The sequence below is a fragment of the Paenibacillus sp. SER-28 genome (genome assembly GCF_052906305.1).
The window spans coordinates 1-55,998 of record NZ_JBRECM010000018.1 but is presented as its reverse complement, the minus strand read 5'-3'; the positions used below and the strand labels follow the sequence as shown (position 1 = coordinate 55,998).

Below are 55,998 nucleotides of genomic sequence, written 5' to 3'. Positions count from 1 at the left end.
TGGGAATACTCCAGACTGTACCATCGGCAAGACGCATATCTGTTACCACTGACCGATAATCAGATTCATTCATAAACCCCGTCAAAGGAGAGAATGCCCCCACTCCAATCAAATCCAGATCAGAAATGGTCCATGAGTTTACATGGATTGGGAACAATTCCTCTGCGGCCTGCAAAAGTGCTTTTTGCTTCGATCCTGTAATGATTTTATCAACAAGTGTTCCGCCATGCGGAAGAATTGCAGTCATAATGCACTTCCCTTCTCTTCATAAATATGACTCATAGCTACCTGGATACCATTTTATTGATGGAGCCCACACTCCGTTTTCTCATTGCCTGACCAGCGACCTGCACGAGGATCTTCACCTGGTAGGACCTCACGGGTACATTGCTCACAACCGATACTGGGATAATTGCGGTCATGCAATGGATTATACAGCACTTCATGAGTACGGATATAGCTCCATACATCCTCGGATGTCCAGCTTGCCAAGGGGTTAAATTTAACGAGTCCAAACTTTTCGTCGTACTCTACCTTTTTTGAATTCGCACGGGTAGGGGCCTGATCCCGGCGAATACCGGTAATCCATGCATCGTATTGTGACAAAATACGTGTCAGCGGCTCAACTTTGCGTATACCACAACATGTGTTTGGATCTGTTTTCCACAGTTCCTCTCCATGCTCAACCGCTTGCTCTTCAGGAGTAATTAAGGGAGAGACCCTAACAAAATCCAAGTTATATCTGGCTTTCATCTGATCTCGCGTATCATAAGTTTCTTGAAAATGAAAGTCGGTGTCCAAGTAAAAAATGTCGGTGGAAGGGCTAATTTTTTGAAGCATATCTACTAGTACTACATCTTCTGCTCCGAAGCTACAAGCAAAGGTAAGATTGGGAAATGTAAGAACAGCATACTGGATAATTTCCTCTGGCGTAGCCTCTTCCAGTTCAATTGCCTTGACTCTAATCAACGCTTCTTTCTCCAATAAATTCATTATCAATGCGCCTCCATATGAAGATTCATAAATAAGTGTCACTCCAATACCGACTAAACTAATAAGATTAAATACAGTATAAAACTTTCACAATCATTGTCAATCCACAGCAAAATGCCCTGATGCAAGCATTTATCCACCTAAATTTGCAGGAATGTTGCTCTGTCAGCATTCTTTAATGCTTTCTTGCGTATCCAATCAAGTTCATTGACTTTATATAAAATATTCTTATACCAAACATTTGAAAAATGGCCCATAGGCCCAGTGCGCGGCAGCCATCGGTAATGCTGAACAGCTTTGGGTTGCTTTGATCAAGCAAGAACCATCTGTAGAAGAAAGCAAGTGAAACCCACTCTACTATTCTGGAGCTCTGGCGTCAGCGATGCCTTCATTCTGAAAATTATAAAAGGAATGACTGCGCGCTGAACTCTTAGTATACCTCTATTCAATCCTAAAGCGCTCGTAGCGGCAATTCCCGAGGAATTGATCACTGGACACAAGCAAGACTCTTATCGCTACTAGAAGCCTATTTAAAGCCTGTCATCAATGAGGGGCGATATTATGAGGTTAGACAGTCGGACAATACATGGTGCTCCCAGTTATAGTTTGGAGCGATTGCTGTGTAGACTATTTCTATTACCAGTAACATGTACATCGGCGTTGCAATTGCAGTAGCCTAGGAAGCGGACACTGCTAGGCTAAGGACCGTCCTTCTGCTCCGTGCACACAAATAAAAAGAGGTATTCCTTGCCGTATCCCTAGCTACGCCCAAAACAGCTGTACAAGAGGCATAGACAGTGCCAGCCAGAACATATCAAGGAGGACTTTACATAAACAAGTGAAAGCAAAGTATCCTCGTGAAACAGCACTTAGCAGAAAATATTAAGATAAGGCTATATTGAATAACCGAACATTATATTTTTAGCCACAGGTTATAAACATTACAGAATAAACTGCGTTGAAATAGCAAACTGTATTTGTGTATAACAATATCATCTTCAATTCCATGGTGGATAACTTTTCGTATTCCGTGCATTTGCATGCAGTTATTTATGTATTCGCTGAAACATGCTGAAGCTTGTAACTTTTAGAGCAGGTCTACTTATCCACATGTGGATAATGATCAGGAAATGACTAAATAAAAAAGAACCCTTTCCATAAGGAAAAGGTTCTTCTGTATTCGAAATATTAACGTTTCGAGAACTGTGGTGCACGACGAGCGGCTTTGAGACCGTATTTTTTACGTTCTTTCATACGTGGGTCACGAGTCAAGAAACCTGCTTTTTTCAAAGCTGGACGGAATTCCGGATCTGCTTTCAACAGAGCACGGGAAATACCGTGGCGAATTGCGCCGGCTTGACCAGAGATACCACCACCATGAGCGATAACGAGTACGTCATAGCTGCCAACTGTTTCTGTCAGGTTCAGTGGTTGTTTTACGATCAGTTTGAGAGTTTCCAAACCAAAATATTCATTAATATCACGCTTATTGATGACAATGCGTCCTTCACCCGGTACGAGACGAACACGAGCTACCGAATGTTTACGACGACCTGTCCCATAGTATTGTACTTGTGCCATGAAACTGTCCTCCCTTTTAATTATCCGCGAAGTTCGTAAACTTCAGGTTTTTGTGCTGCATGTGGATGCTCAGTGCCTCTGTAAGCTTTAAGTCTCAGCTTCATTTTCTCGCCTTGACGAGTTTTAGGAAGCATACCGTGAACAGCCAATTCCAACATGCGCTCAGGCTTGTTCTTAACCATTTCTTGTGCAACCGTTACTTTCAGACCACCCGGATGCAGGGAGTGACGGTAGTATTTCTTGTTCTCCATTTTTTTACCGGTCAATACGATTTTTTCCGCATTGATTACAACAACAAAATCACCTGTGTCCACATGTGGTGTAAATTGTGGCTTGTGTTTGCCGCGAATCAACGCAGCCGCTTCGCTTGCCAGACGGCCGAGCGTTTTGCCTTCGGCATCAATGATGTGCCAGTTGCGCTCAACTTCATTTGGCTTCGCCATATACGTAGTACGCATGAAAAGTATCCTCCTTAAGTTCGTTAACAGAAATCATCATTTATCTTCGTTCGTTAAGTTGCTGCATTATTGATGGATTAGATGTTAATTTAAAGTGATTATCTTAATTGGGGCTGTGGGAAAGCCATTAAGAAAACACAACTTTTATATTACAGGATAACCATCAATTCCGCAAGGGTAAAATCAATGTTTTTTGATGTTTTCGTCGTACTCTACATTCCAGAGCGTTAAAGCGTGTCCAACGGCCGTAGGTCCAGCCTTTGAACGATTTTTCGCCTCCAAAATGGAAGGAATATCATCCGACGATTTTTTGCCTTCTCCCACTTCCAGCAAAGTACCCATAATAATCCGAACCATGTGCTGTAAAAATCCGCTACCTGTAATATAAGTATGGATAATTCCCTGATCATCCGAGCCCGGACGTGAAAAGGAATGGTCTACTGTCATATAGGCTTCGTAAATAGTGCGAACATGATTCGTCTTTTGGGAACGTCGAGATGCGAACGAAGTATAGTCAAAGGTGCCCACTAAATGAGCCAACCCTTCCTCCATCGCTCTTACATCCAGTCTCGTTGGATGATGGGCCTGTGTACGACGGTGAAAGATGTCCGGAAACCGGTTCGCATTAATGCTGTACCGATATGTCTTCCGCTTCGCCATGCGGCGTGCATGAAAGGACAGTGGCACCTCTCTCGCATCCGTAACGATGATATCACGAGGCAACCAGGCATTAAGTGCCAGACACCAGCGCTGTAACGGAATCGGCGATTCAGTGTGAAAATTGAATACCTGCCCGTATGCATGTACACCTGCATCTGTACGGCCTGAGCCTGTAATTTTAAGACGCTCGCCCGTCAATGAGTAAATAGCATGTTCAAGGCAGTCCTGAATGGTGTTACCGTCAGGCTGCGTCTGAAAGCCATCATAGTGGGTTCCGTCATAGTTCACCTTCATGCACAAGTTCCGCATGTTTCTCACACCTTTATAGGGGTAGTCTCTGGCCTTACAAGGAATAACCGAACATAACAAAGGAGAAGCCCCTCAAGGACTCCTCCAAGAGAAAAAAAGGGTTGTTCAGAATCAAGCCGATTCTGTCCACCCTTCCCTCATCTTCGCCTGTCTACGCGCGGTCAACCAATTCCAGATATACCATTGGAGCGGCGTCGCCACGACGAGGTCCCAATTTCAAGATACGAGTGTATCCACCTGGACGCTCAGTGTAACGTGTAGCCAATTCGCTAAACAGCTTTTGGATTGCATCCTGCTCACCATCCAAAGTTTCACGGCGAACGAACGCAGCCACTTGACGACGTGCGTGCAGATCTCCTTTTTTCGCTTTGGTGATCAGTTTTTCAGCAATAGAACGAACTTCTTTCGCTTTAGCCTCAGTAGTTTGGATACGCTCATACAAGAACAGATCGGTTACCAAATCACGAAACAAAGCTTTACGGGCACTGGAGTTACGGCCCAATTTTTGGTATGCCATGTAATTTCCCCTCCTTCACAAAAACGTTGCTGTACTATTCTTCCGTACGAAGTCCTAAACCAAGTTCCTCAAGCTTCTCTTGTACTTCTTCCAAAGATTTGCGACCCAAGTTACGGACCTTCATCATATCTTCTTCAGATTTAGTCGTGAGTTCTTGTACCGTATTGATACCAGCGCGCTTAAGGCAGTTATAGGAACGGACGGAGAGATCCAGCTCTTCGATCGTCATTTCAAGAACTTTTTCTTTCTTGTCTTCTTCTTTTTCAACCATAATTTCAGCATCTTTTGCCTCGTCCGTGAGACCCACGAACAACATCACATGCTCGGTCAAAATTTTGGCTCCAAGGCTCACTGCTTCCTCGGGACGAATACTTCCGTCAGTCCAAACCTCAAGTGTCAGCTTGTCGTAATTCGTAACCTGGCCGACACGCGTATTTTCTACGCCGTAGTTCACGCGTGCAATCGGAGTGTAGATGGAGTCGACGGGAATGACGCCGATCGGCTGGTCATCACGTTTGTTCCGATCCTGCTTAACGTAACCGCGACCGCGATTGGCAAAAATACGCATGTGAAGTCTCGAACCCGGTCCGAGCGTAGCAATGTGAAGATCCGGATTAAGAATTTCCACATCACTATCCGCACGGATATCTCCTGCCGTTACAACTCCTTCGCCTTCCGCATCGATTTCGAGTACTTTCTCTTCATCCGAGTGGATTTTAAGCGATAAAGCTTTCAAGTTCAGAATGATCTCCGTTACGTCTTCCTTCACACCGGGAACCGTTGCAAACTCGTGCAGAACCCCATCGATCTGAACCGATGTGACTGCTGCCCCCGGTAACGAGGATAACAGAATACGGCGAAGCGAGTTACCCAACGTCGTACCGTATCCGCGTTCCAGCGGTTCTACTACGAATTTTCCATAGGTGCCATCATCATTGACGTCAACCGTCTCAATTTTCGGCTTTTCGATTTCTATCACTGCAATATCCCTCCTTCAAAACGTCGCTCCTATATGAAACATTCACCTTATCCATAGTCTATCATGCAGTATACCTAAACATCCATTCTTGGCAGTTTGTGCCGGATCTATACTACACGCAGAGGAGAAATCTCATTAGACGCGACGACGTTTTGGAGGACGGCATCCGTTATGAGGTACCGGAGTTACGTCTTTAATCAGGTTAACTTCCAAACCAGCAGCTTGCAAAGAGCGAATTGCTGCTTCGCGACCTGCACCAGGTCCTTTAACCATGACTTCGACAGTTTTCATGCCGTGTTCCATAGCAGCTTTAGCAGCAGTTTCTGCGGCCATTTGCGCTGCGAATGGAGTAGATTTACGGGAACCACGGAATCCCATGCCGCCTGAGCTGGCCCAAGAGATTGCGTTACCGTGTGGATCTGTGATCGTAACGATCGTGTTGTTGAACGTGGAACGGATGTGTGCCACGCCAGTCTCGATATTTTTACGGTCACGGCGTTTTGTACGTACAACTTTTTTCGGTTTAGCCATTGAATGTTATCCTCCCTTCTTATTTCTTTTTGTTCGCTACAGTCCGACGAGGACCTTTACGGGTACGAGCATTAGTTTTAGTACGTTGTCCGCGAACAGGCAATCCACGACGGTGACGAACACCACGGTAGCAGCCAATCTCAGTCAGACGTTTAATATTCAAGGAAATTTCACGACGCAGATCGCCTTCTACTTTAACTTCTTTGTCGATCGTTTCACGTAATTTGCTCACTTCATCTTCAGTCAAATCACGAACACGCGTGTTTGCACTGATGCCTGTTTCCTTCAAGATTTTCTGAGAAGTCGTTTTACCGATTCCGAAAATGTAAGTCAAGGCGATCTCAACGCGTTTGTCACGTGGCAAATCCACACCAGCTATACGAGCCATTTTACGCTACACCCCCTTCTATTAACCTTGTTTTTGTTTGTGTTTCGGATTTTCGCAAATAACCATTACATTCCCTTTGCGGCGAATGACTTTGCATTTTTCGCAAATAGGTTTTACAGAAGGTCTTACCTTCATGTTGATTACCTCCTCCAAGCTTTACCCTGGTAAAACTCGCTTCGTGAACATTCACATCGTTTTGCCGAGCAAAACAAGTTTTTTTAAATGACATACGTTTAATAAAAACCTGCATGAATTACTTGCGGTACGTTATACGGCCTTTGGTTAAATCGTAAGGCGATAACTGTACAACCACCTTGTCGCCTGTCAAAATACGGATAAAGTGCATCCGCAGCTTTCCGGAAACATGAGCAAGAATTTGATGACCGTTCTCCAGCTCTACCTTGAACGTAGCGTTCGGTAGTGGCTCGATTACCGTACCTTCAACCTCAATGACATCTTCTTTGGCCAAAGTCAGTCTCCTTTCTCTTCAGCTTGGTATTCGGACGAGTCCAGGAAAGTTTTCACTGCATGGCGCAGCTTTCCGTTCGTCACCCGACCGCTTTCGTTTAAACTGTTTACAATCTCGCTACTAATCTTTGGCTGAGGCACCAAATGAAGAACATTTTTCTTCTTCGCTTGATCAAACTTTCGTTTATCCCCATCCGCAATATATACAAACCTGCTATCTGCTACTGAAACGACAACCGCAATCTGTCCGGCACCTCTGCCCTTCAGAATCTTCACCAGCTGACCGATTTGCAGGTTTCCTTGCTGAATCATTCCAATCACCTACGCACTCAGTTTCGTGAAAATGTCCATGCCGCCCGTTTCGCACGTCACCGCTTGCTCGTTATGAGCACATGAGGTTACGTTCATCGTAACGACCGTCCAGTTGTCTTCCAGCGTCCCTACATGGTGAGAACCTATCTGAATCATAGATTCAATAGCCAGCCCAATGCCGGTTTTCAGCCTCGGCCCCTGCTCAGGAATACCACGGTTTGGATTCTCAATATATTGCCGAATGGCATGCGACATTGTAAACTGGCGAGTTTTCGCGATGATATCGCCTTTGTTTAACTTGCGTTTGCCGGGAAATCCGTGCACCAGTTGTTCGTTGACTGAAGCGCAAATGCTAGCAGGAAAACCGTTATAACCTTTAAAAGACGGCACAGCTCCCTGACTGCGAATATACCGATCAGCTAAATGATCAAGTTCACCGGTCGTAATACCGGGCTCGATGTGTCCTGCCAAGAGATGATCCGTCTCCGTATCTATTCTCTTAGCTTTCCTCATTAAGCTTGATTCCGTCCCCGACTTGCAAATGATCATTACAGCTAACCCCGCAACAAGGACACGATATTTTGGGAAACCACATCAATATCCTGTTCTCCGTCAATATGACGCAGAAGATTCTGGTTCTCATAAAACGTGAGGAGTGGTGCTGTTTTATTACTATATTCTTCAAGTCGTGTTCTTACGCTATCTTCATTATCGTCAGGACGCTGATAGAGTTCCCCACCGTCTTTATCGCAAATGCCTTCAACCTTAGGAGGATTAAAGACAATATGATAGCTAGTTCCGCAGCTTTTACAAACCCGCCGTCCTGTGATTCGTGCCAACAAGTTGTCACTATCCACTTTCAAGTTGATGACGTCATCTAGCTTCGTATTCAAACGACCCAAAATTTGATCCAAGGCTTCAGCTTGAGCCAAAGTTCTTGGAAAACCGTCCAGCAAGAACCCTTTCTTGCAATCTGGCTGTTGTAGCCGTTCTTCAACGATACCGATTGTTACGTCATCCGGAACAAGTTCACCCTTGTCGATATATTCTTTAGCTTTAATGCCAATAGGTGTTCCCTGTTTCATCGCTAGGCGAAAAGCATCACCTGTCGAGATATGAGGAATGCCGAATTCCTTCACAATGACATCTGCTTGTGTACCTTTACCAGCCCCCGGAGGGCCCATGATCAAAATATTCACAATCTGTCACTCCTCAAGACGACCCCTACACAAGAAACAGCACAAAAGGTGCCGGTAAGCATGCGAACATCCTAAGCCGGTACCTATTGCCTATTTGTTGATGAAGCCTTTGTAATGGCGTTTGATCAGTTGGCTTTCGATTTGCTTCATTGTATCCAGTGCTACACCAATGATGATGAGCAATGAAGTACCGCCAATTTGCACGGAACGAGGCAAGCCCGAAAGCGAACCGAAGAATACCGGCAAAACGGATATGACTGCCAGAAACAAAGCTCCTGTCATTGTCAAACGTGACATTACTCGTGTCAAGTATTTCTCCGTGGCTTTACCCGGGCGAATTCCCGGAATATAACCGCCGTTTTTCTTCATATTGTCGGCCATTTGCTGCGGATTCATCTGTACAAAGGTATAGAAGAATGTGAAACCGATAATCATTACGACATACAAAACCATGCCCAGCGGCTTGTCATAGTACAAGTAAGTGGTAATCCACTTAGCCCAAGCATGATCTGCCCAGAAACTCGCAATAATTGTCGGGAATTGCAGCAATGATACCGCAAAGATTACCGGAATAACGCCTGCCGCATTAATTTTCATCGGAATATGCGTATTCTGGCCACCGTACATTTTGTTGCCAACTACACGTTTCGCGTATTGTACCGGGATTTTCCGAATACCTTGCTGGATGTAGATAACACCAACAATAATCAGAACAATCACCAGGGCAATTATAATTGCCTTCAGAATATTCATAAACAGCTGATCTGCCTGAATAAACTGAGATTCTACAACCGTCCGAATATGTCTTGGAATACCCGCCGCAATCCCTGCGAAGATAACAATAGAGATACCGTTGCCGATTCCCTTTTCAGTAATTTGCTCACCGAGCCACATAAGGAACGTAGTTCCTGCTGTAAGCACAATGGCAATAACCAGATAATCTGCAAAAGTGGCTCCTGGAATCATCGCTGCACCGTACAGTCGATTAAAGCCAATCGACGTTCCGAATGCTTGAATCAGGCCAAGTATTACCGTACCATAACGCGTAATTTGAGCCAACTTCTTTTTACCATGCTCTCCTTGTTTAGCCCATTCCGCAAGTTTCGGAATCACGTCCATTGACAGCAACTGTACAATGATGGACGCTGTAATATATGGCATAATCCCGAGGGCGAAGATCGAAAACTGATACAATGCGCCCCCTGAGAAGGTGTTAAGGAGTCCAAACAACTCGCTTCCTGCCTGATCCTGAGAAGTAAAGACTTGCTTATTCACGCCGGGAACCGGCACGAAGGAGCCAATACGATATACAAAGAGTATAAACAGGGTAAACAGGATTCGGGTTCTAAGATCCTCAACCCGCCATATATTTTTCAGGGTCTTGAACATTAGATCACCTCGGTTTTACCGCCGGCAGCTTCAATTTTCTCTACCGCAGATTGAGAGAACTTGTTCGCTTTAACTGTCAACTTCACAGTGATTTCACCGTTACCCAGAATTTTAATTCCGGATTTGGCGTTTTTCACAATGCCATTGTTCAGCAAAAACTCAGGGCTTACTTCTGTACCCGCTGCAAAACTGTTCAAATCTTCGATATTCAAAACCGCATACTCTTTACGAGTAGGATTTACGAAACCGCGTTTAGGCAAGCGACGATACAGTGGGTTTTGACCACCCTCGAAGCCCGGACGTACACCACCGCCGGAACGAGCGTTTTGACCTTTATGACCACGACCAGAAGTTTTACCCGTACCGCTACTAGGACCACGACCCAAACGTTTACGTTCTTTGCGGGAGCCTGGAGCTGGGGAAAGCTCATGTAACTTCATCGTTCGTTGCACCTCCTTGATTATTGTTAAAATACTTTATTTCTTAAGCCTCAATTTCTTTAACAGAAACCAAATGGCTAACTTGATTAATCATCCCGCGAATAGCTGCATTGTCGGGTTGAACTACTTTATGGTTGATTTTACGCAAGCCGAGCGTTTTAACAGTCGTTCTCTGATTACCAGGACGGCCGATCAACGAACGAACGAGGGTAATTTCTAATTTCGCCATGATATTCCCTCCTTAGCCCAGCAGCTCTTCGATGGATTTGCCGCGCAATTTTGCAACTTCTTCAGCGCGTTTCAAGCGGGACAAACCTTCCAAAGTCGCATTGACCATATTCATGGAATTCGAAGAACCCAAAGATTTTGTCAAGATATCACCTACACCAGCAAGTTCCAGTACAGCACGAACCGGACCACCAGCGATAACTCCAGTACCTTCCGATGCCGGTTTCAACAGAACCCGGCCAGCACCGAACTTACCTGTAACAAGGTGAGGAATTGTTGTTCCTACGAGTGGAACGTGAACCAGGTTTTTCTTAGCATCTTCAATACCTTTGCGAATTGCATCAGGTACTTCGCCAGCTTTACCGATTCCAGCGCCTACCCAGCCGTTGCCGTCGCCCACTACTACCAGAGCACTGAAGCTGAAACGGCGTCCGCCTTTGACAACTTTAGCTACACGATTAATATTTACTACTCTTTCAGTCAGTTCCAAAGTATTCGGATCTACACGCAAGTCGTTAACCTCCTTTTGAGAAATGTCTTAGAATTCAAGGCCTGCTTCGCGAGCTGCATCAGCCAAAGCTTGAATCCGTCCATGATACAAGTATCCACCACGGTCAAATACGATGTTAGCATGACCTTTTTCTTTCGCACGTTTAGCAACGAGTTCGCCAACTTTACGAGCTGCTTCTACACTACCGCCGTTTTTGATTTCGCTGCTCAGTTCTTTATCCATAGTGGATGCAGATACCAATGTTACACCAGCTACATCATCAATCAGTTGTGCGTAGATATGCTTGGAAGAACGGAACACGTTCAAACGAGGACGTACAGCCGTACCTTCGATTTTCTTACGTACACGCAGATGTCTTCTGACACGTGCTTTATTTTTATCTTGTTTTGTAATCATCTCAAGTTTTCACTCCCTTCAGTTTGCCTTTTAAAACTTTATACTAAGACGCACTGGGTAAAAAAGAAGTACGAAGTCTTTCCAGCAGAAAGACCGCACAAAGTCGGTAAGAAACTTATTTCTTCTTACCGGCTTTACCTTCTTTACGAATGATGCGCTCGCCTTCGTATTTAATCCCTTTACCTTTGTACGGTTCAGGTTCACGAACGGAACGAATTTTAGCAGCGTAGGCACCTACACGCTCTTTATCAATTCCGCGAACGATGATTTTAGTGTTCGAAGGAACTTCGAATTCGATGCCCGCTTCCGGTGTGATTTCAACCGGGTGAGAGTATCCAACGTTCAGAACGATTTTATCTCCGGATTTGCTTGCACGATATCCGACCCCAACCAGCTCCAGAGATTTTGAAAACCCTTCAGTTACACCACTTACCATGTTGTTGACAACGCTGCGGGTTGTTCCATGCAAAGAGCGGTGAAGTTTGTTGTCCGAAGGACGAACTACATTAATTTCATTGTTTTCCACAGTAACGGACATGTCTTTATGAAGCTCACGAGTCAATGTTCCTTTAGGACCTTTAACTGTGATTGCTGTGTTGTTCAAAGTCACGTCAACACCACTTGGTACTGTGATTGGTTTACGACCAATACGGGACATATCTGTTGCACCTCCTATCTTTTAAACGTTATCTTACCAAACGTAGCAAACAACTTCTCCGCCGGCTTTGGACTGACGCGCTTCTTTGTCAGTCATGATACCTTTGGATGTTGAAATGATTGCGATCCCGAGTCCACCCAGTACGCGTGGAATCTCATTGCTCTTTGTGTAAACGCGAAGACCTGGTTTACTGATTCTTTTCAAACCTGTAATAACACGCTCGTTGTTCGCACCGTATTTCAAGAAAATACGGATGATCCCTTGTTTGCTATCTTCAACAAATTCCGCATCACGAATGAATCCTTCACGTTTCAGGATGTCGGCGATTTGTTTTTTCATTGTAGATGCAGGCATTTCTACTGTTTCGTGACGAACTGTGTTCGCGTTACGAATACGAGTAAGCATATCTGCAATTGGATCAGACATAGTCATTGTGTATAAACCTCCTTCCCAAACAGGACTTTTTACCAGCTTGCTTTTTTCACGCCAGGAATCTGGCCTTTATAAGCTAATTCACGGAAGCAAATTCTGCAGATCTTAAACTTTTGCAGTACCGAATGTGGACGACCACAACGCTCGCAACGAGTGTAAGCACGAACTTTAAACTTTGGTGTGCGTTGTTGTTTGACTTTCATTGAAGTTTTTGCCACTTAGCCTGACACCTCCTAAATAGTTTCGGAGAACAGGGTGTCTTTAAAATCAGACGCCCGAAACGTTATGCCAACATTATTTTGCGAAAGGCATGCCCAGCTGAGTCAGAAGCTCACGGGACTCTTCGTCAGTTTTGGCAGTCGTTACGATAACGATGTCCATACCACGAACTTTATCAACTTGATCATACTCGATTTCCGGGAAGATCAACTGTTCTTTCAGACCAAGCGTGTAGTTACCACGTCCGTCAAAAGCTTTTGTCGATACACCATGGAAGTCACGTACGCGAGGAAGAGTAATGTTGAACAATTTGTCCAAGAAATAATACATACGCTCGCCACGAAGTGTTACCTTTACACCGATCGGCATGTTTTCACGCAATTTAAAACCTGCAATAGATTTTTTTGCGCGAGTGATTACTGGTTTTTGACCAGCGATCAGCTGCATGTCGTTGAGAGCTGAATCAAGTACTTTGGAGTTTTGGACTGCGTCGCCAACACCCATGTTGATTACAACTTTCTCGATTTTAGGCACTTGCATCACTGTTGTATAGTTGAACTTCTGCATCAAAGCAGGAGTGATTTCTTTCAAGAAACGTTCTTTCATTCTTGTTGTAGCCATGAATCATATACCTCCTTTCTTCAAAAAATAATTAGTCGATCACTTCGCCAGAACGTTTTGCAATGCGCACTTTTTTTCCGTTGTCCAAAACTTTGTAACCAACACGGGTTACTTTTCCGCTCTTCGGATCAATGTGCATAACGTTGGAAACGTGAATCGGAGCTTCTTTCTCGATGATGCCGCCTTGTGGATTCAGCTGATTAGGCTTTTGGTGTTTTTTAATCATGTTAACACCTTCCACAAGCACACGGTTTTGACGAGGGTAAGCAGCGATAACGCGACCTTTTTTACCTTTATCTTTACCTGTAATCACCAGAACAGTGTCGTCTTTTTTGACGTGCAGCTTGTTGTTATGGGATTCCAGAACTTTTTTCACTTTTGGCATTTCGTACACCTCCTACGGGCACATTTTAAGGTGAGTTTAGATCACTTCCGGAGCCAAGGAAACGATTTTCATGAAGTCCTTGTCACGAAGTTCGCGAGCAACTGGTCCGAAAATACGAGTACCACGTGGGCTCTTGTCTTCTTTAACGACCACTGCTGCGTTTTCGTCAAATCCGATGTAGGAACCGTCTTTACGGCGGATAGAACGTTTAGTACGAACAACAACCGCTCTTACTACATCACCCTTTTTGACAACGCCGCCTGGTGTTGCTTGTTTTACGGAACAAACGATCAGGTCACCAATTTGAGCTGTACGACGTCCCGTACCACCGAGCACACGGATACACATCAGTTCCTTCGCGCCGGAATTGTCAGCTACAGTCAAACGTGTAAATGGTTGAATCATTTATTTATCCTCCTTTCGGAAAAACTACACTACATTAGATTATAACAGCTTTTTCAACGATTTCGACCAGTCTCCAGTTTTTGTCTTTGGACAAAGGGCGAGTTTCCATGATTTTAACAGTATCACCAATTTGTGCGGTGTTGTTTTCATCATGAGCTTTGAATTTCTTAGTTACTTTAATGCGTTTATGGTAGAGATCATGTTTTTTGTAAGTTTCTACAGCAATCACAATCGTTTTATCCATTTTGTCGCTGACTACTTTACCGACTAATACTTTACGGGCATTACGTTCGCTCATTGTTGGCCTCCTTCCTAATTACAGGCGGATTTTCCACCCGGTCTGATATCTTAGCTAATCCCAAGTTCTCTTTCACGGATCACAGTTTTAGCACGAGCAATTTCCTTACGCACAGCGCCGATCCGAGTCGGGTTATCAAGCTGACCGGTAGCGAGTTGAAAACGAAGGTTGAAAAGTTCTTCTTTAAAACCGGAGATCTTTTGTTCGATTTCAGCAGTGGTTAGGTTGCGGAATTCACTAGCCTTCATTTGCTTCACCACCCAATTCTTCACGTTTCACAAACTTAGTTTTGATTGGCAGTTTGTGAGCGGCAAGACGCATTGCTTCACGAGCAATCTCTTCCGGAACACCAGCAAGTTCAAACATAATCTTGCCTGGTTTCACTACTGCAACCCATTTTTCTACGTTACCTTTACCACTACCCATACGAACCTCAAGAGGCTTCTGAGTAATTGGTTTGTCAGGGAAAATTTTAATCCAAACCTTACCACCACGTTTGATGTAACGAGTCATCGCAATACGAGCAGCTTCGATTTGACGGTTAGTAATCCATGCAGGTTCAGTAGCTTGCAAACCGTACTCACCAAAGTTCAGTGTAGTACCGCCTTTTGCACGACCCTTCATATGACCACGTTGTTGTTTACGATGTTTTACGCGTTTTGGTACCAACATGATTAGTTGCCTCCTTCCTGAGGAGCTTGTTTCTTAGCTGGAGGAAGAACCTCTCCACGATAGATCCATACTTTTACGCCAAGACGACCGTAAGTAGTATGAGCTTCCGCTGTACCATAGTCAATGTCGGCACGAAGCGTATGCAGTGGAACAGTTCCTTCGCTGTACCCTTCGGAACGAGCGATTTCGGCACCGCCAAGACGTCCGCCTACTTGAGTTTTAATTCCTTTTGCTCCGGAACGCATAGTTCTTTGAATTGCTTGTTTCAAAGCACGACGGAAAGAAACACGACGTTCCAATTGTTGTGCAATGCTTTCAGCAACCAGAATTGCATCCAGTTCAGGATTTTTAATTTCAGAAATATTGATGTGTACCTTTTTACCGCCTGCGATTTTAGTAATTTCATTACGCAGATTTTCAACTTCGGAACCACCCTTACCGATAACCATACCTGGTTTCGCAGTGTGAATCGTTACGTTGACACGGTTAGCTGCTCTCTCGATTTCAACACGGGATACAGCGGAGTCTTTCAATCTTTTTTTCAGATGTTCACGAATTCTAACGTCTTCCAGCAAAAGATCACCGAAATCTTTGCCTGCATACCATTTGGATTCCCAATCACGGATAATACCGATTCGGAGTCCGACGGGATTTACCTTTTGGCCCACACGTTTTCCCTCCTTATTTTTCAGATACCACCAGAGTAATATGACTGGTGCGTTTGTTGATGCGACTTGCACGACCCATTGCACGCGGGCGGAATCGTTTCATTGTAGGACCTTGGTTTACAAAAACCTGAGATACTACCAATTTATTTACGTCCAAAGAGTAGTTGTGATCTGCATTTGCAATCGCAGAATTCAACAATTTCTCAACGACTGGAGAAGCGGACTTTGGAGTGTGACGAAGAATTGCGATCGCCTCACCAACCTGCTTACCGCGAATCAAATCGATAACAAGTTTCACTTTGCGAGCAGAAATCCGTACGGACTTAGCATGTGCTTTTGCTTCCATTGAGTTTACCTCCTCTCAAACACTACGCTGTGTTGATTATCTTCTTGTTTTCTTATCGTCATCCGTATGGCCTTTGTACGTACGTGTTGGAGCAAATTCGCCCAATTTGTGTCCGACCATATCTTCCGTTACGTATACTGGCACGTGTTTACGACCATCGTATACACCAAACGTATGTCCGATAAATTGTGGGAAAATCGTAGAGCGACGGGACCAAGTTTTGATTACCACTTTTTTGTCCGACTCGTTCAAAACCTCTACTTTTTTCAACAGGTAACCATCAATGAATGGTCCTTTTTTGAGACTGCGACCCATTTATGAATCCTCCCTTCGTTAAAACGTAGTCGTTCCTTAATATGTTAACGTGCGACTTAAGCGCACGTTTTATTACTTAGTACGACGACGAACGATGTACTTATCAGATGCTTTACCTTTTTTACGCGTCTTGTAACCAAGGGTTGGTTTACCCCATGGAGACATTGGAGATTTACGTCCGATTGGAGCGCGACCTTCACCACCACCGTGTGGGTGATCGTTAGGGTTCATTACAACACCGCGAACTTCAGGACGTTGTCCCAACCAGCGACTACGACCAGCTTTACCGATTTTCACCAGTTCGTGGTCTTCGTTACCTACAGAACCGATTGTAGCGCGGCAAACTTTCAGAATGCGGCGAACTTCACCAGAAGTCAAACGAATTGTAACATACTTTTCTTCTTTACCAAGAAGTTGGGCTTCCGTACCAGCGGCGCGAACGAGTTGACCACCTTTACCCGGTTTCAATTCGATGTTGTGGATAACCGTACCTACTGGAATGTTTTCCAGCGGCAAGGAGTTACCGATTTTGATATCGGAACCTGCACCGGATACCACTTCGTCTCCTACTTTCAGACCTTTAGGAGCGATGATGTAACGTTTTTCACCATCCACATAGTGGATAAGTGCGATGTTGGACGTACGGTTTGGATCATATTCGATCGTAGCAACGCGGCCCGGTATTCCATCTTTGTTACGTTTGAAGTCAATAATACGGTATTTACGTTTGTGTCCGCCGCCTTGATGACGAACTGTAATTTTACCTTGGTTATTGCGTCCAGCTTGCTTGCTCAGAGGTGCCAGCAACGATTTCTCGGGCTGATTAGTTGTAATCTCCTCGAAAGTAGATACAGACATAGCACGTCTGGCCGGGGACGTTGGTTTATACTTTTTAATTGGCACTGAGTTTCCCTCCTTACTTTACAGTTTCAATTATACCGTTTCAAAAAACTCAAGCGGCTTACTGTCTTTGCTCAGCGTTACGAACGCTTTTTTCCACTCGCTCGTATAGCCGGAATGACGTCCGTAGCGTTTTGGTTTTGCAGGAACACGAAGCGTATTTACGTTACTTACTTTCACGTTAAAAATGGCTTCGATTGCTTTTTTAACTTCGACTTTGTTAGAACGAATGTCAACCTCGAAAACGTATTTCAAGTCATTCATCATACCAGCCGTACGTTCGGTGATAACCGGACGTTTGATAATATCACGAGGATCCTTCATTACGCGAGCACCTCCTCTACCTTCTGAACTGCTTCCTTCGTAATGATCAGTTTGTCGTGTCCGAGCACATCAAGAACATTAATGCCGTCTGCGGCTACAAACTTCACACCAGGAATATTACGAGCGGACAGTGCTACATTATCATCATAGCTAGGAGCTACAATCAATGCTTTACGATCAGCTTTAAGGTTATTCAAAATGGCTGCGAATTCTTTCGTTTTAGGTCCGTTCAGTGTAAGAGCGTCCAATACGATAATTTCATTCTCAATCACTTTGGATGACAACGCCGATTTGATCGCCAGACGACGAACTTTTTTAGGCAATTTGTAAGCATAGCTGCGTGGAGTCGGACCGAATACAGTACCGCCACCAACCCATTGCGGTGCACGGATCGAACCTTGACGAGCGCGGCCAGTACCTTTTTGTTTCCAAGGTTTACGTCCGCCACCACGTACTTCAGAACGTCCTTTTACTTTGTGAGTACCTTGACGTAGGGAAGCCAATTGCATAACAACAGCGTCATGAAGAACGTGCTTATTCGGCTCGATACCGAACACTGCGTCGTTCAATTCAATTTCACCAACTTGGCTGCCGCTAATATTAAATAGTGCTACTTTTGGCATTTCGTGTTCCTCCTTTCTTCAGTTGTTTATTTTTTCACCGTTTCTAATACTTTAACGAAGCTATTTTTAGGTCCTGGAATGGAACCTTTCACGAGCAATACATTACGTTCTGTATCGATCTTAACAACTTCAAGACGTTGGATCGTTACCGTTTCATGCCCCATGTGTCCTGGAAGGTGTTTACCTTTAGGAACGCGGTTAGCTTGAATGGAACCCATAGAACCTGGACCTCTGTGGTAACGCGATCCGTGTGCCATTGGTCCGCGGCTTTGTCCCCAACGTTTGATAACGCCGGCAAAACCTTTACCTTTAGAAATACCTGTTACGTCAACGAACTCGCCTTCTGTGAAGACATCAGCCTTCAGTTCTTGGCCAACCTCGTACGCAGCAAGGTCGATGCCACGAAGTTCACGAACGTAGCGCTTAGGTGCAGTATTTGCTTTTTTCGCATGTCCTGCTTCAGGTTTGTTGGATCTTTTTTCTTTCTTATCAGAGAAACCGAGTTGGATAGCTTCGTATCCATCGTTTTCCAGATCTTTCTTTTGCAGAACAACACAAGGACCTGCTTCGATAACCGTAACAGCAAGTACGTTACCTTCAGGGGTAAACACTTGAGTCATTCCGAGTTTTTTTCCTAAGATACCTTTCATGTTGACACCTCATTTCTTTTCCTAATTACATATTACAATTTAATTTCGATATCTACACCGGACGGCAGGTCCAAGCGCATCAAGGCATCCACAGTTTGTGGAGTCGGGTTAACAATGTCGATCAAACGCTTGTGTGTGCGCATTTCGAACTGCTCCCGGGAATCCTTGTACTTGTGTACCGCACGGAGAATAGTAATGATTTGTTTTTCAGTTGGCAGCGGAATTGGCCCGGATACACCTGCGCCCGAACGTTTAGCTGTTTCAACAATTTTCTCAGCGGATTGATCAAGAATTCTATGATCGTAAGCTTTCAAACGAATACGAATTTTTTGCTTTGCCATTTTAGTCCCTCCTTCTATCGCCCAATTTGGTATCGGACATACTCCGTGAAAATTTTCCGACAGCCCTCCCATGGCAAAGGGGCCGGGTGTGTCAGTAACCTCTCACATCATCGCACAGTCACAAACAACATTAGTTATTATATCGAATAGTTCTGCCTATTGCAAGCAAAAACGAAAAAACAATGCATCTTATTTTCAAGAGATGCAGTTGTGCTCGCAGCTCGCGATTTTTCCCAAGAGAAAAGCCCCCGCACCAGGGCAGGGGCTCGTTTAGCTTCGTTCCAATACAACGTTACTCGTTCCAGTACACTGTTGCTCTATTTAAAGGCTAAAGCCTTCTTATTTGGAGATTGTTGCTACAGCACCAGCGCCAACTGTACGTCCACCTTCACGAATAGAGAACTTAGTTCCTTCTTCGATAGCGATCGGGTTGATCAGTTGAACAGTAACTGTGATGTTATCACCAGGCATTACCATTTCGGAACCTTCTGGCAAAGTAATGATACCAGTTACGTCAGTTGTACGGAAGTAGAACTGTGGACGGTAACCAGTGAAGAAAGGTTTGTGACGTCCGCCTTCTTCTTTAGTCAAAACGTAGATTTGAGCAGAAAATTCTGTATGTGGGTTAACAGAACCTGGTTTAGCCAATACTTGGCCACGCTCGATTTGTGCACGATCTACACCGCGAAGCAGTGCGCCGATGTTGTCACCAGCTTGAGCGGAATCAAGCAATTTACGGAACATTTCTACGCCTGTTACTACGGATTTACGGGATTCTTCTTGAATACCGATGATTTCGATTTCGTCGCCCACTTTAACTGTACCACGCTCTACACGGCCTGTAGCAACTGTACCACGACCAGTGATGGAGAATACGTCCTCGACAGGCATAAGGAAAGGCTTGTCAGTGTCGCGTTCTGGAGTTGGGATGTAAGTGTCGATTGTTTCGAACATTTCAACGATTTTTTTAGCCCAGTCGCCATCTGGGTTTTGCAGTGCTTCACGAGCGGAACCGCGAGTGATTGGAGTGTCGTCGCCTGGGAAGTCATACTCGCTCAGCAAGTCGCGAACTTCCATTTCAACCAATTCCAGCAACTCTTCGTCTTCAACCATGTCGCATTTGTTCAGGAATACAACGATGTAAGGAACACCAACTTGGCGGGACAACAGGATGTGCTCACGAGTTTGCGGCATTGGGCCGTCAGCTGCGGATACAACCAGGATCGCTCCGTCCATTTGTGCAGCGCCAGTGATCATGTTTTTAACATAGTCGGCGTGACCTGGGCAGTCAACGTGTGCATAGTGACGGTTAGGTGTTTCATATTCCACGTGTGCAGTGGAGATTGTGATACCGCGTTCGCGTTCTTCTGGAGCTTTATCGATTTGATCGAATGCTACAGCAGCACCACCGTAAGTTTTGGACAATACAGTTGTGATTGCAGCAGTCAAAGTAGTTTTACCATGATCGACGTGACCAATAGTACCGATATTAACGTGCGGTTTGTTACGTTCAAACTTAGCCTTTGCCATTTGAACAATTCCTCCTCAATAACTTGTTTTATTTTAGGCTGCCGGATGCCTTTTTGGTAAAACCTTAAGCATACCGGTCAGCTGATACATTGTATTACTCGCCGCCTTTGGTTTTGGCAACGATCTCTTCAGCAATGCTCTTCGGTACTTCTTCATAATGAGAGAGTTCCATGGAGAACACGCCGCGTCCTTGTGTACCGGAGCGAAGTGTAGTCGAGTATCCGAACATTTCGGACAAAGGCACCTTCGCACGAATGATTTGAGCTCCACTGCGGGAATCCATACCTTCAATCCGACCACGACGGGAGTTCAACATACCCATTACGTCACCCATATATTCCTCAGGAACCGTTACTTCAACTTTCATAATCGGCTCGAGCAATACTGGTTTACATTTGTCTTTCGCTGCTTTCAGCGCCATTGATCCGGCAATTTTAAATGCCATTTCATTGGAATCGACATCATGGTATGATCCGTCCACGATTGTAGCTTTAACGTCCACAAGCGGGAAGCCTGCGATAACGCCGTTTTTCATTTGTTCCTCAATACCAGCAAGAGCAGGAGCGATGTACTCTCTAGGAACAGAGCCGCCGACTACCTTACTTTCGAATTGACTACCAGTACCTGGCTCGAGCGGTTCGAACTCAACCCATACGTGACCATATTGACCACGACCACCGGACTGACGAACGAATTTACCTTCGACACGTGCTGGAGCACGGAACGTTTCACGGTAAGCAACCTGTGGTTTACCCACATTTGTTTCTACCTTGAACTCACGACGCATACGGTCAATGATGATGTCCAAGTGAAGCTCACCCATCCCCGCCAAGATGGTTTGACCTGTTTCTTCGTTAGTATGAGCACGAAGAGTTGGATCCTCTTCAGTCAACTTACCGAGAGCTACAGACATTTTATCTTGGTCAGCTTTGGTTTTAGGCTCAACCGCGATTTCGATAACCGGATCAGGGAAGTTCATGGACTCGAGAATAACAGGACTCTTCTCATCACACAGTGTATCACCTGTACCTGTATCTTTCAAACCTACGGCAGCCGCAATATCACCAGAGTAAACTACAGTGATTTCTTGACGACTGTTCGCATGCATTTGAAGAATACGTCCGATACGTTCGCGTTTACCTTTTGTTGCATTCAATACGTAAGAACCGGATTGAAGAACACCGGAGTATACGCGGAAGAATGTCAACTTACCAACGTAAGGATCCGTCATGATTTTGAATGCCAATGCGGAGAATGGCTCTTCATCGGAAGAGTGACGTTCAACTTCCGTACCGTCTTCCAAATGCCCTTGAATACTTGGCACATCAATAGGAGCCGGCAAATAGTCGAGAACAGCATCCAACATCAGCTGAACACCTTTATTGCGGTAAGAAGATCCACAGATAACTGGGAAGATTTTAACTTCTACAACACCTTTACGGAGAGCGGCTTTAATTTCGGCAACCGAAATTTCTTCGCCTTCCAGGTATTTCATTGTCAATTCTTCGTCCAGTTCAGCAACCTTCTCGATCAATTCATTACGAAGTTCTTCAACTTGATCTTTGAATTCCGCAGGAACTTCTACTTCTTCGATATCTTGACCAAGATCATCTTTGTACATATGAGCTTTTTGTTCAACGATATCGATAATACCAGTAAAATCATTTTCTGCGCCGATTGGCAATTGAATCGCAACTGCGTTCGCTTGAAGGCGATCACGCATGTCAGAGACAACATTCAGGAAGTCGGCACCAATGATATCCATTTTGTTCACATATGCGATCCGTGGAACGCCGTAGCGATCAGCCTGTCTCCATACGGTTTCGGACTGAGGCTCAACGCCTTCTTTCGCACTGAAAACACCAACTGCTCCGTCCAATACACGAAGGGAACGTTCAACTTCAACAGTGAAGTCAACGTGCCCCGGGGTGTCGATGATATTGACGCGGTGACCTTTCCAGGCAGCGGTCGTCGCAGCGGAAGTAATCGTGATTCCGCGCTCTTGTTCTTGTTCCATCCAGTCCATTGTCGCAGCGCCTTCGTGAACTTCACCGATTTTGTGCGTACGGCCTGTGTAGAACAAGATCCGCTCTGTTGTTGTGGTTTTACCCGCGTCAATATGAGCCATGATCCCGATATTACGTGTATTTTTCAAGGAGAACTCTCTTGCCATGAAATGGGTCTCCCTTCAAAATTGAAGTTATTTTTTTGAGCTGAATCCTACCAACGATAGTGAGCAAACGCTTTGTTCGCTTCAGCCATTTTGTGCGTGTCTTCACGTTTTTTCACGGAAGCGCCTGTGTTGTTGGAAGCATCAATAATTTCAGCCGCCAAACGCTCTTCCATGGTTTTCTCACCGCGGTTGCGGGAGTAGTTTACGAGCCAACGTAATCCCAGGGACGTACGTCTTTCTGGTTTTACCTCGATTGGTACTTGGTAGTTGGCACCGCCGACACGGCGTGCTTTAACTTCCAGGACTGGCATGATATTCTTGATAGCTGCTTCAAAAACTTCCATCGGGTCATTCCCCGTACGTTCTTGGATAAGCTTGAACGCATTGTACAGAATGCTTTGAGCAACGCCTCGTTTTCCGTCGAGCATGATGCGGTTGATCAAGCGGGTAACCAACTTGCTGTTGTATACCGGATCTGGCAACACGTCTCTTTTGGTAACTGGACCTTTGCGTGGCATGGATATCCCCCTTTCTTACATGTTAAACCGACATACGCGGTTTATATTCATTAGGATTTTTTAGCTTTAGGGCGTTTTGCGCCGTATTTGGAACGAGCTTGCATGCGGTTGTTTACGCCTGCAGTATCCAAAGCACCGCGAACGATGTGGTAACGCACACCCGGAAGGTCTTTTACACGACCGCCGCGAATCAGCACTACGCTGTGTTCTTGAAGGTTATGTCCAATACCTGGAATGTAAGCAGTCACCTCTACACGGTTCGTCAAGCGAACACGAGCATATTTACGAAGTGCGGAGTTTGGTTTTTTCGGAGTCATAGTACCTACACGAGTGCACACTCCGCGTTTTTGCGGGGCACTGATGTCGGTAGCTTCACGTTTCAAGGCATTAAAACCTTTTTGCAAAGCCGGTGATTTCGATTTCTCGATTTTGGCTTGACGTCCTTTACGAACCAGTTGGTTAATAGTTGGCATGTTGGTTGCCACCCCCTTCCTCAATTTTTGCTGTTACTTTACAAACCTTATCTAAGCCCACAGACCCAGGCGGTTCATAAAAGAACAAATGAAAAGTCTTTGCCGCCAAGAATAACAATTCCTTAGACAAAAACGTTCCTTACCCTATTGTTTTACGATAGCAGCCATTGCGGCTCCCACTTCAATCCCACATGCAGCTCCGAGATTTTTCATTGTGTCTACGAGAGTCACTTTGACTCCTTGCTTGTTGCACAAAGCAATGATGTTGGAAGTGAGACGCTGATCTGCGTCTTCTGCCACATATACTTCTGAGGCAAAGCCCAATTCTACCATACGAATGGTTTGTTTGGTACCGATTTTGACATGAGCATCTTGCAGTCCTTGTTCTTTAGACATATCTCATTCCTCCGAAAAGACCCAATAGCATATAGGCTGCTCACGCACCTTTGCTATATTAGCATTGACTATAAGTAATGTCAAGACAATTATAAACTATAATTCATTTGAACAGAATAGTTCGTTTCATTTTTGAAAAAGCACCGGAGCACCGTCTGCTGTAGCTTTTATGCAAAGCTTATGTCTACGGTGTTCCGGCAATCATACTATTTTTATATTACTCGGCCGAAATTGGTTCGAGCTCCTCAGATGGAGACTGCCCCTCTTCCGGTTGGGCAAATTTCACGCTACGGTAACGGTTCATACCTGTTCCCGCAGGAATCAATTTACCAATAATTACGTTCTCTTTCAGTCCAAGCAACTGATCGACCTTGCCTTTAATAGCTGCATCAGTCAGGACACGAGTAGTTTCCTGGAAGGATGCTGCTGACAAGAAGGAGTCAGTTTCCAGAGATGCCTTGGTAATACCGAGCAGTACCGGCTTGGCTACCGCTGGTTCTTGGCCGCTGAGAATCGCTATCTTGTTTGCATTTTCATACTCATGGACATCAACAAAGGAGCCTGGAAGTAAGATCGTGTCGCCCGCATCAATGATACGGATTTTACGCAACATTTGACGAATCATAACTTCTACGTGCTTGTCGTTGATTTCTACGCCCTGGTTCCGGTATACGCGTTGAACTTCCTGAAGGATATAGTTCTGTACCCCGCGAATACCTTTAATACGCAGCATTTCTTTAGGATCAATCGAACCATCCGTCAGTTCGTCCCCAGCTTCAACAGTCATACCTTCGCTTACGCGCAGGCGGGAACCATACGTTACTGAGTATGTTTTCGTTTCGGCTTCACCCTGAATGTCGATCTCACGGCGGTCTTTACCTTCACGAACTTCTTTAACTGTACCGTCAATTTCACTAATAGTTGCCTGACCTTTAGGATTACGTGCTTCAAAAAGCTCCTGGATACGAGGCAAACCTTGTGTAATATCGTCACCCGCTACGCCGCCTGTGTGGAACGTACGCATAGTAAGCTGTGTTCCTGGCTCACCGATGGATTGTGCAGCGATGATACCAACTGCTTCACCAATCTCAACGTGTTTACCAGTAGCCAGATTGCGACCGTAACATTTCTTGCAGACGCCATGTTTAGCACGGCAACTTAGTACAGAACGAATCTGAACTTTGTGTACACCAGCTTTAACAATCGCTTCAGCTTTATCGGAGTCAATCAATTCGTTACGTCTAGCCAAAATCTCGCCAGTCTCAGGATGACGTACTGTTTCAAAGCAATAGCGACCTTCCAGACGGTCATAGAGATCCTCAATTACTTCTTTACCGTCCTGGATACGACTTACTGTGAAGCCTTTATCCGTTCCGCAGTCTTCTTCGCGCACGATAACATCCTGCGCCACATCTACGAGACGACGAGTCAGGTAACCGGAGTCAGCCGTACGAAGGGCTGTATCCGCCAAACCTTTACGCGCTCCGTGAGTGGAGATGAAGTACTCGAGTACTGTCAGACCTTCACGGAAGTTTGATTTGATTGGGAGTTCGATAATACGTCCGGATGGATTGGCCATCAGACCACGCATACCGCCGAGCTGAGTAATCTGTGATTTGTTACCCCGCGCTTTGGAGTCCACCATCATCATGATGGAGTTGTAGCGATCCATGGACTTCATCAATACTTCGGTAATATCATCTTTCGCTTTAGACCAAATATCGATAATCCGGTCATAGCGTTCTTCATTCGTAATCAGACCACGACGGTACTGATTCGTTACAACTTGCGCTTTGTCTTCGGATCCCTTAAGAATCTCTTGTTTTTCTACCGGCACGATTACGTCCGATACAGCAACAGTTACCCCTGCACGAGTGGAATACGTAAAGCCAAGCTGCTTGATTTTGTCCAGAATTACAGCTGTTTCTGTTGTATGGTAAGTCTCAAAACAACGGGCAATGATATTACCAAGGTAATCCTTGCCTACCCCGCTAGCTTGCGGAGCGTTTTGAATGGCTTCTGTAAGATTTACACCCTTCTCGTAAACAAAGAACTCCTCCGCAGTACCATAAAGCAGGTTCGCACGGGTAGCATCATTGATGTACGGGAAGCTTGCCGGGAAAATTTCATTAAAGATAATTTTACCAACCGTTGTGATCAACATCGCTTCCTGTTGTTTTTCCGTAAAGCTCGTTTTATTCAAAGCTTTAACCGGAATAGCTACACGAGCATGAAGTCCAGCTGTACCACGTTGGTAAGCCGATATAGCTTCATTCATGTTGCGAAGGATCATATTGCTTCCTTCTTCTTCTTTGTTATCCATAGTCAGATAGAAAGAACCAAGAACCATATCCTGGGAAGGTGTAACAACTGGCTTGCCGTCTTTCGGATTCAAAATGTTCCCGGATGCTAGCATAAGCAAACGAGCTTCAGCTTGGGCTTCCGCAGACAACGGAACGTGAACAGCCATTTGGTCACCGTCAAAGTCGGCATTATATGCAGTACATACGAGCGGATGCAGACGAATCGCACGGCCTTCAACCAAAATCGGTTCGAACGCCTGGATACCGAGTCTATGCAGCGTAGGGGCACGGTTCAGAAGAACTGGATGCTCCTTGATTACTTCTTCCAGCACATCCCATACTTCTGCACTCACACGCTCTACTTTACGCTTCGCGCTCTTGATATTGTGCGCCAAACCTTTGTTCACCAGTTCCTTCATAACAAAAGGTTTGAACAGTTCCAGTGCCATTTCTTTTGGCAAACCGCATTGATACATTTTCAAGTACGGGCCTACAACGATAACGGAACGACCAGAGTAGTCAACACGTTTTCCGAGCAAGTTCTGACGGAAACGTCCTTGTTTACCTTTCAGCATGTGGCTGAGGGATTTCAAAGGACGGTTACCTGGACCTGTAACAGGACGACCACGACGACCATTATCAATCAAGGCGTCAACAGCTTCCTGCAACATCCGTTTTTCATTTTGCACGATAATATCTGGCGCACCTAGATCTAACAACCGTTTCAGACGGTTATTACGGTTAATAACACGACGATACAAGTCGTTAAGGTCAGAGGTAGCGAAACGACCACCATCCAACTGTACCATCGGACGAAGCTCAGGAGGAATAACAGGAAGTACATCCATGATCATCCAATCCGGTTGGTTGCCGGAGTTACGGAATGCCTCAATAACTTCAAGGCGTTTGATCGCACGGTTACGACGTTGTCCTTGAGCTGTACGCAGCTCTTCTTTCAAGAATTCTAATTCTTTGTCTATATCCAAATCTTGAAGAAGCTTTTTAACCGCTTCAGCACCCATACCTGCCTGGAAGCCATAGCCGTATTTCTCACGGTAGCTACGGTATTCTTTCTCGGACAGGAGTTGCTTTTTCTCCAAAGGCGTATCTCCTGGATCGGTTACAACATAAGATGCGAAGTAAATGATCTCTTCCAGAGATCTTGGAGACATATCAAGAGCAAGACCCATACGACTTGGAATGCCTTTAAAGTACCAAATGTGCGATACAGGAGCAGCCAACTCAATGTGGCCCATACGCTCACGGCGAACCTTAGCACGAGTAACTTCTACTCCACAACGGTCACAGACAACACCTTTATAGCGTACACGTTTGTACTTACCGCAATGACATTCCCAGTCTTTCGTAGGTCCGAAAATTTTCTCGCAAAATAGTCCTTCTTTTTCCGGTTTAAGCGTACGATAGTTAATCGTCTCCGGTTTTTTGACTTCTCCGCGGGACCAAGAACGAATCTTTTCGGGGGAAGCAAGCCCGATTTTCATATATTCGAAATTGTTAACGTCCAACAAGGAGCAACCCTCCTTAACCAAATCCTGAGTTTTTAGGTTTGATACCGCCCAGCAGCACCGGGCGGTATCAAGAAACCTGATCCATCCTAGAATGGATCAAGGTATATAACAAAGCTGATATGAGTCAGTCAGCAGTCAAACTACTCTACGCCAACCTCAGAGCCTTCCAGATTCAAACTCAGCTTATCGCCGGTTGTTTCATCCTCATCATCAAGCTCTCTCATTTCGATCTCTTGTTCGTCTTCAGACAGAATCTTCACGTCCATACCCAAGCTTTGCAGCTCTTTGATCAAGACCTTAAATGATTCTGGAACACCCGGTTCAGGTACATTTTCACCTTTGACAATGGATTCGTAAGTTTTAACACGTCCAACCACATCATCAGATTTCACAGTCAAAATTTCCTGAAGCGTGTACGCTGCGCCGTAGGCTTCCAATGCCCATACTTCCATCTCCCCGAAGCGCTGTCCACCGAATTGAGCTTTACCACCCAATGGTTGTTGCGTAACGAGAGAGTAAGGACCTGTAGAACGAGCATGGATTTTATCATCGACCATGTGCGCCAGTTTGATCATGTGCATGACACCGACAGTAACTTCACGTTCAAAACGATCACCCGTACGTCCGTCATACAACACAGTCTTACCATTACGCTGCATGCCTGCCTCTTCCATTGTATCGAATACGTCATATTCCTTGGCACCATCGAATACTGGAGTTGCCACATGAATACCAAGACGCATTGCAGCCATACCCAGATGGACTTCAAGCACCTGTCCGATGTTCATCCGTGAAGGTACGCCCAGCGGGTTCAGAACGACCTGTACTGGTGTGCCATCCGGCAGGAACGGCATATCTTCTTCAGGCAAAATACGAGCAACGACACCCTTGTTACCGTGACGTCCAGCCATTTTATCGCCTTCGGAGATTTTACGTTTTTGAGCAATATATACACGAACCAACTGATTTACACCTGGTGGCAGTTCATCGCCATTTTCACGTGTAAATACCTTTACATCTACAACAATCCCGTCTGTTCCGTGAGGAACTCTCAAAGAAGTATCGCGAACCTCGCGTGCCTTCTCACCAAAGATTGCGTGTAAGAGACGTTCTTCAGCTGTCAATTCAGTCACACCTTTAGGTGTTACTTTACCAACGAGAATGTCACCTGCGCCAATTTCGGCACCAATACGTATGATTCCACGCTCATCCAAGTTGCGAAGCGCTTCTTCACCGACATTTGGAATGTCGCGAGTGATTTCTTCAGGTCCAAGCTTCGTGTCACGAGCCTCGGATTCGTATTCCTCAATATGGATTGAGGTGTATACATCTTCCTTAACCAGTTTCTCACTCAGCAAGATCGCATCCTCGTAGTTGTAACCTTCCCAAGTCATGAAGGCAACGACAACGTTACGTCCCAACGCCAACTCACCCATCTCTGTAGATGGACCATCCGCAAGTATATCGCCAACTTTGACAATATCTCCTCTGTTCACAATCGGACGTTGGTTGATGCAAGTTCCTTGGTTAGATCGCATAAATTTGTGTAATTTATACTTAACAATGTCGCCCTTCACTTCAGCGCCATCTACAGTTTCGATACGACGCAACCAAATTTCGTTAGCCGAAGAACGTTCGATAACTCCGTTGTATTTGGATACAACGCAAACACCGGAATCTTTTGCAGACTTGTGCTCCATTCCTGTTCCGACCAATGGAGACTTCGGAATCAGAAGCGGGACAGCCTGACGCTGCATGTTGGAACCCATCAATGCGCGGTTAGAGTCATCATTCTCCAAGAACGGAATCAGTGCAGTCGCGACCGATACGACCTGTTTAGGCGATACGTCCATGTAATCGACACGGCTACTAGCCATCGGAATAATGTTATCAGACTGTTTGTTATAACGGACAATGACAACCTCATCCTTAAAGGTGTTTTCCTCCGTCAATTCCGCATTCGCCTGAGCTACGATGTAGTTATCTTCTTCATCAGCAGTCAGGTAATCAATCTGGTCTGTAACTTTTCCGGTTTTTGGATCTACCCAACGATAAGGAGCTTCGATAAATCCATACTCGTTAATGCGTGCAAAAGTGGACAAAGAGTTGATCAAACCAATGTTTGGTCCCTCTGGTGTCTCGATAGGACACATACGGCCGTAGTGACTCGGATGGACGTCACGCACTTCCATGCCCGCGCGTTCGCGCGTCAAACCGCCGGGTCCGAGTGCGGACAGACGACGTTTGTGCGTTAATTCAGCAAGCGGGTTCGTCTGATCCATAAACTGAGACAACTGCGAGCTACCAAAGAACTCTTTAATCGAAGCAATTACTGGACGTATGTTAATCAGCGCTTGTGGCGTAATTACATTAGCATCCTGAATTGACATTCTTTCACGAACCACGCGTTCCATACGGGATAAACCGATACGGAACTGGTTTTGGAGCAACTCACCTACAGAACGCAAACGACGGTTACCCAAATGGTCAATATCGTCCGTACTTCCGATTCCGTGAAGCAAGTTAATAAAATAACTGATGGAGGAAATAATATCGGCAGGCGTAATATTCTTAACCGATTTATCAATATTTCCGTTAGCAATCAGTTTTACTACTTTACCATCCTCAATTGGTGAGAACACATCGATTGTTTGAAGTGGAATATCATTGCTTTCTAGCACACCACTCGCAACATGATACGTACGATGTCCTACTGATTCCTCCAGTTGGGCCAAAATCTCGTCCAACAGGCGGCGATCTACCATTTGACCGGCTTCAGCGATGATTTCACCAGTTGTTGTATCAATCAAAGTCTCAGCAAGTCGTTGATTGAACAAACGGTTTTTAATGTGAAGCTTTTTATTGATTTTGTAACGGCCTACGTTGGCCAGATCATAACGTTTAGGATCAAAGAAGCGAGCAACTAGCAAGCTCTTTGCGTTATCCAGTGTAGGCGGCTCACCTGGACGAAGACGCTCATAAATTTCAATCAGCGCTTTCTCGGTGGAATCCGTGTTGTCTTTATCGAGTGTGTTGCGGATATATTCGTCATTGCCGAGCAAATCCAGAATCTCAGCATCAGTGCCAAAGCCCAGCGCACGCAGCAACACCGTAACCGGAATTTTACGGGTACGGTCAATCCGGACATAGATAATATCCTTCGCATCCATCTCCAGTTCGAGCCAAGCCCCCCGGTTAGGAATTACCGTTGCGGTGTATGTTGTTTTCGCATTCTTGTCGACTTTTGTGCTGAAATAGACGCTGGGAGAGCGAACCAACTGGCTGACAATAACCCGTTCCGCACCGTTAATAATAAACGTACCCGTTTCAGTCATCAGCGGGAAGTCTCCCATGAATACTTCCTGCTCTTTCACTTCCCCGGTTTCTTTATTAATAAGCCGGACTTTTACCCGAAGCGGTGCTGCATACGTAACGTCGCGTTCCTTTGCGTCGTCAACGGTATATTTGGGTTCTCCGAGAGAATAGTCGATAAACTCCAGAATCAGATTTCCAGTGAAATCCTGAATTGGAGAAATATCCCGAAACATTTCCCTTAATCCTTCCTCCAAAAACCAATCATAGGATTTTTGTTGGATCTCAATCAGGTTCGGAACCTCGAGTACCTCATTAATACGTGCATAACTGCGCCGAGTGCGTCGACCATATTGAACAAGATGTCCTGCCAACTTAAACTCACCCCTCATGTCTACTCACTTTAAAAATACATTGCGAACCTCTGTTTGTGACCTTATAATAAGACACATACAGAAGATTCAATCTTACAAATACAGAAAAGCCCTTACTCGAATGCATTCGAAAAAAGAGCACCGTATCTGCAGAATCCTCTTACCGGAAGATCTTCATCACTTGTAGATTTGCCCAAAATGGTTGTATTATACGTAATAGAGATAAATAGTATACCTACTACGCATAAATCTATTGACATTTCAACAAACTAAAGCCATGGAGGGCATCCTAATACTGACATTTTATAATAATATCACAGACCAGGATTCAAGTCAATGGTCCTATTGCATTTTCTTAAAAACTTTTTTCAGCCTTCAAAATTCGATAACCTTTATCCTTTGTAACTTCCTCTACATGACCGAAAAGGCTCTCTATCTTAGCACTCGCCGAAGGGGCCCCCTGCTTTTTCTGAATGACTACCCACAAAGCTCCACCTTCGTTTAAATGCTCATAAGCAAGCTCAAAAATGGTATGCACTGTTTCTTTTCCTGCACGTATAGGAGGATTCGTCAAGATCACGTCAAAGCGTTCACCCTTCACTTCCGCAAACAAATCGCTTTGCTTAATGGTGACATTCTTAACCCCATTACGTTCCGCATTCTCTATCGCAAGTTGAACGGCTCGCTCATTAATATCAACCATTGTGACGTGTCCCTCTGGGACAAGCGCGGCTGCCGCCAGACCAATCGGGCCGTAACCGCATCCTACATCCAATACCGAGGCTTGTGCAGGAAGCTGCATCGCTTCAATCAGCACACGACTCCCGTAATCAATTCCCTGCTTCGAAAAAACGCCTGAATCGCTGGCAAAACGGTATGACCGCCCCCGCAGCACTGTTTCCAGGCTCCGTCGTTCATGCGCCGTCTCTGGCCGCTTGGAGTAATAATGATCAGCCATTCATGCCCACCTCTTTCGGTTGTACTACCATCATAGCCTTTACAATAACCTTTCAGACATGCTGGTACTACCGTTTTACAGCAACAAACCCCTTGAAGATCACCTCAAGGGGTTTGTTTTAGTCCATTGTCTGCTAGAAAGCAGTCAATTATTTTACTTCTACAGAAGCGCCTGCTTCTTCCAATTTTGCTTTAATGGATTCAGCTTCTTCTTTAGCGATTTTTTCTTTCAGTGGTTTTGGAGCGTTGTCAACCAGTTCTTTTGCTTCTTTCAGGCCAAGACCTGTGATTTCGCGAACTGCTTTGATAACGTTGATTTTGGAAGCGCCAGCGCTTGTCAAGATTACGTCGAACTCGGATTGCTCAGCTTCAGCTGCGCCACCTGCTGCGCCACCTGCTACAGCTACTGGAGCTGCTGCAGTTACGCCGAATTCTTCTTCGATTGCTTTCACGAGATCGTTCAGTTCCAATACGGACATACCTTTAATTGCTTCCAAGATTTGCTCTTTACTCATGGTTGAACCTCCATTTAAATTCGTATTTTTTTGTTCTCAACTGCTATACAGCAGGTTTAATCCCTAACTTATGCGCTTTGCTCTTCTTTTTCTGCAACAGCTTTAACTGCAAGCGCGAAGTTGCGCACAGGAGCTTGAAGCACGCTGAGGAGCATGGAAAGGAGACCTTCGCGGGATGGCAGTTCTGCCAGTGCTTTGATTTCCTCAACACCGATAACGCGACCTTCTACAACTGCACCTTTCAGTTCCAGTGCATTGTTCTTCTTAGCGAAATCGTTCAAGATTTTAGCTGCAGACACTGCATCATCTTTGCCGAACGCGATTGCAGTAGGACCTGTCAATACTGCGTCCAGTTCAGTCAATTCTGCTGCCGCAGTTGCACGGCGGAGCAGTGTGTTTTTCAGCACTTGAAATTCGATTCCGGCTTCGCGAAGCTGCTTACGCAGCTCAGTTACTTGGGCAACATTCAGACCGCGATAGTCTGCAACCACAGTCGTTACGCTCTCGCGCAATTTTGCAGCTACAACTTCAACAGCTTCTTGTTTTGCTTGAATCACCTTTGCATTTGCCAAACTGTACACCTCCTGATCAATTTATCCGCTTTGTTCGAAGCACCCAATCTGGTGATCTTACAAAGCTTGCTTTCATAAGCATGAAAAAAGCCTCCGTAGAGTACGAAGGCTTGATAAATCTACATGGACGGGACAAGCCCGTCACATGAAACGTTCTATCATAACACCTCGGTAGGAAATTAAGCCCAAAGGCACCTACTGTCTACGGTAAGCATATTCAACTTTAATGGTCAGTCACAAGGACTCACAACTTTTATAGAATAACAAATTTGATTGAACATGTCAACCAAAATATTATCTGTAAACAGATGCGTTCACACGTGCACTCGGTCCCATAGTCGAAGAAATAGCGATGTTTTTCAGGTATACACCTTTAGCAGCCGCTGGCTTCGCACGGTTCAAGGCTTCAACCAAGGCTTTAAGATTCTCGTTCAGCTGTTCAGCACTGAAGGAAGCTTTGCCGATTGGCGCGTGAATTTGACCGGCTTTGTCGAGACGGTATTCGATTTTACCGGCTTTAATTTCTTGAACAGCCTTGGCAACGTCGAAAGTAACTGTGCCTGCTTTAGGGTTAGGCATCAAACCTTTACCACCGAGCAAACGACCCAGTTTACCAACCTCACTCATCATATCAGGTGTCGCAACGCAGACGTCGAATTCGAACCAGCCTTGTTGGATTTTGTTGATCATATCTTGATCGCCAACAAAATCAGCGCCAGCCGCTTCCGCTTCTTTCACTTTGTCACCTTTTGCAAATACCAGAACGCGTTGTGTTTTACCCGTACCATGCGGCAGGACAACAACACCACGAACAGCCTGGTCTTGTTTACGGGAATCTACGCCCAGACGAACTGCTGCTTCAACGGTTTCGTCGAATTTAGCAGTCGCAGCCTTTTTCACCAGTTCAACGGCTTCTAAAGGCTCGTAAGTTGCTTCGCTGTCAATCAGCTTAGCAGCTTCCAGGTACTTCTTACCATGTTTAGCCATAATGTTTTCCTCCTTATGTGGTATTAGCGGATATTCCTCCCACACTTGCCGGACAGTCAAACTGCCGGCACACGTAGATTAATAAAATTAATCTACGATGGTGATACCCATGCTGCGAGCAGTACCTTCAACCATACGCATTGCCGATTCTACGGAAGCTGCGTTAAGGTCAGGCATTTTTTGCTCTGCAATTTGACGAACAGCAGCGCGATTTACAGTTGCAACTTTCGTTTTATTCGGTTCACCGGAACCTTTTTCGATTTTAGCAGCAACTTTCAACAGAACAGCAGCCGGTGGAGTTTTGGTGATGAACGTAAAAGAACGATCCTCAAATACCGAAATTTCAACCGGAATAATCAGGCCTGCTTGATCAGCAGTACGAGCATTGAACTCTTTACAGAATGCCATGATGTTGACACCTGCTTGACCCAAAGCTGGACCTACTGGAGGCGCTGGATTAGCTTTCCCTGCAGGAATCTGCAGTTTTACCATTTTAATTACCTTTTTTGCCATGGATGACACCTCCTTGACTCAATAGTGGTAGACGGACCTATCGATCCTCCCACAAGAAACCTGTAAGAAAAATCTATATTTTCTCCACTTGAGTATAATCCAACTCAAGCGGGGTTTCCCGTCCAAACATGTTGACGTGAACCTTAAGCTTGCTCTTCTCAACCAAAATTTCTTCCACGGAGCCCACAAAATTCGCAAAAGGACCAACTTTAATTCGCACGGATTCCTTAACATCGAATTCAATCTTCGGTTTCGGCTCTACCATGCCCATATGCTTCAGAATCTGTTCAACTTCTTCTGGAAGCAATGGCGTCGGTTTGGAACCCGAGCCTGTCGACCCTACAAATCCCGTAACACCTGGTGTATTGCGTACAACATACCAAGAGTCGTCGGTTTGGACCATTTCGACTAAGACATAACCAGGGTAGACTTTACGCATAACGGTTTTTTTCTTACCGTCCTTGGTTACCAGTTCTTCTTCCATAGGAACAAGAACACGGAATATCTTGTCTTCCATGCCCATGGACTCAACGCGTTTTTCCAAATTGGCTTTGACTTTGTTCTCATACCCTGAATAGGTATGAACGACGTACCATCTTTTTTCCATATCAAGCCACCTGGAACCCTTCCTAGATAATCGCTTCGATCACAGCGGAAATGCCGATATCGAGAACCCAAAAATAAATCGTGACGAACGCAATTGTCCCTATGACAATCAACGTATAGTTGGTCAGTTCTTTACGATTGGGCCAGCGAACCTTCTTGAGTTCAGCCCAGCTTTCAGAGAAAAAGGAAAACAGAGACTTGAAACTGCGTTTCACGCCGACTACACCTCCAAAAACTATCTGGTTTCCCGATGAGAAGTCTGTTCGTTACAGGACTTACAGAATTTCTTCATCTCCATGCGGTCGGGGTGATTACGCTTGTTTTTCGTCGTTGTGTAATTTCTTTGTTTGCATGTTGTACAAGCCAAAGTAATAATTACCCGCATGATGTGCACCTCCCGAAGACATCCAACACCGGAAGTCTCATAATTGATCCTAAAAAAAACCGCGAATTTAGGCCTACCTAAAACACTTTATCACACGGGGTTTTCCATGTCAACGAATGTTTGCATACAATTCGCAGTCCCGGCTGTGGTGCATTTTAACATCTGTGCATCCTTTAAAACTGTTCTCTGAAAAGCTGCTTCAAAAATCAAGGCGATATCTATTATTCATCTTTTTTAGTATAAATCATTTGTAACACTTATAAACCTGCATAGCCTACCTATAACGAATAAAAAAAGACTCGGACTCGAGCCTTTTCCCTGTCAGCCTCTACTTTCAACTATCTCTTACTTCCAGATACTTTTCAAGTTTACGCTTGACCCGTTGCAGCGCGTTATCAATGGATTTCACATGGCGGTCAAGATCCTCTGCAATCTCCTGATACGAACGTCCGTCCAGATACAACATAAGTACCTTGCGTTCCAGCTCGCTCAGAATCTCGGACATCTTGTCCTCAAGGCCCACAAACTCTTCCTGATTGATTATCAGCTCTTCAGGGTCACTTACTTGTGTTCCGCAAATCACATCGAGCAACGTGCGGTCTGACTCTTCATCATAGATGGGTTTGTCCAGAGATACGTAAGAGTTCAGAGGAATGTGCTTTTGTCGTGTAGCCGTCTTAATTGCCGTAATAATCTGTCGTGTAATGCACAACTCGGCGAAAGCCTTGAACGAAGCAAGCTTGTCTCCCTTAAAATCACGAATGGATTTGTAGAGACCAATCATGCCCTCCTGAATAATATCCTCGCGATCAGCACCAATCAAGAAGTAGGATCTGGCCTTGGCCCGCACAAAGTTCCGGTATTTGTTAATCAGAAACTCCAGCGCTTCCCCATCACCTTCATGGACTGCTCCGACAATGTCTTCATCATTTTTGTAATCAAACTTTGACAACATGATATCCTTGAGGTCCACACTCACTAACAATCCCTCCGGCTGCAACGCAAGGTACCCGTTACTCTCTCAAATATACGACAAGTATACGCGATGTAACCTGATACCGTCAACCACAACAACCTAAAAAAGAAGAGCGCTAACAAAATTGTCAATGGTTTCAAAATGGAGGAGTGCCCAATTATTGGTTTATTCTCTTCTCCATCGTTCAAACAACTTTCGAAGCTCCGGACTCAGTTTGGCATCTAGCGAGTTACGGGACAATTTGGCACTATCCTGCTGGATTCGCTTCTGCACTTCCCTTTCGGATTCCTCAATCTCGATCAGTAATTCCCGCGCCGACACCCTGAGTGCACCTTGTCCAAATGCGACATGTTGCTCTACCTGATCGCTTGTCGCTACGTAAATACTTCTTCTTTTACTGCTCAGCTCCCGAACCAATCGCTCGATGCACTCATCAGCAGTTTCTTTTTCTCTGGTAAAATAAATCTGGACTTTGCTCTGAGCAAAAGTTTTACCTAATCCTGGCACCCTGTAAGCATCAAATACGACGATGACTCTTCTGCCGGAATACGCCTGATGATCCGCCAGTCGTTCAAGAAGTCTGTCCCTCGCCTCCTGCATACCAGATTGTACCAGTGCGGAAAGTTCGGGCCAGGCTCCAATCATGTTGTAACCGTCCACAAGCAGAACATCCCGCGTGTCAGCCATATCGTTAGCCCCGTGCCTGTCGTCCGCGCAATACTTCGTACATGACAACACCCGCAGCTACAGAAGCATTAAGGGAATTAATTTGCCCCGCCATTGGCAGCTTGACGAGTACATCGCATTTTTCACGGATCAAACGGCCCATTCCTTTATTTTCGTTACCAATGACAATGGCTACTGGCCCCGTGAATACTCCATTCCCAAAGACAGGATCTGTCGCTGTAACATCCGTGCCAACTACCCATACACCTTCTTCTTTAAGACGATCAATGGTTTGTCCCAGATTGTTTACACGCGCCACCGGGACGTACTCCACAGCACCTGCCGATGTTTTGGACACTGTTACAGTTACAGCTGCAGAGCGCCTTTTCGGCACAATAACACCATGTGCTCCCGTACAGTCCGCTGTACGAAGGATGGAGCCCAAATTATGAGGATCTTCAATCTCATCCAGCAAAATTAAAAACGGCTCTTCTCCCTTATCACGAGCAGTGGCGAGCAATTCTTCCACTTCAACATAGGCAAAAGGCGCAGCTTGCGCGACCACTCCCTGATGCTGAATGCCCGGAACCATTTGATCCAGCTTACGCTTGTCTACCTGCAAGACAATAATTCCTGCTTTTTTGGCCTCGGCTGTAATCGGCAGCGTCAAATGTTTTTGTGCATTATCCGCAATCCATATTTTATTTATCGTTCTGCCTGAACGCAATGCCTCCGTTACCGAATGCTTACCGGCAATCCATTCTTCTTCCATCTCTAGCTTCCTCCCGGGACACGGCCGATGCTTGTTCCATCCAGTCCGTTCCCATTTATGATTTTTCTGTATTTTCCATCTGTGCAATTCCGTACGTAATCAACTCTCTTAATCTGTCCAAATGTCCATCACAATAAAGAGATCCAATTAACCCTTCCAGTGCAGTGGCATGACGATACTCAAGCACATCAGCATTTTTAGGCAAACTTCCTGATTTAGCATTTCTTCCTTGTCGGACAATATCGCGTTCTTCTTCCGTCAGTACCTTTTCCAATAGCCCCAACATACGACTCTGCGCCTTGGCGGAGACTAGCCCTGTGGCTCGGCGGTGCAGATGATTTGGACGCAGGTTGGGCTGTGCCAACAAATATTGCCGGACAGCTACCTCATACACTGCATCACCAATATAAGCTAGTGCAATGGGAGGCATCAAACGAGCTGGCTTGGACGCAGGGTACGGGAACCAGTTCCCCGTACCTGCCGATGCTCCTGAGTTCAGTGGCTTATCACTCATTTTTGCCGCCACCGCATACCCTGCGCTGTATCTTCAAGCACAATGCCTTTTGCAGCCAACAGATCGCGAATTTCGTCAGCTCTACCCCAGTTTTTGGTCTTACGAGCTTCGACACGTTCTGCAATTAACTGCTCAATTTCGTCATCCAGCAACTCTTCACTCGGTTCCGAATAAATGCGAAGAACGTTATTCATCGATTGAAAGGTATGCAATACAGCTTGTAGTTCCGCCTGATGTACGACATCTCGCTGCAACAAATGGTTTGCTTCGCTAACCCAATCAAATACAGCAGTAATCGCATCAGGTGTATTGAAATCATCATTCATTTTTTCGCCAAACTGCTGCAAAATTCCGTCGAGCTTCGTTTGCAGTTCCGTCGATACTCCCCCATTACCTTCCAGCGCATTAGCTAAACGATGCTTCACATTGGCAACTGCATTGGCGATCCGCTCGACGCTGTTCTCTGCCTGACTCATAGTCTCTTGGTTGTAGTTCAACGGATTCCGGTAATGCGTCGACAACATAAAATAACGTAAAGCCTCCGGCTTGTGATGAGCGCGCAAATCTTTAACCAAAATACCATTACCGAGTGATTTCGACATTTTTTCATTATCTATGCGAATATAGCCGTTATGCATCCAGTAGCGAGATAATGGCTTACCCGTGATCACTTCGGATTGTGCGCATTCACATTCATGATGCGGAAATTGCAGATCCTGTCCGCCCCCATGAATATCCAGTGTATCCCCCAAATAATGGCGAGCCATAGCAGAGCATTCGATATGCCAGCCTGGTCGCCCATCTCCCCAAGGGCTCGACCAATAAATTTCGCCCTGTTTCGCTGCCTTCCAGAGTACAAAGTCCTCAGCATTTTCCTTGCGCTCATCCACATTGATGCGAATACCGAACTGAAGCTCTTCCAGATTTTGACCTGACAGTTGTCCGTAATCTTTGAACTTTTTGGTTCGATAGAACACATCGCCATCATTCTCATAGGCATAGTCCTTGTCTACCAATTCCTTAATAAAATCAATAATCAGGTCCATGCTCTCTGTTACACGAGGGTTCATACTGGCAGCAGGAACATTCAATCCTGCCAGATCCTCATGGTAGGCAGCAATAAATTTCTCAGCAACTGCCGAAACCTCCATATCAAGTTCCCGAGCTTTGCGGATTAATTTATCATCGACATCCGTAAAATTCACCACATAGTTTACATCATAGCCCAAGTACTCCAGGTAGCTGCGCACCACGTCAAATACAATTACAGGTCGTGCATTGCCAATATGAATGTAATCATACACGGTAGGTCCGCATACATACATTTTAACCTTTCCAGGCTCCAGTGGCACAAAAGGCTCCCGACTCCTCGTCATTGTATTATAAATTTGAAGCGGCATTGTTATGTTCCTCCCTCATGAAAATCATTTTTCTAATTTATTCTCTTGGGTCACCTGATGTTTCTGAGCAGATGCCCCATCCTTCAAATCAGACATTTCTGCACGCAAACGTTCTATTTCCCGTTGAAGTTCTCGCATAGAGTCCACAACCGGATCAGGCAATTGATGACTAAGTCGGTCTGGACGCCTACCATCCTGTCTGACAACTCGCCCCGGGATGCCCACCACCGTACTGTTTGGTGGAACTTCTTTGAGCACAACCGAGTTAGAGCCAATGTTGGATTGTGCCCCAATCGTGAAAGAACCTAATATCTTTGCACCGGAGCCGATAACAACATTATTCCCAATGGTCGGATGGCGCTTCCCTTTCTCTTTCCCAGTCCCACCGAGTGTGACCCCCTGATACAATATGACATCGTCGCCAATCTCACAGGTTTCACCGATGACAACTCCCATGCCATGATCAATGAACAGCCGATCTCCGATACGAGCGCCAGGATGAATTTCAATGCCTGTCATAAACCTTGATACCTGGGATATAACACGGGCTAGAGTACACCAGTTTCGCAAATAAAACCAATGTGCGATTCGATGTGCCCAAAGGGCATGAACGCCGGAATACGTAAAAATGACCTCCAGCTTACTCCGGGCGGCCGGATCATTATCCAAAACAGTCTGAATGTCGGATTTGAAATGTCTGAACATGTCGCCCTCCTATTCCCTTCATATCCTTGCCGCATCATCACTACACTTCACGTTCCGCCAATTTTCGCATCCACCAGCACTCTTCGACATTTTTCAATCTATAACGAGTCTGAGTCTGATAAAAAAGAAAAAGCGTCTCCGCAGCCTAAGCTGCAGAGACGCATGAACGTGGTCCCACTCTGCTTCGAACATATCTGCTGCATAAAAAGCAGACAGTCCGTCTTTGGCGTCCTGTAACGGGAACGACTCGGCACGCCCTTGTCACATCAGCATTTGACGCTAATGAAAGTTCGGGCGCACGGCTCCCAGGCGCATTTCCTCCGCAGGTCATCTGGACGGCTCTCAGCCTGGAGTTTCCCCTCGACCGTCCTCTCTGGCAGATGCCCATATGCAGTGTACTTCTCCTGTTCGCAGCCTTTACACGTAAATATCAATCCGTATCAATGGAGTCATTATAGCGAAAAGACAACAAATTGACAAGAAATATCAGCCTTTAATTTGTGCCTTGAGACGATCCAGTACCTTGTCACGTCCGAGCAAAAAGATGGTTTCATTCAGATCTCGTCCATGCGTTTGGCCTGTAAGAGCCACACGAATCGGCATGAATAGTTGTTTTCCCTTAAAACCCGTTTCCTTTTGAACTTCCTTGATCAGCTTAGCCATTTGTGGAGCTGTAAATTCCTCACTCGTTTCAACTTTACCTGCAAAAGCTCTAAGTACCTCAGGAACCTGCTCTTCGGCCAATACAGCTGCTGCTTCAGCATCCAGCTCCAGATGTGAACGGAAAAACAACTCAGACAACGCTACAATATCGGATGCAGAAGTCATCTGTTCCTGGTATAAACGAACAAGGGCCTTAGCCCAATCCAGTTGTTCCGAAGACAGTTCAGTCGGCAACAGCCCCGCTGCCTGGAGATGTGGAATCGCCATGCTGGCAATTCGCTCAGGATCAGCCTTTTTAATATAGTGATTATTCAGGTAAGCAAGCTTATTGGTATCAAACACAGCTGGACTTTTGGACAAACGATTAGGATCGAAAATCGAAATCAGTTGTTCCCGATCATAGATCTCTTCTTCGCCTTCCGGGGACCAGCCCAGTAGTGCAATGAAGTTGAATATAGCTTCTGGTAAATAGCCCAACTTGTCATACTGCTCCATGAACTGAATAATGGATTCGTTACGCTTACTGAGCTTTTTGTGATCCTCGCCTACAATCAGCGTCATATGACCGAAGCGTGGCGGTTCCCAGCCGAGAGCTTCAAAGATCATCAACTGCCGCGGTGTATTGGAAACATGGTCTTCGCCCCGTAGTACATGCGATATTTTCATCAAATAATCGTCAACCGCTACAGCGAAGTTATATGTCGGAATACCATCCTTTTTGACGATAACAAAATCGCCGCTTTCCTTGGAATTAAACGTAATTTGACCTTTAACGATATCATCAAACGTATATTCACGATCTTCCGGTACGCGAAAACGAATACTTGGTACACGGCCCTCTGCTTCGAATGCCTGGCACTGTTCTTCTGTTAGATCACGATGTTTTCCAGAATAGCGTGGTGTCTCCCCACGTTCCGTCTGTTCTTCACGCTCGCGCTCCAGCTCTTCTTCAGTGCAGTAACAGCGATAAGCCAAACCACGATCCAGCAAATCCTGCCAGTACGTTTTATATATGTCCAAGCGTTCCGTCTGACGATAAGGTCCAAACTCGCCTCCCACGTCTACGCTCTCATCCCAGTCCATACCCAACCATTTCAAATATTTAAGTTGGCTTTCTTCTCCGCCCTCAATATTGCGTTTCACATCTGTGTCTTCAATACGAATAATAAATTTTCCACCTTGATTGCGAGCAAACAAATAATTAAATAATGCCGTTCTGGCATTTCCAATGTGCAGATGCCCTGTAGGGCTTGGTGCATAGCGTACACGAACTTCCGTGCTCATATAATCTCCTCCAAATTGAATTACTCAAGATGATAGCATTTACTTGATAAGACAGACAACCGATTGAGCCGCGATTCCTTCACCCCGTCCGGGAAACCCGAGTTGCTCTGTCGTGGTCGCCTTGACGTTCACCTGGGATAGCTCCTCTGCTTCCAGCGCCCGTGCGATGACCTCATTCATCTGCGGAATATACGATGCCATTTTGGGCTTTTGTGCGATAATCGTAGAATCAATATTCCCCAAGCGATATCCTCGCTCTTTAGCTAGCCCCCACACATGCTCCAGTAGCTTAAGACTGTCGGCATCCTTAAATTCTGGGTCATTATCCGGAAAATGCTTCCCGATGTCTCCCAAGCCAAGCGCGCCTAGGATAGCATCACTAATGGCATGCAGCAGCACGTCTGCATCGGAATGGCCCAACAAACCTTTTTCATACGGAATATTCACACCTCCGATGATGCATGGCCTTCCTTCCACCAGCTGGTGGACGTCAAATCCTTGTCCCACTCTGATCATTTGATATCCTCTCCCTCTGTTTTTACCCATAACGCCGCCATATCCAAATCCTCAGGCGTAGTAATTTTGATGTTCTTGTAGCTGCCTTGAACGACAGTAACCGGAATTCCTAGCCGCTCTATCAGCATAGAATCATCTGTTCCCAAGAATCCCGACTGCTCCGCTTCCTCATAGGCTCGCAGCAGATCGGAAAGACGAAAAGTCTGTGGCGTTTGAATACTCCACAGACTTCGGCGATCCGGCGTTGCTGTAATGATACCATCCCCGTTCACTTGCTTGACTGTATCCTTTACAGGTACTGCCGCTACAGAAGCACCAGTACGCTGGGCTGCCTCAAGGCATGAACGTACAAGCTCAGGTTGAATGAGTGGACGCACACCATCATGCACCATCACCCAATCCGCTTGTAAGTGGCGCAGACCGCGATAAACCGAATGCTGGCGTTCATTGCCACCAGCCACCACCCGTACATTTTTACCGATTTTGTATTGATGAATCCAATCTCGGCAGCGTTCCACATCTCCTGTCCCAGTCACCATCACCATTTCATCCACTTCGGGCATAGCTGCGAATATTTCAAGTGTATGTATGAAGATGGGCTTGTCCCGCAAAAGCAGAAATTGCTTGCTCTCCTGCGTCCCCATACGGGAGCCGCGCCCTGCTGCCACAATGACAACTCCTACCCGATTGTTCATTCAAATAACTCCTGCCCTGATCGCTTTGGACGATCCGTATGATAACACATCTACTTCATCATACCGCGTTTATTGAGCTTTTTCCAATAATTTTGGTTTAGCAAAGATCATACGACCGGCAGAGGTCTGAAGTACACTCGTGACCAGTACCTCCATCAGAGAGCCAATATAGTCACGTCCGCCTTCTACAACAATCATCGTGCCATCATCCAGATAGGCTACACCCTGCCCATGCTCCTTGCCGTCTTTAATAATCTGCACCATAATTTCCTCGCCGGGCAATACGACAGGCTTCACTGCATTCGCCAAATCGTTAATATTTAGCACCGATACACCTTGCAGTTCGCATACTTTATTCAGGTTAAAATCATTAGTTACAACTTTACCCTGCAACACCTTTGCCAGCTTGACCAGCTTACTGTCGACCTCTGAAATTTCCTCAAAATCACCTTCGTAAATGAGCACATTCACATCCAGCTCTTTTTGGATTTTATTCAAAATATCCAGACCCCGGCGTCCACGATTACGCTTAAGTAAATCTGATGAATCTGCAATATGCTGAAGCTCCTCCAGCACAAATTCAGGAATCACAATCGTTCCTTCAATAAAACCTGTCTTGCAAATATCTGCAATACGTCCATCTATAATGACGCTGGTGTCCAATATTTTATGTTCCTCCAGCTTGCGTTCTTCTACACCCGTTCCCCGACCAAAAAAACCAGAACTCCAAAAGGATGACAGCTCGTCCCGCTTTTCTAGTCCAACCATCAATCCTACATATCCGCATATCACGGTAACAGCGGTCTGGATAAGTTGACCTGGGGCCCCCAACCATGAAAAAAGCGGATAAACTGCTAAGGAAAGCGTCAATCCCACCGCTAAACCAATCACACCTGCCATCATCTCGTTCATCGGAATTCGTACCAAGCCTTCAATGCCCTGCTGCAATCGATTTGCCACGGATGCCCCTGCGAATGAACACCCAGCCATAAATAGCACTGCTCCCGCCATCATCCAAACAATCATTCCCGGTAAAGACCCATCACTCAACCATTGTGGCATCCACGATACAATGCCTCCTACCCGCTGGTATAACGTATAGCCAAACCATGCTCCGCACAATCCTGTAAAAGTTAAAATAGCCTTTCTCCACATTGAGTCTCTATACCTCCTTTATTTTCTTTGCATATAGTCTGCTGCTTGTTGGATACATAGCATTTCTCTTACCAGTATGATCCATTTCCCACATAACTAACCCTGTAATTTCACTTTTTATGCATAAAAAAAAGCATTTATCTCCCTAAAATGATTCAAGGAAATAAATGCTTATTCTTGTTCTTGCTTGATACTAGCGCTGTGAATGACGATATTGATCGTCCTGTTCTTCCTGACTGGAACGCTCCCGATCACGTCCACGTCTGCGTGACAGCTTACGAATGTTCAGCTTCATACCATACAATGCATACAGCACCAGCGGCACAAAAATCAGCTTCGACAGCTGGTCAGGGAATTTAACAGCCAACACCACCGCTGCAATTACGACCCATGGAGCAACCCAGATCGCTTTTTTCGGAAGGCCGACCTTTTTAAAATTCGGATATCTCATGGAGCTGACCATCAAATAAGAAACCAGCAACATGGCAATCGACATGTATAACAATGAAATATCGTTATGGAATAAGGACAAAGTGGCTAATACGCCACCTGCTGCCGGAATTGGCAACCCCGTAAAATAACCTGGTACACCAGGACGTACGTTAAATCGAGCCAAACGCAACGCTCCGCACATCGGGAAAATGGCAGTAACCGTCCAAGCGAGAGCCGAATTCGCATCATGAAAAGCAACCATGTACATAATAACTGCGGGAGCAACACCAAAAGATATCATATCTGATAAGGAGTCCAGTTCTTTACCGAATTCGCTTTGGGCATTCAGGACCCGGGCCATCCTACCATCCAGTCCGTCCAACAACATGGCGACAATAACCATAATAGCGGCAAGACTGTATTTTCCGTCTACAGCCAATAAAATGGCGATCATTCCGAGAAACAAGTTACCTAAGGTACACATGTTCGGAATTGATTTGGTAATCATCTCTTCACCTCAATGTATGAATTGTTCCATTATAATCCTTTCACTGTATTACATTTACATTTGCCTGTCAATGAAAACTTGTTCCTGCAAACGTTTAAGACCTTCTTTAATCGTACGCGCACGAACCTCTCCAATACCATCCACTTCATCCAGTTCTTCTATCGTTGCTGTGATGACATGTGGAAAACGTCCAAACCGCTCCACCAGATTATGAATAATCACATTCGGCAAACGCGGTATCTTGTTCAGTACCCGATAGCCACGTGCAGCAATATACTCCTCTGATGTCGCAGCTGAAGAAGGGTAGCCTAGTAAACGTACAATATGATTCACATCCAACAATTCGTCGTCCGTAGAACGTTTGAGTCCCAATATAATTTCACGAATCTTCTCGTCGCTATCGTCTTTGGCATAATCCTTATACAGCAACCAAGCTTCTTCCTCAATGTTGCTGACAAGCTCTTCCATCTGCATACTAATCAGACGGCCCTCATTTCCGAGCTCGTTAATAAATCGTTTGATTTCCATTTTGATGCGCAGCACCATTTCGATCCGCTGGATGACATTAACGACTTCCGGCATGGTAACCAGCTCTTCAAATTCAGATGCTGTCAAATTCGTAGAGGCTTGCCCCAACACGGATCTATATTTTTCTAACGTCTGAATAGCCTGATTGGCTTTCGTTAGAATAACCCCGATTTCCTTGAGCGCATACCGTAATGTCCCCTGATACAAGGTAATAATATTACGCCGCTGGGAAATAGACACAACTAATTTGCCAGTTTGCTTTGCAACTCGTTCTGCTGTCCGGTGCCGAATTCCTGTTTCAATTGAAGAAATGGAGGAGTCCGGAATCAGTTGTGTATTGGCATATAAAATTCGTTTTAAATCCTCGCTCAATATGATTGCGCCGTCCATTTTAGCCAACTCATACAAATAGTTCGGTGAAAAATCACAATTGATGGAGAAACCGCCATCCACGACTTCCATAACTTCTGGGCTATAGCCAACGACCAGAAGAGCACCCGTTTTGGCACGCAAAACGTTTTCCAACCCGTCGCGAAAGGGAGTTCCCGGTGCCACAAGCCGCAGCAAATCGTTCATTTTATCCAGTTGGCTCGCTTCTTTCATTCTCAATGCCCCCTAATCTAATGCGGCTGCCAGTGCATCTGCCACCGTTCCTACTCCTATAATTTGTATCCCTTTCGGATGTGTCCAGCCCTTCAAGCTTTTCTCCGGCATGATCACCCGTTTGAAACCTAGTTTCTCCGCTTCTCGTACTCGCTGTTCTGCTCGGGATACCGCGCGCACCTCACCTGTCAGTCCAACCTCGCCAAAAATCACATCATACGGCTTTGTAGGAGCATCCCTAAAGCTGGAAGCAATACTCACAGCTATAGCCAAATCCACCGCCGGTTCATCCAACTTCACGCCTCCCGCTACGTTGAGATAAGCGTCCTGGTTTTGCAAAAACATGCCCATCCGCTTTTCTAGCACGGCTATGATTAATCCCATTCGATGATGGTCGACTCCTGTGCCCATTCGGCGTGGAGAGGGAAAATGTGTAGCTGCAATCAATGCTTGCAGTTCAACCAATACAGGCCGGGTTCCTTCCATACTGGCTACAACAGTAGAACCTGCCACACCCAGTGGTCGTTCAGACAGGAAAAGTTCAGAAGGATTCGACACCTCACGCAAACCGCTTTCAGCCATTTCAAAAATACCAATTTCATTTGTAGAACCGAAACGATTTTTAACTGCACGCAAAAGCCGATACGTATGGTGACGCTCTCCTTCAAAATAAAGTACACAATCAACCATATGTTCCAACAAACGCGGACCTGCAATGGCCCCTTCCTTGGTCACATGTCCTACCAATACCGTAGCAATACCGAGCCCCTTGGCAATTCGCATAAAGCGTGAAGTACACTCCCGCACCTGAGCCACACTACCTGGTGCACTCGTCACCTCAGGCAAATATACAGTCTGTATCGAGTCGATGACCAAAAACTCCGGCTTCAAGCTGTCCACTGCTTCTTCAATCGTCTCCAAATTCGTCTCACATAATACGTATAGGCTGGGGGACAAGGCACCGAGCCGATCTGCACGTAGTTTCGTTTGACGGACAGATTCCTCACCAGACACGTACAGCACCTTTAAACCAGTTAAAGCCAGTTCATTAGATGTTTGCAGCATGAGCGTAGATTTACCGATTCCCGGATCACCGCCCACCAAAACGAGTGAACCCGGCACCACACCTCCACCGAGTACTCGATTCAATTCGCCAATTCCCGTCAAAATTCGTGTTTCTTTGCCACTCTCCACCTCTATAATAGGGAGTGGCTTGTCTTTTGTGCTATGAGTAAGAAGGGAAGATCCCATTCCTTGAGTTTTTACAACGCTTTCCGTTTCTTCGACCATGGAATTCCATGCCTGGCATCCAGGACATTTTCCGTACCATTTGGGCGATTCATAACCACATTCCGTACAGGAAAATTTAGTTTTCACTTTAGCCATACTTTGTTCCCTGGCTCCTTATGACGACGATGATGTCAAATTTATGTTCATACAGCCCAGAAAGAGCTGTAACAATAAAAGTTTACCATTGAAGCTTGGCGGACGTAAAGCAATATCACAAACTTTCCCAAAGCATTTACCCAACCTTTTCACCGTGTTTTATACACAAAAAGGGTGTCTTCGCAATAGCTTTCCAGCTTGCGAGACACCCTTTTCTACTATTTATTTAGTAAACTGCTTTAGGACTTGGCAGATACATTATCCTTTTTGGTTACAGTCAATGCACCGTTCTCCTCATCAATGAAGAGAGAGTCACCTTTAGTAATGTTGCCAGTCAACAGTTCCTCGGACAGGCGATCTTCAATATGCTTCTGGATTGCACGACGCAAAGGACGCGCACCATACGCTGGATCAAAACCTTCCTTGGCAAGGAATTTTTTAGCGTTGTCTGTCAACTCGAAGTCCACCTCATACTCATTCAGGCGCTTACGCAGCTCCTCAGACATGAGTGATACAATTTCGGCAATATGTTTTTCTTCGAGAGAATGGAAAACGATAATTTCATCAATCCGGTTCAAGAACTCAGGACGGAAGCTTTTCTTCAGTTCATCCATCACTTTGCCCTTCATATTATCGTAATCCGCTCCAGCGTCCACTACAGCTGTAAAACCAAGCGTGGAGTTACGTTTAATCGCCTGTGCACCAACATTAGATGTTAAGATGATGAGTGTATTACGGAAATCAACGACACGACCTTTGGAATCTGTCAGACGACCATCTTCCAGCACTTGCAGAAGAATATTGAATACTTCTGGGTGTGCTTTTTCAATTTCATCCAGCAACACAACAGAGTATGGCTTACGACGTACCTTCTCAGTCAGTTGACCGCCTTCTTCATATCCAACGTACCCTGGAGGCGCTCCTACCAGACGGGACGTGGAGTGTTTCTCCATATATTCGGACATATCGATACGGATAACCGCATTTTCATCTCCAAACATGGATTCAGCCAAAGCACGTGCCAACTCTGTTTTACCAACCCCAGTTGGACCGAGGAAAATAAAGGAACCAATTGGACGCTTCGGATCTTTCAGTCCGGCACGTGCCCGGCGAATCGCCCGGCTTACTGCCTTAACTGCTTCATCCTGTCCAATTACCCGCTCATGCAGCAACTCTTCCATATTCAACAAGCGGTGTGTTTCTTCCTCTTTCAGCTTGCTGACTGGAACACCTGTCCAGATTGCAACGACTTGAGCGATATCCTCTGGGGTAACTTCGGAATCTGTACGACCCTGTTGTTCTTTCCATTGGTTTTTCGTCACGTCTAACTCTTCACGGATTTTTTGCTCTGTATCACGCAGCGCTGCCGCTTTTTCAAACTCCTGACTTTGTACCGCTGAATCCTTTTCCTTACGGATATCTTCCAGACGGTTTTCCAGCTGTTTCAGGTTTGGCGGTACAGTGTAAGAATTCAGCCTTACTTTGGAGCCCGCCTCATCAATAAGGTCAATAGCCTTATCTGGCAGGAAGCGGTCGGTGATATAACGATCTGACAATTTTACGGCCGCTTCAATAGCCTCATCTGTGATCTTTACACGGTGATGCGCTTCGTAACGGTCACGCAGACCATACAAGATTTGAATCGCCTCTTCTGGAGAAGGTTGATCCACTGTAATTGGTTGAAAACGACGCTCCAAAGCAGCATCTTTCTCAATATATTTGCGGTATTCATCCAGCGTGGTCGCACCGATGCATTGTAGCTCGCCACGTGCCAGAGCAGGTTTCAGGATGTTGGACGCATCAATTGCGCCTTCCGCTCCACCAGCACCAATCAGCGTATGCAGCTCATCAATGAACAACACGATATTACCCGCTTGACGAATCTCGTCCATAATTTTTTTCAAACGATCCTCGAATTCACCACGATACTTGGTGCCTGCTACCACAGAACCCATATCCAGTGTCATTACGCGCTTGTCGCGCAACGTTTCGGGAATCTCATTCGCTATGATTTTTTGGGCCAATCCTTCGGCAATCGCCGTTTTACCTACCCCAGGCTCACCAATCAGAACCGGATTGTTCTTTGTACGGCGGCTGAGCACCTGAATCACGCGTTCGATTTCCTTGCTACGCCCAATAACAGGGTCCAGGTTGTTTTCCTTCGCAGATGCCGTCAGATCGCGTGCCAGACTGTCCAGAGTTGGCGTGCTGACATTAGCTGGAGCACCGTGATGGCTGGAAACAGCCTCGCTGCTACCGAGTAATTGAAGCACTTGCTGACGCGCTTTGTTCAGGCTAATGCCCAGGTTATTCAGTACACGTGCTGCTACGCCTTCGCCTTCACGAATAAGACCAAGCAAAATATGTTCTGTACCTACATAGGTATGGCCCAGTTTACGGGCTTCATCCATAGACAGTTCGATGACTTTTTTGGCGCGTGGAGTATAGGCAATGTTCGTCGGTTGCTCTTGACCACGTCCAATCAGCGTTTCCACTTCATCCTGGATTTTTTCCAGTCCCAGTCCTAAACCGATTAAGGCTTTCGCTGCTATTCCTTCACCTTCACGAATGAGGCCTAGCAAAATGTGCTCTGTGCCAATGTTGTTGTGTCCCAATCGAACAGCTTCTTCCTGAGCCAAAGCAAGCACTTTCTGTGCACGTTCCGTAAATCTTCCAAACATCATATATCCTGCACCTCCACAGTGTGTATTTCAGATCATTCTATATATTAAAGGGTTGTGCCTAATTTTTGCCGGATCAGCTTCGCCCGGTACATATCGCGCTCTTCGGTATTCATTTTATCCCCAAAGCTTTTTTGCAGGAACCCGGGTTGTGTCATCACATTCAGCTCATTCATCGCTGCGGTGGAAGGACGCTCCAAAATCCCCAAATCTACGCCAAGACGCACATCGGACAGCCGCTGTGCAGCCTCCTTGGAATCCAGTACTGCTGCATATGACAAAATACCGAATGAACGCATCACCCGATCTGTAATTCGCAGCATAGATTCATTCATTAGCCGTTCTCTGGCAGAACGCTCGTGCTCAATAATTTGTAGCACCACGCCATGTAGATTCTCTATAATTTCCGCTTCGGTTTGTCCTAGTGTAATCTGATTAGATACCTGAAACAAATTTCCGACCGCTTCGCTACCTTCACCGTAAATGCCGCGAACCGTAAGACCTACCTGTGAAACAGCAGACAATATACGATTGATTTGATGAGTCATGACTAATGCGGGCAAATGCATCATCACCGAAGCTCTCATACCTGTGCCGACATTCGTCGGACAACTGGTCAGAAAACCTCTCCGATCATCAAATGCATAATCAACATGCGCTTCAAATGCATCATCAATAATCATAGCGCGTTCCCAAGCTTCCCTAACCTGACATCCCGGATATAAGCACTGGATTCGCAGATGATCCTCTTCGTTTATCATAACACTAACCGATTCATCATCGCTAATTAAAACAGCACCGTTACGAGATTCGTTCGCCAAATTAGGACTAATCAAATGCTTCTCAACCAGCACCCGCTTGTCGATCTCATCCAACTCGGATATTTTCAACGTATGAAAAGTACCAAAACCACCTAAATCATCATACTGAAGGATATCCGTTAAGCGTTGAAGTGCTTCTTCCGACTGCTGATTGGTAGCAAGCATGGGAAAAGGCAGTTGCTGCAAGTTACGCGCAATTCTCACCCGGCTGCTAATGACAATCTCCGAATCCGCAGCATCACCACGCATCCAGTCACTTAGCGGCTTCTCCGTAAACCGAATACTGGGCATTACGCATCCCTCCTACTCTTCACAAACTTTACTCTTCAGTCATTTCTTTTTCAAGCTCTCTGATTTGATCCCTAAGCTCAGCAGCTGATTCAAATTCTTCCTGTACAATATGCTGTTGCATCTCTTTTTTCAAATCGTCAATTTGCCGTTTTACCTTCAGTCGGCCTCCAGTGCGAACTGGAACTTTACCAACATGATTCGTACTGCCATGCACACGCTTGAACAGAGGGTCCAGACGACTATCAAAGTATTGATAGCACGACGGGCATCCGAAACGTCCCAGCTTACTAAACTGTGCATAGGTCATGCCACAATCCTTGCATTGCAGGTTTTGCGGACCACTGTGGCCTGGAGACTGGCTCTTTGTACTGGAGTCAAAATCCAGCATCCCCGACAACAAGCTATGAATCGAAAAGCCGTTAGGTGTTCCAGGGATCATCTCCCCTTTTTCCTTGGCACACGTCTCACAAATATGAAACTCTGTCTTTTCGCCATTCACAATTTTGGTGAAATGCAAAGTTGCCGGCCGCATATTACATTCTTGGCACAGCATAAAAGCACCTCCTTTAATGTCAGGATTTATACCAATCCCTACATCCAAACGTTAGTCTCTATTCACACACTATTTGGTCGCCAGCAACGAGATCAGCATAGCCTTAAGCAATCTTGCTCGCAGTTGATCACGATAGGGAAGCTTCAGTAATAATGTATCCCTAGATAAAGCAGCCTTCATTAGATTAGCTTCCCTTTTGCTTAAAAAATGGGCCTCCTCTAACTGATAAATCAGTCCTTCTGCTGCTGATTGGCTAATTTCCTCCCCGATACTCTGATGAAGATGTGTATGGATGGCATGTTGTGCAGGCAGCTGAATTCGCTGAATGCGAATGTAGCCCCCGCCACCACGCTTACTTTCCACCACATAGCCTTTTTCCAGCGTAAACCGGGTGCTAATTACATAATTAATTTGCGACGGCACGCAGGAAAAGCGGTCAGCCAGATCATTGCGCTGAATCTCCACTAAACCTTGGGGACTTTCCAGCAATATACTCTTTAAATATTGTTCAATAATATCGGAAACATTGCGCATTTCATCATCCTCCACTAACGGAAACGCAAGTATTCAAGTACATTTCACGCTCCACAGAGTCCGCCGTATATTGAACTTAACCAAACGGTAAAGTCACGAATCTAAGCTGTATTCAGGCTGTTGCCTGTTCTACACTCATTGGAATTGTACCGTTTATTCTCTAGTGTGGCCTTTATTTGCGATTAGTCATACACTTCTCTTATTTTCATAAAAGGCAGTTCCTAACTATACGCAAATCATTTCGATCCTCGTTTGCTACTTTGCTATTAAAATTACTTTATACGGCCAATCCATCAAAATACTTCTACAGAACCTCACGAGGTTTGATTGACTTTGACTTTCTTTGACTATACTCATATTATAGCACATTATTCATTTTTGCCAAGGGGTCAATACCATTTTTCGCAATCTAATTATGTTTTATACAATACCATAAAAAAACTCTTCCCAATTACAGAAAGAGTTTTGTAAATTATAATAAGCACATAAGTTATATTCCCTGAAAAACGGGAACATAAGAAGATCTAAATGGGCCTTTATCAGAAAAAATCCAATAAAAACGTTTGTTTTACTGGTATTACACGTTTAAGCGCAGACACAAATTCACTGCCCCCTTCAATACGCCCCCACTTATACAGATCATCAGCCTGCTGGTAGCCAAGCATCAGAGTCGTCAATGACTGAATCCCAAGTTTCAAGTCAGCTACCATAGCGTTTTCAGATGAATTGCTTGTATCCACTCTCTCCAGATGTCCTTTCCCTTCCGTAGTAATTGTTAATCTCCATACTCCTTCATTCCATGGTGCATATCGATCTATCAGATTTAAGGTTAAACGTGTTTCCTCTCCAACCTGCTCAAAAGGGTATCTTTCTACAAAAGCAGCTGCATCCACAATACGGCCCATAAAATAAGGCACGGTCTCCTGTTGAATTCGCGGATCATCAAGTAAAAATGGCAGATTGTCATTTGCTGGAACGTAAATAAATTTACCATGGGTTATCATGGAGTCATGATTTGCAAAATAAGTCCATAAAGCCCGACGGGCCGTCTCATTTTCATAAACCAACTCATCACAATTCAACTGTTTATTTTCAATTTTGTACAGTGCATATCCCTGAGGATCGCCTGTTTCTGAGTAATATACCGCAGTTCGATAATTCTCATTTAAAATCCGCTCTTGCCACCATTCCTTATCTCGTACCAGCGTGCCATTATAACGAGATGCATACGCTTGATACACTTGGTCCAATTCTAAAATATCGTTGACATCGCGTTTGACTGTACCCTCTGTTTTAAGTTTTGCAGGGAATTTTTCAATGGGAATGACGTACTTTTTGTATTCAATATACGTTTCCCATCCAAATTTACGATAGAAGGCAAAGGAGAAAGGATGCAGAAAAGAAAGGCTTTGTCCCGCAGACTTCATCTCTTCAAGCGCATGCGTCAACAAACGTGAAACCATGCCTCCACGACGCTTTTCTGGCCATGTTGCCACACCAGCAATGCCTCCCATATCAAAAACCTGACCGTTTATGTATACCTGTAGCGGTAACAAAGTCAGTTTAGCATTCAAGTCATGTCCGTCGAATATTCCCCATGTTTGCTCAGGTTTGAATTTCTTCTTGGATTTTTCCAAGTCTTCCTGGGACATTGTAAACTGAAAAGCATATTGGGATAATTCAATAGCCGCTTCAAATTCCTCACGTTGTAATTGTCTGATCTCCATAACTTCGTCACCTCGCTTGTATACTTGGACAAAAGATTACACACTTAGAGTGTGGCAAACCCTATTCTCTCTGTCAACCTTAGAAACAGGTGGTCATCTAAAAACGCATAAAAAAAGGATGATAATCTCAATGAGATTATCATCCTTTTCACTTTTGCTTGGCGACGTCCTACTCTCCCAGGACCCTGCGGTCCAAGTACCATCGGCGCTGGAGGGCTTAACGGTCGTG

69 protein-coding genes and 1 other annotated feature (1 of these 70 only partly in view) are annotated in these 55,998 nt (G+C 45.4%); all 69 genes read right to left on the bottom strand.

The window, feature by feature from the left end:
- Window positions 1-247, bottom strand: the start of a protein-coding gene (sat, locus tag ACUYLD_RS24820; protein WP_446676188.1) for a sulfate adenylyltransferase. Its footprint begins 923 nt before the window's first position; the window shows 247 of its 1,170 coding nt (coding positions 1-247); it begins with the start codon at window positions 245-247; its stop codon lies beyond the left edge, outside the window.
- Between the two features lie 53 nt (window positions 248-300).
- Window positions 301-993, bottom strand: a complete 693-nt coding sequence (locus tag ACUYLD_RS24815; RefSeq protein ID WP_446676187.1) for a phosphoadenylyl-sulfate reductase — start codon at window positions 991-993, stop codon at window positions 301-303.
- Between the two features lie 1,188 nt (window positions 994-2,181).
- Entirely contained in the window at window positions 2,182-2,574 is a 393-nt protein-coding gene (gene rpsI, locus ACUYLD_RS24810) for a 30S ribosomal protein S9 (protein WP_013312140.1), read from the bottom strand.
- A gap of 20 nt (window positions 2,575-2,594) precedes the next feature.
- Complete coding sequence (gene rplM / locus ACUYLD_RS24805; protein ID WP_013312141.1) at window positions 2,595-3,032, bottom strand: 50S ribosomal protein L13; 438 nt, start codon at window positions 3,030-3,032, stop codon at window positions 2,595-2,597.
- Window positions 3,033-3,215: 183 nt separating this feature from the next.
- Window positions 3,216-4,001 carry a tRNA pseudouridine(38-40) synthase TruA gene (gene truA, locus ACUYLD_RS24800; protein WP_061831400.1) on the bottom strand — a complete coding sequence of 262 codons (786 nt, stop codon included), beginning with the start codon at window positions 3,999-4,001 and terminating at the stop codon, window positions 3,216-3,218.
- Between the two features lie 151 nt (window positions 4,002-4,152).
- On the bottom strand, window positions 4,153-4,518 hold the full coding sequence (gene rplQ / locus ACUYLD_RS24795) for a 50S ribosomal protein L17 (RefSeq protein WP_013312143.1): 366 nt from the start codon (window positions 4,516-4,518) through the stop codon (window positions 4,153-4,155).
- A 34-nt stretch (window positions 4,519-4,552) separates the two neighbouring features.
- The gene (locus ACUYLD_RS24790) at window positions 4,553-5,497 is read right to left on the bottom strand and encodes a DNA-directed RNA polymerase subunit alpha (RefSeq protein ID WP_007432558.1); all 945 of its coding nucleotides are present in this window, start codon (window positions 5,495-5,497) and stop codon (window positions 4,553-4,555) included.
- Between the two features lie 135 nt (window positions 5,498-5,632).
- Window positions 5,633-6,028, bottom strand: coding sequence for a 30S ribosomal protein S11 (gene rpsK / locus ACUYLD_RS24785; RefSeq protein WP_013312144.1), 396 nt, complete (start codon window positions 6,026-6,028; stop codon window positions 5,633-5,635).
- Between the two features lie 19 nt (window positions 6,029-6,047).
- Window positions 6,048-6,416, bottom strand: coding sequence for a 30S ribosomal protein S13 (gene rpsM, locus ACUYLD_RS24780; protein ID WP_007432560.1), 369 nt, complete (start codon window positions 6,414-6,416; stop codon window positions 6,048-6,050).
- A 21-nt stretch (window positions 6,417-6,437) separates the two neighbouring features.
- The gene (rpmJ, locus tag ACUYLD_RS24775; RefSeq protein ID WP_003333770.1) at window positions 6,438-6,551 is read right to left on the bottom strand and encodes a 50S ribosomal protein L36; all 114 of its coding nucleotides are present in this window, start codon (window positions 6,549-6,551) and stop codon (window positions 6,438-6,440) included.
- A gap of 118 nt (window positions 6,552-6,669) precedes the next feature.
- A complete protein-coding gene (gene infA / locus ACUYLD_RS24770) occupies window positions 6,670-6,885 on the bottom strand; it encodes a translation initiation factor IF-1 (RefSeq protein ID WP_006212898.1) in 216 nt (71 codons plus the stop codon).
- A 2-nt stretch (window positions 6,886-6,887) separates the two neighbouring features.
- Window positions 6,888-7,196: a KOW domain-containing RNA-binding protein gene (locus ACUYLD_RS24765; RefSeq protein ID WP_013312145.1), complete on the bottom strand. Its 309-nt coding sequence runs from the start codon at window positions 7,194-7,196 to the stop codon at window positions 6,888-6,890.
- Between the two features lie 9 nt (window positions 7,197-7,205).
- The gene (locus ACUYLD_RS24760; RefSeq protein ID WP_061831399.1) at window positions 7,206-7,745 is read right to left on the bottom strand and encodes a M24 family metallopeptidase; all 540 of its coding nucleotides are present in this window, start codon (window positions 7,743-7,745) and stop codon (window positions 7,206-7,208) included.
- 5 nt (window positions 7,746-7,750) lie between these two features.
- Window positions 7,751-8,395 (bottom strand): adenylate kinase, encoded by a 645-nt coding sequence (locus ACUYLD_RS24755; protein ID WP_061831398.1) that lies wholly within the window; start codon window positions 8,393-8,395, stop codon window positions 7,751-7,753.
- A gap of 90 nt (window positions 8,396-8,485) precedes the next feature.
- Window positions 8,486-9,784 carry a preprotein translocase subunit SecY gene (gene secY / locus ACUYLD_RS24750; protein WP_061831397.1) on the bottom strand — a complete coding sequence of 433 codons (1,299 nt, stop codon included), beginning with the start codon at window positions 9,782-9,784 and terminating at the stop codon, window positions 8,486-8,488.
- Window positions 9,784-10,224, bottom strand: a complete 441-nt coding sequence (rplO, locus tag ACUYLD_RS24745) for a 50S ribosomal protein L15 (protein ID WP_013312149.1) — start codon at window positions 10,222-10,224, stop codon at window positions 9,784-9,786. Before rplO ends, secY begins: the two co-directional genes overlap by 1 nt.
- Window positions 10,225-10,267: 43 nt before the next feature.
- On the bottom strand, window positions 10,268-10,453 hold the full coding sequence (gene rpmD, locus ACUYLD_RS24740) for a 50S ribosomal protein L30 (RefSeq protein WP_013312150.1): 186 nt from the start codon (window positions 10,451-10,453) through the stop codon (window positions 10,268-10,270).
- A gap of 12 nt (window positions 10,454-10,465) precedes the next feature.
- Window positions 10,466-10,963, bottom strand: coding sequence for a 30S ribosomal protein S5 (gene rpsE, locus ACUYLD_RS24735; RefSeq protein WP_013312151.1), 498 nt, complete (start codon window positions 10,961-10,963; stop codon window positions 10,466-10,468).
- 27 nt (window positions 10,964-10,990) lie between these two features.
- Window positions 10,991-11,359 carry a 50S ribosomal protein L18 gene (rplR, locus tag ACUYLD_RS24730; RefSeq protein WP_007432568.1) on the bottom strand — a complete coding sequence of 123 codons (369 nt, stop codon included), beginning with the start codon at window positions 11,357-11,359 and terminating at the stop codon, window positions 10,991-10,993.
- Between the two features lie 115 nt (window positions 11,360-11,474).
- Complete coding sequence (rplF, locus tag ACUYLD_RS24725) at window positions 11,475-12,017, bottom strand: 50S ribosomal protein L6 (protein WP_013312152.1); 543 nt, start codon at window positions 12,015-12,017, stop codon at window positions 11,475-11,477.
- A gap of 33 nt (window positions 12,018-12,050) precedes the next feature.
- Window positions 12,051-12,449, bottom strand: a complete 399-nt coding sequence (gene rpsH / locus ACUYLD_RS24720; protein WP_007432570.1) for a 30S ribosomal protein S8 — start codon at window positions 12,447-12,449, stop codon at window positions 12,051-12,053.
- A gap of 32 nt (window positions 12,450-12,481) precedes the next feature.
- Window positions 12,482-12,667, bottom strand: coding sequence for a type Z 30S ribosomal protein S14 (locus tag ACUYLD_RS24715; RefSeq protein WP_013312154.1), 186 nt, complete (start codon window positions 12,665-12,667; stop codon window positions 12,482-12,484).
- 76 nt (window positions 12,668-12,743) lie between these two features.
- Complete coding sequence (rplE, locus tag ACUYLD_RS24710) at window positions 12,744-13,289, bottom strand: 50S ribosomal protein L5 (protein ID WP_007432571.1); 546 nt, start codon at window positions 13,287-13,289, stop codon at window positions 12,744-12,746.
- Between the two features lie 31 nt (window positions 13,290-13,320).
- Window positions 13,321-13,674 (bottom strand): 50S ribosomal protein L24, encoded by a 354-nt coding sequence (gene rplX, locus ACUYLD_RS24705; RefSeq protein WP_013312155.1) that lies wholly within the window; start codon window positions 13,672-13,674, stop codon window positions 13,321-13,323.
- 36 nt (window positions 13,675-13,710) lie between these two features.
- The gene (rplN, locus tag ACUYLD_RS24700) at window positions 13,711-14,079 is read right to left on the bottom strand and encodes a 50S ribosomal protein L14 (RefSeq protein ID WP_007432573.1); all 369 of its coding nucleotides are present in this window, start codon (window positions 14,077-14,079) and stop codon (window positions 13,711-13,713) included.
- 34 nt (window positions 14,080-14,113) lie between these two features.
- Complete coding sequence (gene rpsQ, locus ACUYLD_RS24695; RefSeq protein ID WP_007432574.1) at window positions 14,114-14,377, bottom strand: 30S ribosomal protein S17; 264 nt, start codon at window positions 14,375-14,377, stop codon at window positions 14,114-14,116.
- A 50-nt stretch (window positions 14,378-14,427) separates the two neighbouring features.
- A complete protein-coding gene (gene rpmC, locus ACUYLD_RS24690) occupies window positions 14,428-14,625 on the bottom strand; it encodes a 50S ribosomal protein L29 (protein WP_007432575.1) in 198 nt (65 codons plus the stop codon).
- Window positions 14,615-15,049, bottom strand: a complete 435-nt coding sequence (gene rplP, locus ACUYLD_RS24685) for a 50S ribosomal protein L16 (RefSeq protein ID WP_007432576.1) — start codon at window positions 15,047-15,049, stop codon at window positions 14,615-14,617. The genes rpmC and rplP overlap by 11 nt, the downstream gene beginning before the upstream one ends.
- 2 nt (window positions 15,050-15,051) lie before the next feature.
- Complete coding sequence (gene rpsC, locus ACUYLD_RS24680) at window positions 15,052-15,717, bottom strand: 30S ribosomal protein S3 (RefSeq protein ID WP_013312156.1); 666 nt, start codon at window positions 15,715-15,717, stop codon at window positions 15,052-15,054.
- 13 nt (window positions 15,718-15,730) lie between these two features.
- Window positions 15,731-16,063 carry a 50S ribosomal protein L22 gene (rplV, locus tag ACUYLD_RS24675; RefSeq protein WP_013312157.1) on the bottom strand — a complete coding sequence of 111 codons (333 nt, stop codon included), beginning with the start codon at window positions 16,061-16,063 and terminating at the stop codon, window positions 15,731-15,733.
- 36 nt (window positions 16,064-16,099) lie between these two features.
- Window positions 16,100-16,378, bottom strand: coding sequence for a 30S ribosomal protein S19 (gene rpsS, locus ACUYLD_RS24670; RefSeq protein ID WP_007432579.1), 279 nt, complete (start codon window positions 16,376-16,378; stop codon window positions 16,100-16,102).
- A 72-nt stretch (window positions 16,379-16,450) separates the two neighbouring features.
- The gene (rplB, locus tag ACUYLD_RS24665) at window positions 16,451-17,281 is read right to left on the bottom strand and encodes a 50S ribosomal protein L2 (protein ID WP_013312158.1); all 831 of its coding nucleotides are present in this window, start codon (window positions 17,279-17,281) and stop codon (window positions 16,451-16,453) included.
- A gap of 30 nt (window positions 17,282-17,311) precedes the next feature.
- Window positions 17,312-17,602, bottom strand: coding sequence for a 50S ribosomal protein L23 (gene rplW / locus ACUYLD_RS24660; protein ID WP_013312159.1), 291 nt, complete (start codon window positions 17,600-17,602; stop codon window positions 17,312-17,314).
- Window positions 17,602-18,225: a 50S ribosomal protein L4 gene (gene rplD, locus ACUYLD_RS24655; RefSeq protein WP_013312160.1), complete on the bottom strand. Its 624-nt coding sequence runs from the start codon at window positions 18,223-18,225 to the stop codon at window positions 17,602-17,604. Before rplD ends, rplW begins: the two co-directional genes overlap by 1 nt.
- Before the next feature lie 26 nt (window positions 18,226-18,251).
- Window positions 18,252-18,875 (bottom strand): 50S ribosomal protein L3, encoded by a 624-nt coding sequence (gene rplC, locus ACUYLD_RS24650; RefSeq protein WP_013312161.1) that lies wholly within the window; start codon window positions 18,873-18,875, stop codon window positions 18,252-18,254.
- 32 nt (window positions 18,876-18,907) lie between these two features.
- Window positions 18,908-19,216, bottom strand: a complete 309-nt coding sequence (rpsJ, locus tag ACUYLD_RS24645; protein WP_005544556.1) for a 30S ribosomal protein S10 — start codon at window positions 19,214-19,216, stop codon at window positions 18,908-18,910.
- A 339-nt stretch (window positions 19,217-19,555) separates the two neighbouring features.
- The gene (gene tuf, locus ACUYLD_RS24640; RefSeq protein ID WP_023990558.1) at window positions 19,556-20,746 is read right to left on the bottom strand and encodes an elongation factor Tu; all 1,191 of its coding nucleotides are present in this window, start codon (window positions 20,744-20,746) and stop codon (window positions 19,556-19,558) included.
- Window positions 20,747-20,840: 94 nt separating this feature from the next.
- Complete coding sequence (gene fusA / locus ACUYLD_RS24635) at window positions 20,841-22,919, bottom strand: elongation factor G (protein WP_029514491.1); 2,079 nt, start codon at window positions 22,917-22,919, stop codon at window positions 20,841-20,843.
- Between the two features lie 47 nt (window positions 22,920-22,966).
- Window positions 22,967-23,437 carry a 30S ribosomal protein S7 gene (gene rpsG, locus ACUYLD_RS24630; protein ID WP_007432586.1) on the bottom strand — a complete coding sequence of 157 codons (471 nt, stop codon included), beginning with the start codon at window positions 23,435-23,437 and terminating at the stop codon, window positions 22,967-22,969.
- 50 nt (window positions 23,438-23,487) lie between these two features.
- Window positions 23,488-23,910: a 30S ribosomal protein S12 gene (gene rpsL / locus ACUYLD_RS24625; RefSeq protein ID WP_007432587.1), complete on the bottom strand. Its 423-nt coding sequence runs from the start codon at window positions 23,908-23,910 to the stop codon at window positions 23,488-23,490.
- 144 nt (window positions 23,911-24,054) lie between these two features.
- Window positions 24,055-24,306: a ribosomal L7Ae/L30e/S12e/Gadd45 family protein gene (locus ACUYLD_RS24620; protein WP_007432588.1), complete on the bottom strand. Its 252-nt coding sequence runs from the start codon at window positions 24,304-24,306 to the stop codon at window positions 24,055-24,057.
- Window positions 24,307-24,523: 217 nt separating this feature from the next.
- Window positions 24,524-28,138 carry a DNA-directed RNA polymerase subunit beta' gene (gene rpoC / locus ACUYLD_RS24615; RefSeq protein ID WP_029514492.1) on the bottom strand — a complete coding sequence of 1,205 codons (3,615 nt, stop codon included), beginning with the start codon at window positions 28,136-28,138 and terminating at the stop codon, window positions 24,524-24,526.
- 140 nt (window positions 28,139-28,278) lie between these two features.
- Window positions 28,279-31,824 carry a DNA-directed RNA polymerase subunit beta gene (rpoB, locus tag ACUYLD_RS24610; protein WP_446676186.1) on the bottom strand — a complete coding sequence of 1,182 codons (3,546 nt, stop codon included), beginning with the start codon at window positions 31,822-31,824 and terminating at the stop codon, window positions 28,279-28,281.
- A gap of 355 nt (window positions 31,825-32,179) precedes the next feature.
- Window positions 32,180-32,782 carry a class I SAM-dependent methyltransferase gene (locus tag ACUYLD_RS24605; RefSeq protein ID WP_446676185.1) on the bottom strand — a complete coding sequence of 201 codons (603 nt, stop codon included), beginning with the start codon at window positions 32,780-32,782 and terminating at the stop codon, window positions 32,180-32,182.
- A gap of 148 nt (window positions 32,783-32,930) precedes the next feature.
- Entirely contained in the window at window positions 32,931-33,296 is a 366-nt protein-coding gene (gene rplL, locus ACUYLD_RS24600; RefSeq protein WP_010348819.1) for a 50S ribosomal protein L7/L12, read from the bottom strand.
- A 68-nt stretch (window positions 33,297-33,364) separates the two neighbouring features.
- Window positions 33,365-33,868, bottom strand: a complete 504-nt coding sequence (gene rplJ / locus ACUYLD_RS24595; RefSeq protein ID WP_013312168.1) for a 50S ribosomal protein L10 — start codon at window positions 33,866-33,868, stop codon at window positions 33,365-33,367.
- A 74-nt stretch (window positions 33,869-33,942) separates the two neighbouring features.
- Window positions 33,943-34,094, bottom strand: a sequence feature (ribosomal protein L10 leader region).
- 68 nt (window positions 34,095-34,162) lie between these two features.
- Window positions 34,163-34,855 (bottom strand): 50S ribosomal protein L1, encoded by a 693-nt coding sequence (gene rplA, locus ACUYLD_RS24590; RefSeq protein WP_013312169.1) that lies wholly within the window; start codon window positions 34,853-34,855, stop codon window positions 34,163-34,165.
- Window positions 34,856-34,942: 87 nt separating this feature from the next.
- Window positions 34,943-35,368, bottom strand: coding sequence for a 50S ribosomal protein L11 (rplK, locus tag ACUYLD_RS24585; protein ID WP_007432595.1), 426 nt, complete (start codon window positions 35,366-35,368; stop codon window positions 34,943-34,945).
- A 73-nt stretch (window positions 35,369-35,441) separates the two neighbouring features.
- Window positions 35,442-35,975 carry a transcription termination/antitermination protein NusG gene (gene nusG, locus ACUYLD_RS24580; protein ID WP_007432596.1) on the bottom strand — a complete coding sequence of 178 codons (534 nt, stop codon included), beginning with the start codon at window positions 35,973-35,975 and terminating at the stop codon, window positions 35,442-35,444.
- Window positions 35,976-35,997: 22 nt separating this feature from the next.
- Window positions 35,998-36,189: a preprotein translocase subunit SecE gene (gene secE, locus ACUYLD_RS24575; protein ID WP_013312170.1), complete on the bottom strand. Its 192-nt coding sequence runs from the start codon at window positions 36,187-36,189 to the stop codon at window positions 35,998-36,000.
- A gap of 20 nt (window positions 36,190-36,209) precedes the next feature.
- Window positions 36,210-36,359, bottom strand: a complete 150-nt coding sequence (rpmG, locus tag ACUYLD_RS24570) for a 50S ribosomal protein L33 (protein ID WP_023990562.1) — start codon at window positions 36,357-36,359, stop codon at window positions 36,210-36,212.
- Window positions 36,360-36,693: 334 nt separating this feature from the next.
- Window positions 36,694-37,338, bottom strand: a complete 645-nt coding sequence (sigH, locus tag ACUYLD_RS24565) for an RNA polymerase sporulation sigma factor SigH (protein ID WP_016324748.1) — start codon at window positions 37,336-37,338, stop codon at window positions 36,694-36,696.
- A gap of 162 nt (window positions 37,339-37,500) precedes the next feature.
- Window positions 37,501-38,022, bottom strand: a complete 522-nt coding sequence (locus ACUYLD_RS24560; RefSeq protein WP_007432599.1) for an NYN domain-containing protein — start codon at window positions 38,020-38,022, stop codon at window positions 37,501-37,503.
- 4 nt (window positions 38,023-38,026) lie between these two features.
- Window positions 38,027-38,773 carry a 23S rRNA (guanosine(2251)-2'-O)-methyltransferase RlmB gene (gene rlmB, locus ACUYLD_RS24555; protein WP_013312173.1) on the bottom strand — a complete coding sequence of 249 codons (747 nt, stop codon included), beginning with the start codon at window positions 38,771-38,773 and terminating at the stop codon, window positions 38,027-38,029.
- Window positions 38,774-38,828: 55 nt separating this feature from the next.
- Window positions 38,829-39,287, bottom strand: a complete 459-nt coding sequence (locus tag ACUYLD_RS24550) for a Mini-ribonuclease 3 (RefSeq protein WP_069290482.1) — start codon at window positions 39,285-39,287, stop codon at window positions 38,829-38,831.
- Window positions 39,284-40,687 (bottom strand): cysteine--tRNA ligase, encoded by a 1,404-nt coding sequence (cysS, locus tag ACUYLD_RS24545; protein WP_446676184.1) that lies wholly within the window; start codon window positions 40,685-40,687, stop codon window positions 39,284-39,286. Before cysS ends, ACUYLD_RS24550 begins: the two co-directional genes overlap by 4 nt.
- A 24-nt stretch (window positions 40,688-40,711) precedes the next feature.
- A complete protein-coding gene (cysE, locus tag ACUYLD_RS24540; protein ID WP_069290484.1) occupies window positions 40,712-41,392 on the bottom strand; it encodes a serine O-acetyltransferase in 681 nt (226 codons plus the stop codon).
- 486 nt (window positions 41,393-41,878) lie between these two features.
- Window positions 41,879-43,339, bottom strand: a complete 1,461-nt coding sequence (gene gltX / locus ACUYLD_RS24535; protein WP_069290485.1) for a glutamate--tRNA ligase — start codon at window positions 43,337-43,339, stop codon at window positions 41,879-41,881.
- Window positions 43,340-43,378: 39 nt separating this feature from the next.
- Window positions 43,379-43,855 carry a 2-C-methyl-D-erythritol 2,4-cyclodiphosphate synthase gene (gene ispF, locus ACUYLD_RS24530; RefSeq protein ID WP_025723806.1) on the bottom strand — a complete coding sequence of 159 codons (477 nt, stop codon included), beginning with the start codon at window positions 43,853-43,855 and terminating at the stop codon, window positions 43,379-43,381.
- A complete protein-coding gene (gene ispD, locus ACUYLD_RS24525; protein WP_061831389.1) occupies window positions 43,852-44,550 on the bottom strand; it encodes a 2-C-methyl-D-erythritol 4-phosphate cytidylyltransferase in 699 nt (232 codons plus the stop codon). The genes ispF and ispD overlap by 4 nt, the downstream gene beginning before the upstream one ends.
- 69 nt (window positions 44,551-44,619) lie before the next feature.
- Window positions 44,620-45,705 (bottom strand): PIN/TRAM domain-containing protein, encoded by a 1,086-nt coding sequence (locus tag ACUYLD_RS24520; protein ID WP_039274953.1) that lies wholly within the window; start codon window positions 45,703-45,705, stop codon window positions 44,620-44,622.
- 193 nt (window positions 45,706-45,898) lie between these two features.
- Window positions 45,899-46,645: a CDP-diacylglycerol--serine O-phosphatidyltransferase gene (gene pssA, locus ACUYLD_RS24515; protein ID WP_025723803.1), complete on the bottom strand. Its 747-nt coding sequence runs from the start codon at window positions 46,643-46,645 to the stop codon at window positions 45,899-45,901.
- Window positions 46,646-46,699: 54 nt separating this feature from the next.
- Window positions 46,700-47,776 (bottom strand): DNA integrity scanning diadenylate cyclase DisA, encoded by a 1,077-nt coding sequence (disA, locus tag ACUYLD_RS24510; protein ID WP_013312183.1) that lies wholly within the window; start codon window positions 47,774-47,776, stop codon window positions 46,700-46,702.
- A 12-nt stretch (window positions 47,777-47,788) separates the two neighbouring features.
- Window positions 47,789-49,162, bottom strand: coding sequence for a DNA repair protein RadA (gene radA / locus ACUYLD_RS24505; protein WP_013312184.1), 1,374 nt, complete (start codon window positions 49,160-49,162; stop codon window positions 47,789-47,791).
- A gap of 239 nt (window positions 49,163-49,401) precedes the next feature.
- A complete protein-coding gene (gene clpC / locus ACUYLD_RS24500; RefSeq protein ID WP_023990572.1) occupies window positions 49,402-51,846 on the bottom strand; it encodes an ATP-dependent protease ATP-binding subunit ClpC in 2,445 nt (814 codons plus the stop codon).
- A gap of 44 nt (window positions 51,847-51,890) precedes the next feature.
- On the bottom strand, window positions 51,891-52,955 hold the full coding sequence (locus ACUYLD_RS24495) for a protein arginine kinase (RefSeq protein ID WP_446676183.1): 1,065 nt from the start codon (window positions 52,953-52,955) through the stop codon (window positions 51,891-51,893).
- A gap of 28 nt (window positions 52,956-52,983) precedes the next feature.
- Entirely contained in the window at window positions 52,984-53,508 is a 525-nt protein-coding gene (locus ACUYLD_RS24490) for a UvrB/UvrC motif-containing protein (protein WP_023990574.1), read from the bottom strand.
- A 69-nt stretch (window positions 53,509-53,577) separates the two neighbouring features.
- Window positions 53,578-54,042 carry a CtsR family transcriptional regulator gene (locus tag ACUYLD_RS24485; protein ID WP_013312188.1) on the bottom strand — a complete coding sequence of 155 codons (465 nt, stop codon included), beginning with the start codon at window positions 54,040-54,042 and terminating at the stop codon, window positions 53,578-53,580.
- A gap of 539 nt (window positions 54,043-54,581) precedes the next feature.
- Window positions 54,582-55,769, bottom strand: coding sequence for a GNAT family N-acetyltransferase (locus ACUYLD_RS24480; RefSeq protein ID WP_446676182.1), 1,188 nt, complete (start codon window positions 55,767-55,769; stop codon window positions 54,582-54,584).
- Window positions 55,770-55,998 lie beyond the last annotated feature (229 nt).

What these genes read in the sequence shown, in the direction of transcription:
- ACUYLD_RS24815 (WP_446676187.1), bottom strand. Translation starts at nt 993, where the DNA reads ATGAATTTATTGGAGAAAGAAGCGTTGATTAGAGTCAAGGCAATTGAA.
- rpsI (WP_013312140.1), bottom strand. Translation starts at nt 2,574, where the DNA reads ATGGCACAAGTACAATACTATGGGACAGGTCGTCGTAAACATTCGGTA.
- rplM (WP_013312141.1), bottom strand. Translation starts at nt 3,032, where the DNA reads ATGCGTACTACGTATATGGCGAAGCCAAATGAAGTTGAGCGCAACTGG.
- truA (WP_061831400.1), bottom strand. Translation starts at nt 4,001, where the DNA reads ATGCGGAACTTGTGCATGAAGGTGAACTATGACGGAACCCACTATGAT.
- rplQ (WP_013312143.1), bottom strand. Translation starts at nt 4,518, where the DNA reads ATGGCATACCAAAAATTGGGCCGTAACTCCAGTGCCCGTAAAGCTTTG.
- rpsK (WP_013312144.1), bottom strand. Translation starts at nt 6,028, where the DNA reads ATGGCTAAACCGAAAAAAGTTGTACGTACAAAACGCCGTGACCGTAAA.
- rpsM (WP_007432560.1), bottom strand. Translation starts at nt 6,416, where the DNA reads ATGGCTCGTATAGCTGGTGTGGATTTGCCACGTGACAAACGCGTTGAG.
- rpmJ (WP_003333770.1), bottom strand. Translation starts at nt 6,551, where the DNA reads ATGAAGGTAAGACCTTCTGTAAAACCTATTTGCGAAAAATGCAAAGTC.
- ACUYLD_RS24765 (WP_013312145.1), bottom strand. Translation starts at nt 7,196, where the DNA reads ATGATTCAGCAAGGAAACCTGCAAATCGGTCAGCTGGTGAAGATTCTG.
- ACUYLD_RS24760 (WP_061831399.1), bottom strand. Translation starts at nt 7,745, where the DNA reads ATGATCATTTGCAAGTCGGGGACGGAATCAAGCTTAATGAGGAAAGCT.
- secY (WP_061831397.1), bottom strand. Translation starts at nt 9,784, where the DNA reads ATGTTCAAGACCCTGAAAAATATATGGCGGGTTGAGGATCTTAGAACC.
- rplO (WP_013312149.1), bottom strand. Translation starts at nt 10,224, where the DNA reads ATGAAGTTACATGAGCTTTCCCCAGCTCCAGGCTCCCGCAAAGAACGT.
- rpmD (WP_013312150.1), bottom strand. Translation starts at nt 10,453, where the DNA reads ATGGCGAAATTAGAAATTACCCTCGTTCGTTCGTTGATCGGCCGTCCT.
- rplR (WP_007432568.1), bottom strand. Translation starts at nt 11,359, where the DNA reads ATGATTACAAAACAAGATAAAAATAAAGCACGTGTCAGAAGACATCTG.
- rplF (WP_013312152.1), bottom strand. Translation starts at nt 12,017, where the DNA reads ATGTCCCGTATTGGTCGTAAACCAATCACAGTACCAAGTGGTGTTGAC.
- rpsH (WP_007432570.1), bottom strand. Translation starts at nt 12,449, where the DNA reads ATGACTATGTCTGATCCAATTGCAGATATGCTTACTCGTATTCGTAAC.
- rplE (WP_007432571.1), bottom strand. Translation starts at nt 13,289, where the DNA reads ATGGCTACAACAAGAATGAAAGAACGTTTCTTGAAAGAAATCACTCCT.
- rplX (WP_013312155.1), bottom strand. Translation starts at nt 13,674, where the DNA reads ATGCCAAAAGTGAAAAAAGTTCTGGAATCCCATAACAACAAGCTGCAC.
- rplN (WP_007432573.1), bottom strand. Translation starts at nt 14,079, where the DNA reads ATGATTCAACCATTTACACGTTTGACTGTAGCTGACAATTCCGGCGCG.
- rpsQ (WP_007432574.1), bottom strand. Translation starts at nt 14,377, where the DNA reads ATGAGCGAACGTAATGCCCGTAAAGTATTAGTCGGTAAAGTAGTCAGC.
- rpmC (WP_007432575.1), bottom strand. Translation starts at nt 14,625, where the DNA reads ATGAAGGCTAGTGAATTCCGCAACCTAACCACTGCTGAAATCGAACAA.
- rplP (WP_007432576.1), bottom strand. Translation starts at nt 15,049, where the DNA reads ATGTTGGTACCAAAACGCGTAAAACATCGTAAACAACAACGTGGTCAT.
- rplV (WP_013312157.1), bottom strand. Translation starts at nt 16,063, where the DNA reads ATGGAAGCAAAAGCACATGCTAAGTCCGTACGGATTTCTGCTCGCAAA.
- rpsS (WP_007432579.1), bottom strand. Translation starts at nt 16,378, where the DNA reads ATGGGTCGCAGTCTCAAAAAAGGACCATTCATTGATGGTTACCTGTTG.
- rplW (WP_013312159.1), bottom strand. Translation starts at nt 17,602, where the DNA reads ATGAAGGATCCTCGTGATATTATCAAACGTCCGGTTATCACCGAACGT.
- rplD (WP_013312160.1), bottom strand. Translation starts at nt 18,225, where the DNA reads ATGCCAAAAGTAGCACTATTTAATATTAGCGGCAGCCAAGTTGGTGAA.
- rplC (WP_013312161.1), bottom strand. Translation starts at nt 18,875, where the DNA reads ATGAAAGGTATCTTAGGAAAAAAACTCGGAATGACTCAAGTGTTTACC.
- rpsJ (WP_005544556.1), bottom strand. Translation starts at nt 19,216, where the DNA reads ATGGCAAAGCAAAAAATTCGTATTCGTTTGAAAGCTTACGATCATAGA.
- tuf (WP_023990558.1), bottom strand. Translation starts at nt 20,746, where the DNA reads ATGGCAAAGGCTAAGTTTGAACGTAACAAACCGCACGTTAATATCGGT.
- fusA (WP_029514491.1), bottom strand. Translation starts at nt 22,919, where the DNA reads ATGGCAAGAGAGTTCTCCTTGAAAAATACACGTAATATCGGGATCATG.
- rpsG (WP_007432586.1), bottom strand. Translation starts at nt 23,437, where the DNA reads ATGCCACGCAAAGGTCCAGTTACCAAAAGAGACGTGTTGCCAGATCCG.
- rpsL (WP_007432587.1), bottom strand. Translation starts at nt 23,910, where the DNA reads ATGCCAACTATTAACCAACTGGTTCGTAAAGGACGTCAAGCCAAAATC.
- ACUYLD_RS24620 (WP_007432588.1), bottom strand. Translation starts at nt 24,306, where the DNA reads ATGTCTAAAGAACAAGGACTGCAAGATGCTCATGTCAAAATCGGTACC.
- ACUYLD_RS24605 (WP_446676185.1), bottom strand. Translation starts at nt 32,782, where the DNA reads ATGGCTGATCATTATTACTCCAAGCGGCCAGAGACGGCGCATGAACGA.
- rplL (WP_010348819.1), bottom strand. Translation starts at nt 33,296, where the DNA reads ATGAGTAAAGAGCAAATCTTGGAAGCAATTAAAGGTATGTCCGTATTG.
- rplA (WP_013312169.1), bottom strand. Translation starts at nt 34,855, where the DNA reads ATGGCTAAACATGGTAAGAAGTACCTGGAAGCTGCTAAGCTGATTGAC.
- rplK (WP_007432595.1), bottom strand. Translation starts at nt 35,368, where the DNA reads ATGGCAAAAAAGGTAATTAAAATGGTAAAACTGCAGATTCCTGCAGGG.
- nusG (WP_007432596.1), bottom strand. Translation starts at nt 35,975, where the DNA reads ATGGAAAAAAGATGGTACGTCGTTCATACCTATTCAGGGTATGAGAAC.
- rpmG (WP_023990562.1), bottom strand. Translation starts at nt 36,359, where the DNA reads ATGCGGGTAATTATTACTTTGGCTTGTACAACATGCAAACAAAGAAAT.
- ACUYLD_RS24560 (WP_007432599.1), bottom strand. Translation starts at nt 38,022, where the DNA reads ATGGCTGACACGCGGGATGTTCTGCTTGTGGACGGTTACAACATGATT.
- rlmB (WP_013312173.1), bottom strand. Translation starts at nt 38,773, where the DNA reads ATGGAAGAAGAATGGATTGCCGGTAAGCATTCGGTAACGGAGGCATTG.
- ACUYLD_RS24550 (WP_069290482.1), bottom strand. Translation starts at nt 39,287, where the DNA reads ATGAGTGATAAGCCACTGAACTCAGGAGCATCGGCAGGTACGGGGAAC.
- cysS (WP_446676184.1), bottom strand. Translation starts at nt 40,687, where the DNA reads ATGCCGCTTCAAATTTATAATACAATGACGAGGAGTCGGGAGCCTTTT.
- cysE (WP_069290484.1), bottom strand. Translation starts at nt 41,392, where the DNA reads ATGTTCAGACATTTCAAATCCGACATTCAGACTGTTTTGGATAATGAT.
- gltX (WP_069290485.1), bottom strand. Translation starts at nt 43,339, where the DNA reads ATGAGCACGGAAGTTCGTGTACGCTATGCACCAAGCCCTACAGGGCAT.
- ispF (WP_025723806.1), bottom strand. Translation starts at nt 43,855, where the DNA reads ATGATCAGAGTGGGACAAGGATTTGACGTCCACCAGCTGGTGGAAGGA.
- ispD (WP_061831389.1), bottom strand. Translation starts at nt 44,550, where the DNA reads ATGAACAATCGGGTAGGAGTTGTCATTGTGGCAGCAGGGCGCGGCTCC.
- ACUYLD_RS24520 (WP_039274953.1), bottom strand. Translation starts at nt 45,705, where the DNA reads ATGTGGAGAAAGGCTATTTTAACTTTTACAGGATTGTGCGGAGCATGG.
- pssA (WP_025723803.1), bottom strand. Translation starts at nt 46,645, where the DNA reads ATGATTACCAAATCAATTCCGAACATGTGTACCTTAGGTAACTTGTTT.
- disA (WP_013312183.1), bottom strand. Translation starts at nt 47,776, where the DNA reads ATGAAAGAAGCGAGCCAACTGGATAAAATGAACGATTTGCTGCGGCTT.
- radA (WP_013312184.1), bottom strand. Translation starts at nt 49,162, where the DNA reads ATGGCTAAAGTGAAAACTAAATTTTCCTGTACGGAATGTGGTTATGAA.
- clpC (WP_023990572.1), bottom strand. Translation starts at nt 51,846, where the DNA reads ATGATGTTTGGAAGATTTACGGAACGTGCACAGAAAGTGCTTGCTTTG.
- ACUYLD_RS24495 (WP_446676183.1), bottom strand. Translation starts at nt 52,955, where the DNA reads ATGCCCAGTATTCGGTTTACGGAGAAGCCGCTAAGTGACTGGATGCGT.
- ACUYLD_RS24490 (WP_023990574.1), bottom strand. Translation starts at nt 53,508, where the DNA reads ATGCTGTGCCAAGAATGTAATATGCGGCCGGCAACTTTGCATTTCACC.
- ACUYLD_RS24485 (WP_013312188.1), bottom strand. Translation starts at nt 54,042, where the DNA reads ATGCGCAATGTTTCCGATATTATTGAACAATATTTAAAGAGTATATTG.
- ACUYLD_RS24480 (WP_446676182.1), bottom strand. Translation starts at nt 55,769, where the DNA reads ATGGAGATCAGACAATTACAACGTGAGGAATTTGAAGCGGCTATTGAA.